Origin of the sequence: Rhizobium sp. 42MFCr.1, from assembly GCF_000377185.1 — a bacterium.
GTDB classification, from domain to species: domain Bacteria; phylum Pseudomonadota; class Alphaproteobacteria; order Rhizobiales; family Rhizobiaceae; genus Rhizobium; species Rhizobium altiplani.
Window position 1 is genome coordinate 228340 of sequence record NZ_KB897818.1, and the last position, 55804, is coordinate 284143.

At 59.9% G+C, this 55804-nt stretch carries 57 protein-coding genes and 1 riboswitch (2 of these 58 running past the window's edge); of the genes, 29 read left to right on the top strand and 28 right to left on the bottom strand.

Annotated elements, in window-relative coordinates; genetic code table 11:
- A protein-coding gene (grxD, locus tag C934_RS0101125) for a Grx4 family monothiol glutaredoxin (protein WP_016554134.1) crosses the window boundary here: on the bottom strand, window positions 1–319 show its 5' portion. The gene continues 17 nt to the left of window position 1, outside the view; only the first 319 of its 336 coding nucleotides appear in the window; its start codon is at window positions 317–319; its stop codon lies off the left edge, out of view.
- 281 nt (window positions 320–600) lie between these two features.
- Here grxD and C934_RS0101130 point away from each other — a divergent pair, with 281 nt between their 5' ends.
- Window positions 601–1752 (top strand): hypothetical protein, encoded by a 1152-nt coding sequence (locus C934_RS0101130; protein ID WP_018854873.1) that lies wholly within the window; start codon window positions 601–603, stop codon window positions 1750–1752.
- Window positions 1753–1772: 20 nt separating this feature from the next.
- On the opposite strand, the gene C934_RS0101135 is transcribed toward C934_RS0101130, so the two are convergent.
- From C934_RS0101135 to C934_RS0101145, 3 genes are all read right to left on the bottom strand, one after another.
- Window positions 1773–2006: a BolA/IbaG family iron-sulfur metabolism protein gene (locus tag C934_RS0101135; protein WP_025661197.1), complete on the bottom strand. Its 234-nt coding sequence runs from the start codon at window positions 2004–2006 to the stop codon at window positions 1773–1775.
- Window positions 2007–2025: 19 nt separating this feature from the next.
- Window positions 2026–4260 carry a phosphoribosylformylglycinamidine synthase subunit PurL gene (purL, locus tag C934_RS0101140; protein ID WP_018854875.1) on the bottom strand — a complete coding sequence of 745 codons (2235 nt, stop codon included), beginning with the start codon at window positions 4258–4260 and terminating at the stop codon, window positions 2026–2028.
- Between the two features lie 255 nt (window positions 4261–4515).
- Window positions 4516–5934, bottom strand: a complete 1419-nt coding sequence (locus C934_RS0101145) for an aminotransferase-like domain-containing protein (protein WP_018854876.1) — start codon at window positions 5932–5934, stop codon at window positions 4516–4518.
- A gap of 78 nt (window positions 5935–6012) precedes the next feature.
- Between C934_RS0101145 and C934_RS0101150 the strand changes: the two genes are divergently transcribed.
- Window positions 6013–6273: a DUF1127 domain-containing protein gene (locus tag C934_RS0101150; RefSeq protein WP_018854877.1), complete on the top strand. Its 261-nt coding sequence runs from the start codon at window positions 6013–6015 to the stop codon at window positions 6271–6273.
- On the opposite strand, the gene C934_RS0101155 is transcribed toward C934_RS0101150, so the two are convergent.
- The 7 genes from C934_RS0101155 to C934_RS0101185 all read right to left on the bottom strand — a co-directional run bounded on the left by C934_RS0101155 (window position 6274) and on the right by C934_RS0101185 (window position 12182).
- Window positions 6274–6672: a hypothetical protein gene (locus C934_RS0101155; RefSeq protein WP_018854878.1), complete on the bottom strand. Its 399-nt coding sequence runs from the start codon at window positions 6670–6672 to the stop codon at window positions 6274–6276. It abuts the gene before it with no gap.
- A gap of 47 nt (window positions 6673–6719) precedes the next feature.
- Window positions 6720–7391, bottom strand: coding sequence for a phosphoribosylformylglycinamidine synthase subunit PurQ (gene purQ / locus C934_RS0101160; protein ID WP_018854879.1), 672 nt, complete (start codon window positions 7389–7391; stop codon window positions 6720–6722).
- 8 nt (window positions 7392–7399) lie between these two features.
- Window positions 7400–7645 carry a hypothetical protein gene (locus tag C934_RS0101165; protein ID WP_018854880.1) on the bottom strand — a complete coding sequence of 82 codons (246 nt, stop codon included), beginning with the start codon at window positions 7643–7645 and terminating at the stop codon, window positions 7400–7402.
- A gap of 22 nt (window positions 7646–7667) precedes the next feature.
- Window positions 7668–7910, bottom strand: coding sequence for a phosphoribosylformylglycinamidine synthase subunit PurS (gene purS, locus C934_RS0101170; RefSeq protein ID WP_018854881.1), 243 nt, complete (start codon window positions 7908–7910; stop codon window positions 7668–7670).
- A gap of 33 nt (window positions 7911–7943) precedes the next feature.
- Window positions 7944–8708: a phosphoribosylaminoimidazolesuccinocarboxamide synthase gene (purC, locus tag C934_RS0101175; protein WP_007532892.1), complete on the bottom strand. Its 765-nt coding sequence runs from the start codon at window positions 8706–8708 to the stop codon at window positions 7944–7946.
- 231 nt (window positions 8709–8939) lie between these two features.
- On the bottom strand, window positions 8940–11153 hold the full coding sequence (locus tag C934_RS0101180) for a putative bifunctional diguanylate cyclase/phosphodiesterase (RefSeq protein WP_245267899.1): 2214 nt from the start codon (window positions 11151–11153) through the stop codon (window positions 8940–8942).
- Window positions 11154–11627: 474 nt separating this feature from the next.
- Window positions 11628–12182 carry an RBBP9/YdeN family alpha/beta hydrolase gene (locus C934_RS0101185; protein WP_018854883.1) on the bottom strand — a complete coding sequence of 185 codons (555 nt, stop codon included), beginning with the start codon at window positions 12180–12182 and terminating at the stop codon, window positions 11628–11630.
- Window positions 12183–12340: 158 nt separating this feature from the next.
- Here C934_RS0101185 and C934_RS0101190 point away from each other — a divergent pair, with 158 nt between their 5' ends.
- Together C934_RS0101190 and C934_RS0101195 are read left to right on the top strand one after the other, a co-directional pair.
- A complete protein-coding gene (locus C934_RS0101190; RefSeq protein ID WP_018854884.1) occupies window positions 12341–13144 on the top strand; it encodes a DUF2189 domain-containing protein in 804 nt (267 codons plus the stop codon).
- A 71-nt stretch (window positions 13145–13215) separates the two neighbouring features.
- Window positions 13216–13695, top strand: coding sequence for a low affinity iron permease family protein (locus tag C934_RS0101195; protein WP_018854885.1), 480 nt, complete (start codon window positions 13216–13218; stop codon window positions 13693–13695).
- 6 nt (window positions 13696–13701) lie between these two features.
- Here the strand turns inward: C934_RS0101195 and purB are convergent, their stop codons facing one another.
- The 4 genes from purB to C934_RS0101215 all read right to left on the bottom strand — a co-directional run bounded on the left by purB (window position 13702) and on the right by C934_RS0101215 (window position 17385).
- Window positions 13702–15009 (bottom strand): adenylosuccinate lyase, encoded by a 1308-nt coding sequence (gene purB, locus C934_RS0101200; RefSeq protein WP_018854886.1) that lies wholly within the window; start codon window positions 15007–15009, stop codon window positions 13702–13704.
- A gap of 62 nt (window positions 15010–15071) precedes the next feature.
- Complete coding sequence (locus tag C934_RS0101205) at window positions 15072–15563, bottom strand: hypothetical protein (RefSeq protein WP_018854887.1); 492 nt, start codon at window positions 15561–15563, stop codon at window positions 15072–15074.
- A 16-nt stretch (window positions 15564–15579) separates the two neighbouring features.
- The gene (gene rpe / locus C934_RS0101210) at window positions 15580–16260 is read right to left on the bottom strand and encodes a ribulose-phosphate 3-epimerase (RefSeq protein WP_018854888.1); all 681 of its coding nucleotides are present in this window, start codon (window positions 16258–16260) and stop codon (window positions 15580–15582) included.
- A 42-nt stretch (window positions 16261–16302) separates the two neighbouring features.
- Window positions 16303–17385, bottom strand: a complete 1083-nt coding sequence (locus C934_RS0101215) for a branched-chain amino acid ABC transporter substrate-binding protein (RefSeq protein WP_026371478.1) — start codon at window positions 17383–17385, stop codon at window positions 16303–16305.
- Window positions 17386–17556: 171 nt separating this feature from the next.
- Between C934_RS0101215 and C934_RS0101220 the strand changes: the two genes are divergently transcribed.
- From C934_RS0101220 to C934_RS0101250, 7 genes are read left to right on the top strand one after another with little or no spacing between them, the layout of a single operon-like run.
- Window positions 17557–18051: a flavin reductase gene (locus C934_RS0101220; RefSeq protein WP_018854890.1), complete on the top strand. Its 495-nt coding sequence runs from the start codon at window positions 17557–17559 to the stop codon at window positions 18049–18051.
- A gap of 21 nt (window positions 18052–18072) precedes the next feature.
- Entirely contained in the window at window positions 18073–19002 is a 930-nt protein-coding gene (locus C934_RS0101225; protein ID WP_018854891.1) for an AAA family ATPase, read from the top strand.
- Between the two features lie 3 nt (window positions 19003–19005).
- Complete coding sequence (locus C934_RS0101230) at window positions 19006–20268, top strand: vWA domain-containing protein (RefSeq protein WP_018854892.1); 1263 nt, start codon at window positions 19006–19008, stop codon at window positions 20266–20268.
- Window positions 20265–20594 carry an XdhC family protein gene (locus C934_RS0101235; protein ID WP_026371479.1) on the top strand — a complete coding sequence of 110 codons (330 nt, stop codon included), beginning with the start codon at window positions 20265–20267 and terminating at the stop codon, window positions 20592–20594. Before C934_RS0101230 ends, C934_RS0101235 begins: the two co-directional genes overlap by 4 nt.
- Window positions 20594–21298: an XdhC family protein gene (locus C934_RS0101240; RefSeq protein WP_018854894.1), complete on the top strand. Its 705-nt coding sequence runs from the start codon at window positions 20594–20596 to the stop codon at window positions 21296–21298. The genes C934_RS0101235 and C934_RS0101240 overlap by 1 nt, the downstream gene beginning before the upstream one ends.
- Complete coding sequence (locus C934_RS0101245) at window positions 21295–22929, top strand: NTP transferase domain-containing protein (protein ID WP_018854895.1); 1635 nt, start codon at window positions 21295–21297, stop codon at window positions 22927–22929. Before C934_RS0101240 ends, C934_RS0101245 begins: the two co-directional genes overlap by 4 nt.
- 3 nt (window positions 22930–22932) lie before the next feature.
- On the top strand, window positions 22933–23250 hold the full coding sequence (locus C934_RS0101250; RefSeq protein ID WP_018854896.1) for a TfoX/Sxy family protein: 318 nt from the start codon (window positions 22933–22935) through the stop codon (window positions 23248–23250).
- 3 nt (window positions 23251–23253) lie between these two features.
- On the opposite strand, the gene C934_RS0101255 is transcribed toward C934_RS0101250, so the two are convergent.
- The 5 genes from C934_RS0101255 to C934_RS0101275 all read right to left on the bottom strand — a co-directional run bounded on the left by C934_RS0101255 (window position 23254) and on the right by C934_RS0101275 (window position 28020).
- Entirely contained in the window at window positions 23254–23676 is a 423-nt protein-coding gene (locus C934_RS0101255) for an NUDIX domain-containing protein (RefSeq protein WP_018854897.1), read from the bottom strand.
- A 5-nt stretch (window positions 23677–23681) separates the two neighbouring features.
- Complete coding sequence (locus tag C934_RS0101260; protein ID WP_018854898.1) at window positions 23682–25169, bottom strand: DEAD/DEAH box helicase; 1488 nt, start codon at window positions 25167–25169, stop codon at window positions 23682–23684.
- Between the two features lie 157 nt (window positions 25170–25326).
- Entirely contained in the window at window positions 25327–26625 is a 1299-nt protein-coding gene (locus tag C934_RS0101265) for a M23 family metallopeptidase (RefSeq protein WP_018854899.1), read from the bottom strand.
- 97 nt (window positions 26626–26722) lie between these two features.
- The gene (locus C934_RS0101270; RefSeq protein WP_018854900.1) at window positions 26723–27550 is read right to left on the bottom strand and encodes a ferritin-like domain-containing protein; all 828 of its coding nucleotides are present in this window, start codon (window positions 27548–27550) and stop codon (window positions 26723–26725) included.
- The gene (locus C934_RS0101275) at window positions 27547–28020 is read right to left on the bottom strand and encodes a peroxiredoxin (protein ID WP_018854901.1); all 474 of its coding nucleotides are present in this window, start codon (window positions 28018–28020) and stop codon (window positions 27547–27549) included. The genes C934_RS0101270 and C934_RS0101275 overlap by 4 nt, the downstream gene beginning before the upstream one ends.
- A gap of 119 nt (window positions 28021–28139) precedes the next feature.
- Here C934_RS0101275 and C934_RS0101280 point away from each other — a divergent pair, with 119 nt between their 5' ends.
- Window positions 28140–31526, top strand: a complete 3387-nt coding sequence (locus tag C934_RS0101280) for a YhdP family protein (RefSeq protein ID WP_018854902.1) — start codon at window positions 28140–28142, stop codon at window positions 31524–31526.
- A gap of 52 nt (window positions 31527–31578) precedes the next feature.
- Here C934_RS0101280 and tyrS read toward each other — a convergent pair whose 3' ends face one another.
- Window positions 31579–32835 (bottom strand): tyrosine--tRNA ligase, encoded by a 1257-nt coding sequence (gene tyrS, locus C934_RS0101285; protein WP_018854903.1) that lies wholly within the window; start codon window positions 32833–32835, stop codon window positions 31579–31581.
- Between the two features lie 116 nt (window positions 32836–32951).
- Between tyrS and C934_RS0101290 the strand changes: the two genes are divergently transcribed.
- The gene (locus tag C934_RS0101290) at window positions 32952–34070 is read left to right on the top strand and encodes an anhydro-N-acetylmuramic acid kinase (RefSeq protein ID WP_026371480.1); all 1119 of its coding nucleotides are present in this window, start codon (window positions 32952–32954) and stop codon (window positions 34068–34070) included.
- Window positions 34070–34594: a GNAT family N-acetyltransferase gene (locus tag C934_RS0101295; RefSeq protein WP_018854906.1), complete on the top strand. Its 525-nt coding sequence runs from the start codon at window positions 34070–34072 to the stop codon at window positions 34592–34594. Before C934_RS0101290 ends, C934_RS0101295 begins: the two co-directional genes overlap by 1 nt.
- Here C934_RS0101295 and C934_RS0101300 read toward each other — a convergent pair.
- Window positions 34591–35268, bottom strand: a complete 678-nt coding sequence (locus C934_RS0101300; RefSeq protein ID WP_007789602.1) for an alpha/beta hydrolase — start codon at window positions 35266–35268, stop codon at window positions 34591–34593. The genes C934_RS0101295 and C934_RS0101300 overlap by 4 nt on opposite strands.
- 205 nt (window positions 35269–35473) lie before the next feature.
- On the opposite strand from C934_RS0101300, the gene C934_RS0101305 reads away from it, so the two are divergent.
- The 9 genes from C934_RS0101305 to C934_RS0101345 all read left to right on the top strand — a co-directional run bounded on the left by C934_RS0101305 (window position 35474) and on the right by C934_RS0101345 (window position 44285).
- Window positions 35474–36640 carry a cysteine desulfurase family protein gene (locus tag C934_RS0101305; RefSeq protein ID WP_018854907.1) on the top strand — a complete coding sequence of 389 codons (1167 nt, stop codon included), beginning with the start codon at window positions 35474–35476 and terminating at the stop codon, window positions 36638–36640.
- Between the two features lie 143 nt (window positions 36641–36783).
- Window positions 36784–38253: a Fe-S cluster assembly protein SufB gene (sufB, locus tag C934_RS0101310; RefSeq protein ID WP_018854908.1), complete on the top strand. Its 1470-nt coding sequence runs from the start codon at window positions 36784–36786 to the stop codon at window positions 38251–38253.
- A gap of 72 nt (window positions 38254–38325) precedes the next feature.
- Window positions 38326–39081, top strand: a complete 756-nt coding sequence (gene sufC / locus C934_RS0101315; protein WP_018854909.1) for a Fe-S cluster assembly ATPase SufC — start codon at window positions 38326–38328, stop codon at window positions 39079–39081.
- Window positions 39082–39104: 23 nt separating this feature from the next.
- Window positions 39105–40379 carry a Fe-S cluster assembly protein SufD gene (gene sufD, locus C934_RS0101320; RefSeq protein ID WP_018854910.1) on the top strand — a complete coding sequence of 425 codons (1275 nt, stop codon included), beginning with the start codon at window positions 39105–39107 and terminating at the stop codon, window positions 40377–40379.
- Window positions 40380–40391: 12 nt separating this feature from the next.
- Window positions 40392–41633, top strand: a complete 1242-nt coding sequence (locus tag C934_RS0101325; RefSeq protein WP_018854911.1) for a cysteine desulfurase — start codon at window positions 40392–40394, stop codon at window positions 41631–41633.
- Between the two features lie 11 nt (window positions 41634–41644).
- On the top strand, window positions 41645–42025 hold the full coding sequence (locus tag C934_RS0101330; protein WP_018854912.1) for an SUF system Fe-S cluster assembly protein: 381 nt from the start codon (window positions 41645–41647) through the stop codon (window positions 42023–42025).
- Between the two features lie 77 nt (window positions 42026–42102).
- Window positions 42103–42495 (top strand): Fe-S cluster assembly scaffold SufA, encoded by a 393-nt coding sequence (sufA, locus tag C934_RS0101335; protein ID WP_018854913.1) that lies wholly within the window; start codon window positions 42103–42105, stop codon window positions 42493–42495.
- A 138-nt stretch (window positions 42496–42633) separates the two neighbouring features.
- The gene (locus C934_RS0101340) at window positions 42634–43251 is read left to right on the top strand and encodes a LysE family transporter (RefSeq protein ID WP_018854914.1); all 618 of its coding nucleotides are present in this window, start codon (window positions 42634–42636) and stop codon (window positions 43249–43251) included.
- A gap of 74 nt (window positions 43252–43325) precedes the next feature.
- Complete coding sequence (locus tag C934_RS0101345; RefSeq protein ID WP_018854915.1) at window positions 43326–44285, top strand: UDP-glucuronic acid decarboxylase family protein; 960 nt, start codon at window positions 43326–43328, stop codon at window positions 44283–44285.
- 5 nt (window positions 44286–44290) lie between these two features.
- On the opposite strand, the gene C934_RS0101350 is transcribed toward C934_RS0101345, so the two are convergent.
- The 6 genes from C934_RS0101350 to C934_RS0101375 form a co-directional block, all read right to left on the bottom strand.
- Complete coding sequence (locus C934_RS0101350; RefSeq protein ID WP_156828714.1) at window positions 44291–45304, bottom strand: glycosyl transferase family 90; 1014 nt, start codon at window positions 45302–45304, stop codon at window positions 44291–44293.
- A 162-nt stretch (window positions 45305–45466) separates the two neighbouring features.
- Window positions 45467–45739, bottom strand: a complete 273-nt coding sequence (locus tag C934_RS0101355; protein ID WP_018854917.1) for a DUF982 domain-containing protein — start codon at window positions 45737–45739, stop codon at window positions 45467–45469.
- Window positions 45740–45809: 70 nt separating this feature from the next.
- A complete protein-coding gene (gene gcvP / locus C934_RS0101360) occupies window positions 45810–48674 on the bottom strand; it encodes an aminomethyl-transferring glycine dehydrogenase (protein WP_018854918.1) in 2865 nt (954 codons plus the stop codon).
- Window positions 48674–49036, bottom strand: coding sequence for a glycine cleavage system protein GcvH (gene gcvH / locus C934_RS0101365; RefSeq protein WP_018854919.1), 363 nt, complete (start codon window positions 49034–49036; stop codon window positions 48674–48676). The genes gcvP and gcvH overlap by 1 nt, the downstream gene beginning before the upstream one ends.
- A gap of 23 nt (window positions 49037–49059) precedes the next feature.
- Window positions 49060–50196 (bottom strand): glycine cleavage system aminomethyltransferase GcvT, encoded by a 1137-nt coding sequence (gene gcvT / locus C934_RS0101370; RefSeq protein ID WP_026371482.1) that lies wholly within the window; start codon window positions 50194–50196, stop codon window positions 49060–49062.
- A 154-nt stretch (window positions 50197–50350) separates the two neighbouring features.
- A riboswitch (glycine riboswitch) is annotated at window positions 50351–50442 on the bottom strand.
- Between the two features lie 113 nt (window positions 50443–50555).
- On the bottom strand, window positions 50556–50825 hold the full coding sequence (locus tag C934_RS0101375) for a hypothetical protein (protein ID WP_018854921.1): 270 nt from the start codon (window positions 50823–50825) through the stop codon (window positions 50556–50558).
- A gap of 118 nt (window positions 50826–50943) precedes the next feature.
- Between C934_RS0101375 and crcB the strand changes: the two genes are divergently transcribed.
- The 6 genes from crcB to C934_RS0101405 all read left to right on the top strand — a co-directional run.
- The gene (gene crcB, locus C934_RS0101380) at window positions 50944–51321 is read left to right on the top strand and encodes a fluoride efflux transporter CrcB (RefSeq protein WP_018854922.1); all 378 of its coding nucleotides are present in this window, start codon (window positions 50944–50946) and stop codon (window positions 51319–51321) included.
- A gap of 89 nt (window positions 51322–51410) precedes the next feature.
- The gene (locus C934_RS0101385; protein ID WP_018854923.1) at window positions 51411–52406 is read left to right on the top strand and encodes an RluA family pseudouridine synthase; all 996 of its coding nucleotides are present in this window, start codon (window positions 51411–51413) and stop codon (window positions 52404–52406) included.
- Window positions 52403–53056, top strand: a complete 654-nt coding sequence (locus tag C934_RS0101390) for an HAD-IA family hydrolase (RefSeq protein WP_018854924.1) — start codon at window positions 52403–52405, stop codon at window positions 53054–53056. The genes C934_RS0101385 and C934_RS0101390 overlap by 4 nt, the downstream gene beginning before the upstream one ends.
- A gap of 8 nt (window positions 53057–53064) precedes the next feature.
- Window positions 53065–53850: an ATP12 family chaperone protein gene (locus C934_RS0101395; RefSeq protein WP_018854925.1), complete on the top strand. Its 786-nt coding sequence runs from the start codon at window positions 53065–53067 to the stop codon at window positions 53848–53850.
- Window positions 53851–53920: 70 nt separating this feature from the next.
- The gene (locus C934_RS0101400) at window positions 53921–54376 is read left to right on the top strand and encodes a hypothetical protein (RefSeq protein WP_018854926.1); all 456 of its coding nucleotides are present in this window, start codon (window positions 53921–53923) and stop codon (window positions 54374–54376) included.
- A 32-nt stretch (window positions 54377–54408) separates the two neighbouring features.
- On the top strand, window positions 54409–55804 hold the 5' portion of the coding sequence (locus tag C934_RS0101405; protein WP_018854927.1) for an acyl-CoA carboxylase subunit beta. 137 nt of this gene lie beyond the right edge of the window; the window shows 1396 of its 1533 coding nt (coding positions 1–1396); the start codon lies at window positions 54409–54411; its stop codon lies beyond the right edge, outside the window.

A 55804-nucleotide genomic window follows, 5' to 3' on the forward strand; every position in this document is an offset into this window, starting at 1 on the left:
CGGTCACGCCATGTTCCTGCAGGTGCTGCTGCAACTCGCCGGCCTGGAACATTTCCCGGACGATGTCGCAACCGCCGACGAACTCGCCCTTCACGTAGAGCTGCGGGATCGTCGGCCAGTTGGAGTAATCCTTGATGCCCTGGCGGATCTCGGAGTCAGCGAGCACGTTGATGCCCTTGTAGTCGACGCCGATGTAATCGAGAATCTGCACGACCTGGCCGGAGAATCCACACTGCGGAAACTGCGGCGTGCCCTTCATGAAGAGGACGACGTCGTTGCTCTTGATTTCGTTGTCGATGAATTCGTTGATACCGCTCATAGGGACTAATCCTTTCCACAGGCGAGTTAAAGGCCCGCCGTTTCAATCGTTAAGCTTAGATAGCATGTGATCCGCGGAATTCCAGCAGGCCGAGCCAAAAAAAGAGCGCCCTATCGGTTTGCGGACGGCGCATTGTTGCGCTTGCGTTACGCCTGGTTCAGGAGCGGCTTAATCTCGCGCGCGCATTGCCGGTTATGGCAAGGAATTCACCCGGATTTTGCCACAATTCTCGCCGATTGCGGCGCAGCAATTTCCTGCCGTGCGCGGCCAGAAAGAAAATAATGACATTGATTTCGAAACGGGTCGTTCTCCATTTTCCGGGGTTCGAGCCACTTGATGGGCGTGCTCACAGGGCGCGCTATGAACGATCCGCAAAACAAAGTGCAGCGACCTGGAATTTCTCCGTGCTGACAGGCGAGCCGGACGACGGACCGGCGTCGACGGCGTTCAAGGTGAAGGCGGGTGTTGACGGATGGGAAACCAACAGCCACATCCATATCTTCGACCTCAATGCTTTGGTGGAGCAGCTTCGATCACGCAGCATACCTGCGCAAATTCTGGCGGGCTTTCGTAGTGCTCTGCAGGTCATCCTCCATGGCGGGATGGCCGGCTACTTCAGGCACGCTTGGCGATTCGGGCTGTTCTTCGTCTTTCCGTTCCTGATGATGATACTCGGCTTTTCGCTTAGCGCCACGATCGCCGTGATACCACTCGAAATGGAGTTGCCCGCTTTTCATCTCCTGTGGAGCACGGCGTTGGCATTGTGTTTTTTCGTCTTCGTGTTTCTGCCTTTCGCGGAGCGCTTCTACACGCTGCATCTCTTCGCTGACTGGCGGATGGCGGTCGCTCTTGCCCGGACGAGCGATGCGGCATTCGACCAGTGGCTAGATCGCTGTGCCACGGCCGCGCAGACCGCCCTGTCGGAACCTGCGCAGGAGTATGTGATCTCATCTCACAGTATGGGATCCAGCGTCGCCGCCCACGTCGTTGGCCTCCTGCTCGAACGGGATCCTGATGTTTTTGCCGGCAAGAAGGTGATCTTTGCAACGCTCGGCTCGGCAATCCTGCAATGCGCATTGTTGCGCCCCGCGCACGTGTTGCGGTCACGGGTCGGCCTGATCGCGCGATGCGACAGCGTCAACTGGCTTGATGTCCACTGTCTGACCGACGCCATTCATTTCTACAAGGTGCCGGTCGTAGCGGTTTGTGGACATGGAAATGCACGGCCTGCGAAGATGATCTTCATTCGCGTGAAGCAAATGCTGACTATCGAGCACTATAAGAAGATCAAGAAGGATTTCCTGCGCGTGCATCGGCAGTATGTCCTGGGGCCAGACCTGCGGGCGCCCTTCGACTTCACGCTGCTAACCGCCGGCCCACGCTCGGACATGGTCTTTGCTGCAGACGGTTATAACGAAATGCCCGGCTTCTAACCGGGCATTTGCGTTCGATATCACTCAGGTGCCGATGTCTGCAGCGCCAGGGCATGCAGTATGCCACCCATGTTGCCCTTCAGGGCCTCGTAGACCATCTGATGCTGCTGCACGCGGCTCTTGCCGCGAAAAGCTTCCGCTACCACCTCAGCCGCATAATGATCGCCGTCGCCGGCAAGATCGCGGATGGTCACCTTGGCGCCGGGGATGCCGGCCCTGATCATGTCTTCGATATCACCGGGTTTCATAGGCATGATCGTTACTCCTTGCGCATTATTCCGTGGCAGCCAGTGTGCCATGGCCTTCCATGTAATCAGGGAACCATGATTCATGGGCGTCGCGCAATTGCTGAATCGGCAGCGACAGCAGATCGTCAATCACGAGGCTTTCACCTTCGACAGTGCCGAGGCGGCGGAAAGGTACACCCGCACCTTCGGCGTTGGCGCAGACGAAATTGGCAACATCCGCTGGCACCGTCAGCACGTAGCGGGCCTGATCTTCGCCGAATAGGAGCGCGTGCGGTGCACCTTTGCTTTCACGAAGATCGATCTTGAGGCCCTTGCCTGACGCCATCGCCATTTCGGCGAGAGCCAGAACGAGGCCGCCGGAAGAGATATCGTGGCAGCTCGTTGCCTGGCCGTTTCGGATGACCGAGCGGACGAAGTTGCCGTTACGGCGCTCCGCGAGGAGATCGACCTCGGGAGCGGGGCCTTCAGTGCTGCCGACGACATCGCGCAGATAGGCCGACGAACCGAGATGGCTGCCGTCCGTACCGATCATGATTACCTTATCGCCATTCGAGGCGCTGCCGATGCGCGCCATCTTCTTCCAGTCGGGCAGAAGGCCGACGCCAGCGATCGTCGGTGTCGGCAGGATCGCAACGCCGTTGGTTTCATTGTAGAGCGAGACGTTCCCCGACACGATGGGGAAGTCGAGGACGCGGCAGGCTTCGCCGATGCCTTTCACGGCCTGAACGAACTGGCCCATGATTTCCGGCTTTTCAGGGTTGCCGAAGTTCAGGTTGTCGGTCGCCGCCAGCGGCTCTGCGCCGGTAGCCGTGATGTTGCGCCAGCATTCTGCGACTGCCTGCTTGCCGCCCTCGAACGGATCGGCCTCGACATAGCGCGGCGTCACATCGGACGAGAATGCAAGAGCCTTGGTCGGATGGTTCTCGACGCGAACGACGCCTGCATCACCTCCCGGAAGCTGGAGTGAGTTGCCCTGGATCAGGGTGTCGTACTGTTCGTAAACCCAACGGCGGCTCGATTGATTGGGAGAGCCAACGAGCTGCAACAGCGCCTGGCCGTAGTCTGCCGGTGCGGCAACGAGGTTCGCGGGCAGCGGCGCACGCTTGTCCGATTCTCGCCACGGACGATCATATTCTGGCGCCTGGTCGCCGAGATCCTTGATCGGCAGGTTGGCGACTTCTTCGCCCTGATGGACAACGCGGAAGCGCAGGTCGTCGGTGGTCTTGCCGACGATCGCAAAATCCAGGCCCCACTTGGTGAAGATCGCCTTCGCCACGGCTTCCTTTTCCGGCTCCAGAACCATGAGCATGCGCTCCTGGCTTTCGGACAGCATCATTTCGTAGGCGGTCATCTGCTCTTCGCGCACCGGCACGGTATCGAGATCGAGCAGAATGCCGAGATCGCCCTTTGCACCCATTTCGACGGCCGAGCAGGTGAGGCCGGCAGCACCCATGTCTTGGATGGCGATGACGGCGCCGGTCTGCATCAGCTCGAGGCAGGCTTCCAGCAGGCACTTTTCGGTGAAGGGATCGCCGACCTGGACGGTCGGACGCTTTTCCTCGATGGACTCATCGAATTCGGCCGAGGCCATGGTCGCACCGCCGACGCCGTCGCGGCCGGTCTTTGCGCCGAGATAGACGACCGGCAAGCCGACGCCCTTGGCTTCCGAGAGGAAGATGGCATTCGACTTGGCCAGGCCAGCCGCGAAGGCGTTGACCAGGATATTGCCGTTATAACGCGCGTCGAACTCGACTTCGCCGCCGACCGTCGGAACGCCGAAGGAGTTTCCATAACCGCCGACGCCCGAGACGACACCGGAGACTAGGTGACGGGTCTTCGGATGGTCCGGCTCGCCGAAACGCAGCGCATTCATTGCTGCGATCGGGCGTGCACCCATGGTGAAGACGTCGCGCAGAATGCCCCCGACGCCTGTGGCCGCGCCCTGATATGGCTCGATGTAGGACGGGTGGTTGTGGCTCTCCATCTTGAAGACTACGCAGTCGCCGTCATCGATATCGACAACACCGGCATTTTCACCTGGGCCCTGAATGACGCGCGCACCTTTGGTCGGCAGCGTACGCAGCCACTTCTTGGAGGATTTGTAAGAGCAGTGCTCGTTCCACATGGCCGAAAAGATGCCGAGCTCGGTGAAAGTCGGTTCGCGTCCGATCAGGCTCAAGATCCGCTGATACTCGTCTGGCTTCAGACCGTGGGCGGCAATCAGTTCGGGGGTGATCGGGCGGGTATTGGAAATGGTCATGAGCTCTCGGAAGTCCCTGCCGTTGCGCGATTGCGGTGTCTTTAGCCTAAGTGAATGAAACGCGCGATAGGAAAATGCCCGCTGTTAACAGACAGCAGGCACCAAAAGGCGACTATCGTGCCAGCTCAAAACTTGTAGCCGACCTGGATGCCGGCGCGCGTAATCCGAATTACGCACCATCGATCATCGGCGGGTAAAGCATTTTTGCCGACCGACGATGCTTTGTCGCTGGTCTGCGGCCGATCTGCCGTCGCTTCAAATCTCACCATCATAGCCGGCGCCGCCGCTTTCTAGTAGGCGTCTCAAAGTCATCAATCCTGCAACCAGATCGTCACGGTTTCTGGAGGACGAGAAGCCTATCCGCACGCGGTGATAAACTTTCTCGGCGCGAGCGGCCTTGAACTCGTCCTCGTCATCGATCAGCACGCCATCTCTATAGGCGGCGTTCTTGAAGGTTCCCGAGAGCCAGGGATCGGGCAGCTTCAGCCAGAGGAAGGGAACATGCGGATGGGACACAAAATCGTATCCCTGTAGTTGTTGCCGTGCGAGGCGCTCGCGGATGGCCAGTTCGGCCGTGCTTGCCTTGCGGATTTCGTGTGCTTGGCCGCTCTGAACGAGACGGGCGCAAGCCTCGGCCAGAATGAAAGGCAGCCCGCCCGTAATCATCTTGTGCGTTACCTTGATCCGCTGCGCAAAATGCGGCGGGCAGGCGACCCAGCCGCCGCGCACTCCGGCAGCCACGGACTTTGAAAGGCCACTGATCAGGAAGGTGCGATCGGGCGCGAGCGACGCCAGCAGGGGATTTTCGTCTCCAGTCATGCCACCGTAGAGATCGTCCTCTATCAGCCAGACGCCATGCCTGCGTGCAATCTCCGCGATCCGTACCCGCCGCTCGCAAGGCATCGTAGCCAGGGTGGGATTGTGCGCGGTCGGCATGAGGAACGCGAGCTTGGGATGCTGCTGAAGACACAAGCGCTCGAAGTCATCGGGGATTACGCCGTTCTCATCGGAGTCGACGGTGATCGTACGGCGACCAAGAATGCGGGCGCTGCGGCTGACCTGCGTATAGCTCAAATCTTCAAATACGATCTTGTCACCGGGCGACGACACGGCCGAAATCACCGAGACCGCCGCCGCGTGTGCGCCGAGGGTAGGGACGATGTTTTCGGTGTCGGGCGTCCAATCGTTCCTGGCGAGCCAGCGCCGCCCTGCCTCGTACCAATTTTGCGGGAAAACACGGGAATAGGACGAAATCTCGGAAAGCTGCTCCTCGCCGATTGCGGCGAGCACGCTGCCGATGATCTTGCCCTGGCCGAGGTCCGGAGCCGCGGTGGTGTCAAAGCGTATCTTGCCGGCCGGCGCATCAATCGGACGCGTGCCGCCGAGCGCGATGGTCAGTGGGTCCGGCTGATTGCCGGGTGCCGTCTCGGCGCGATCCAGGACATATGTGCCGCGGCCGACTTCTCCCGCGACGAGGCCGCGTTCGTGCACCAGCGCATAGGCCCGGCCGATTGTCCCGATTGTCACGCCTATGTCGTAGGCAAGGTTTCGCTGCGGAGGCAACTTGCTGCCAGCGGGCAATGTACCTGCGGCAATGGCTGATTCAATGCTGTCCGCAATCCGGAGGTAAACCGGGCCGAAACCGCGCGAAACGTCTGGGAGCCAATTTGTCATGATGACAATTCTCTATATTGTCACCCTTCGTCCGTCAAGATTATCTGAATTACAGACACAATCCACGTGGAGAATGAAATGTCCGCCGTTCCAGAGAACGAGCTCCGGATTGCACCGCTCCCTTCCAAGGTGCAATCGATACAATGCCGCATTCAGCAAGGCTCTCGCCGTGTGCCGCGCACCTTGCTGGTGTCCGCATTGCAACGACTAACATCGTGGCATCAGAAGCGAGAGAGCCGCAGGGTGTTGCGTGATCTGACGGACGCCGAACTGCTGGACATTGGCGTCACGCGCGCCGAGGCGAACAAGGAGGCCAGCAAGTCGTTCTTTTGGGACTGATCAGCCGCAAGCCTTGCCGCCGGAGGCCCAGCGGGTGACATCCTTGACGATCCGCGGTCCGGTGGCGCCTTGCATCATCGGACCGAAGGCATCGAGCTTGGAGGGGTTGCCCTCTGCCTGAACAACGAGCAATGGGCGGCTTTCGGGGCTTCCCTTGTGCACGACGAGAATGCGCGGACGACCGGAGAAGGAATTCAACTCCGGCGCCAACCTGTATGCGGCAAAGGCCGCGTCGCCCGACTTGAACCAGCAGGCGTTCGCACCGAGAGCAACGCGCTCCATGGTGGACAGCGCGCTGCGGTCAGGACCCTTCGCGGGCGTGTTCGATTGGCAGGACGCGACCAGCGCCGCCGTTGCGGCAATCGCGAGAACACGTGTCGTCGAAAGGCGAGGACGCATCAACTTGCTCCAATGGACTGGATGAATGGCCTCTTACGTGCCGAAGGTTAAGCTGCGATTACCTCGAGGGCGGATGCGAACAGACCACGGCCGTCGGAACCGCCATGCGCTGCTTCGATGAGGTTTTCGGGATGCGGCATCATGCCGAGGACGTTGCCCTTATCGTTCATGACCGCGGCAATATCGTTGATCGAGCCGTTCGGGTTGGTGCCTTCCGCATAGCGGAATACGACCTGGCCGCTGCCTTCGATCTTTGCCAGGGTCTCGGCGTCGGCGAAGTAGTTGCCGTCGTGATGGGCGACTGGGCTGCGAATGATCTGACCCTTGGAATAGGCGCGGGTGAAATCGGTGTCGGCGTTGACGACTTCGAGCTTGATCTCGCGGCAGACGAATTTGAGCGAGGCATTGCGCATCAGCGCGCCAGGAAGCAGACCTGCCTCGAGCAGGATCTGGAACCCGTTACAAACGCCGAGAACCTTGACGCCCTTGTTTGCCTTTTCGATGATCGCCTGCATGACCGGCATGCGCGCTGCGATAGCGCCGCACCGGAGGTAGTCGCCATAGGAAAAGCCGCCGGGGATGACGATCAGGTCGACGTCCGGAATATCCGTCTCCGTTTGCCAGATGGTCACCGGCGCGTGACCGGAGATTTTCGTCAGTGCTGCGATCATGTCTCGATCGCGATTGAGACCCGGAAGTTGAACGACGGCTGATTTCATGAGTGCGGCTAAAACCTTGTTTGTGCTTCTGCAAGTTCTCTGAGTACGAGACGCTTTTCAATACGCTCCAGCCGGCCTTCGTGCCGACCGAGAACACCGTAAATACTGTGTATTTCCTGCTCCATCGTGGTCATCGTGTCGCGCATGCAATGCATTTCGCTTCGGATCTCGTCAAGCGACGCGTCCAGCGTATCGATGTGCTCGTTCACCTTCGTCAACAACTCAAGCATGAGCTCTTGCGTCAATTCAGCCATCGAGTGCGCTCCACGACCAAGATTAGTCGACGGAAATATTATAGTTCTCGATCACCGTATTTGCGAGGAGTTTCTCACACATTGCCTTGAGGTCGCTCGCCGCTTTCTCCTTGTCAGCGCCTTCGAGTTCGACGTCGAAAACCTTGCCCTGACGGACATGGCCGACACCATCGAAGCCGAGAGCACCGAGGGCGCCCTCGATTGCCTTGCCCTGCGGATCGAGAACGCCGTTCTTCAGCGTGACGGTTACACGAGCCTTGATCACTTTATCTTCCCTGTCTTGCTTGGCCTGAAAGTCTTACTTCACGAGCACCGGTCCGGTGCCGCGCACAGGCTCGTTCTCGTTGATGATGCCGAGGCGGCGCGCAACTTCCGAATAGGCTTCGAGAAGTCCACCCATGTCCCGGCGGAAGCGGTCCTTGTCCATCTTTTCACGGGTATCGATATCCCAGAGACGGCAGGAGTCCGGCGAAATCTCATCGGCCAGTATGATGCGCATCATGTCGCCTTCGTACAGGCGACCGCATTCGATCTTGAAGTCGACAAGCTGGATGCCGACGCCGAGGAAAAGACCGGTCATGAAGTCGTTGACGCGAATGGCAAGCGCCATGATATCATCGAGTTCGGCGGGGTTCGCCCAGCCAAATGCCGTGATGTGCTCCTCGGAAACCATCGGATCGTCGAGCGCGTCGGACTTATAATAGAACTCGATGATCGAGCGTGGCAGCACGACGCCTTCCTCGATGCCAAGGCGCTTGGACAGCGAGCCGGCGGCAACGTTGCGTACAACGATCTCAAGCGGGATCATTTCGACTTCGCGGATCAACTGCTCGCGCATGTTGAGGCGACGAATAAAATGCGTCGGAATGCCGATCTTGTTCAGATGGCTGAAAATGTATTCCGAAATGCGGTTGTTCAGAACGCCCTTGCCATCGATGACTTCGTGCTTTTTCTTGTTGAAGGCGGTGGCATCGTCTTTGAAGAACTGGATCAGCGTGCCCGGTTCCGGGCCCTCATACAGAATCTTGGCCTTGCCCTCGTAAATACGGCGGCGACGGTTCATTGCAATTGTTCTCTATCGTTGGCGCTCTTGGGATAGCGCGAGTGGATCGATCTCGTGGCGTCCCCTTAAAGGAAAAGCGAGGGTTTCACAATCCGCCTGTCACTCCTTCCCCGGAATCCGGGATTGCCGGAGTGCCGCTAAGAGAATCGAAGACTTTCTGCGAAGTAGTTTACAGGTTTTTTGCGATCAACGGAATGTGAGCCGTCCGTCTCGGCGGAGTCATGCAGGCCTTTATCTTTGGCCGGAGCTGTTGATCGACTTGCGCAGGTCCTGTTGCAGGCCGCGGGCAGGGCCTTCCACGCCCCGCCAGGACGCAGCGCGTGCAAAGGGCGCTATCTGCAGTGCGGGCATCGGGCGGGCCAGCGCGTAGCCCTGGAGCATGTCGCAACCGAGGTCGCAGAGGATTCGGACGTGGTCCATCGTCTCCACCCCCTCAGCCGTGACGAGAATGTTCAGCGAACGACCGATGTCGATGATCGAACGGACGAGCTTCCGCTGCTCTGCCGAGTGGGGCAGCATGCGGATCAGCTCGCGGTCGATTTTCAAGGTCTTCGGGCTCAGCTTCAAAAGGCTAACAATCGACGCGTGGCCCGTGCCGAAGTCATCGATCTCGATATCGATGCCGAGGCGGCGTAGCTGCCGGAGATTGGCGGTCACGGCATCATCGCAATCGTCCAGCGAGATCGATTCAAGCAGTTCGAAGGAGATCGTGCGAGGCTCGATCTTCAGTCCGCGAAGCTTCTTCGCAAGGTTCGGATCGGCGAGGCGACGAGACGAGACGTTGACTGCGATCTTCGGGATGCGAAGCCCTTCATCCTCCCATCGCTGGCGATCCGCCAGTGCCTGCTCGAGGATAAGACCGTCGATCGTCGAGACAACATCCAGATCTTCGGCAATCGCGAGGAAGCGATCGGGGGCCAGCAAACCGTGTTCGCGGTGCTGCCAGCGCGCCAGCGTCTCGACGCCGGCAACCTCGAGCGTTCGCGCCTGGAACTGCAACTGGTAGAACGGAATAAACTCGCCGCGTTCCAGGCCAAGCAGGATTTCGTCGGCCAGTCGCTTGCTGGCGATGATGCGGCGGCGCTCATCGGTCGAGAAGAATTCGTGGCGATTGCGTCCACCGCTCTTTGCACGGTAGAGCGCGATATCGGCATTTAGCAGAAGTTGCTTGGCATCCAGCGCCGGACCGTCCCCCGTGGCGATTCCTATACTTGCGCCGAAACGGCAATCATGGCCCTCGTAGCGAATAGGCTTGCAGAGCTCGCGGATGATGCGTTCGGCCAGATTAGAGATCTTCCTTGGTGTGACGTCGAGGGTACACAGGACCACGAACTCGTCGCCACCAATACGAGCGACGAAATCAGTGGAACGGACGTTCCTTTTCAGGACCTGCGCAACGTGCTTCAGCATCGCGTCGCCGGCACGGTGGCCGAGCGTATCGTTGATCTGCTTGAAGCGATCGAGATCGATATGGAGGATCGCGAGCGTCAGGCCGGTCCGGCGACATTCGGCGGAACGCTCGTCCAGCATGCGATCCAGGTATCGGCGATTGGGTAAGTTGGTGAGGTAATCATGCAGCGCCAGGTGCTCGATGTTTTCCTTGGCGCTTTCGAGCTCCCTATTGCGGGCTTCGGCGAGATCCTTGGCGCGCTGCAACTCGTTATTGAGCCGGACTTCGGCAGTGACATCCCAATTCGCACCGATCAGCTTGCGGCGTCCGTCGCTGTCGAGAAAAAATGCCGCCTTTGCGCGGATGACGCGCTCGATGCCGTCCTGCCGGATGATGCGGAATTCGTGCTCAAAATCGGTGTTGTCAGCGATGCTCTCGCTGATGGTCGCTAGCACACGTTCCCTGTCATTGGGATGCAGCGAAGCCTCCCAGGCATCGCCCGTGGTGGCTGGCGACGTCCCAGTAATGCCGTAGATCGCCAGAAGACGGTCGTCCCAATCGACAGTGCCATTCTCGATGTCGGCCTCGAAGACGCCGATATTGGAGATATCAAGCGCGAGATCGAGGCGTCGCGACACGTGCGCCAGCCGCTCCTCCGCCTCCTTGCGCTCGGTGATGTCGGTATCGGTGCCGACGAGGCGGGCAGGGGCGCCATTTTCGTCCCATTCGACACAAGCACCACGGCATTCGATCCAGATCCAGTGGCCGTCCCTGTGGCGCTCGCGATACACGAAAATCTGATAGTCCGGATCGCCTGCATTCTGACGATCGATCGCCCTTACGACGAATTCCCGATCATCGGGGTGGATGAGTTCAATCCAAGTGTCATAATCCCCGTCGGCATCCTCATCGGGCGCCATGCCACGAATGGTCTTCCAGGTATCGGAATAGTAACGCTTGCCAAGACGAAGATCGTGGTCCCAGACGCCGAGGCCTGACCCGACAAGAGCGTAGTTCCAGCGACTCTCGCGCTCCGAGAGTTCGGCGCTATTTATTGGGGGCGCGTGGTCGTCGAGCCCGGTCGCATGAAGCTTGGTCTTCGGTTTGCCCCGGTTGCCGGGTGTCGATCGTTTCAATCTGCGTACTCGCTCTCCTGGCGCGTGTATATTTTGGATGCATTGAATTAAACAGCCCTTAATGCCATAAAAATAATATCTACGTAAAAACAATTACTTGGTTGCGCGTTCCGCCCTGCGTAGCCTGAGGGGCGCAGACAAGGTTCGACAATGCCCATTCACTTGTGCAGTGGTGCCCTATATCGCCCCAATTGGCGGAGGGAATGCGATGTCTCCAGAATGGCCGATGTTCATACTGCAATGCATCGTTCTTGTGGGCCTGGCGGGCGTTCTCTTCATTCGCGGAGAGGGTGACTAGCCGATTGCTCAGCTAAAACCGCCCGAGCGTTCCCGTGCTGGGCGCGGCGATGCAATGCCCGACTGTGAATTGCGGTTCTGCCAAAGCGTCCGGTATTACGGCTTCAAACGGCCAAGGAATTGGGCAAACACCATTGTTCCTTCCGGCCAAGGCCCGTGGCCGGACTCGGTGTTGATATGGCCGGCCTCACCAGCGTCAATGAGGAGGGATCCCCAGCTTGCAGCGATGTCATCGGCGTGCTCATAGCTGCCGAAGGGATCGTTGCGGCTGGCGATCGTGATTGTCGGGAAGGGAAGTGGATCCCGCGGGTACGGGCCGAATGTCATCAGGTGCTTCGGCCGTATTGCCGGATTGGCGACATCGGGCGGTGCAACGAAGAATGCCCCGGCTATCTTGTTGCGAAAATGGGGAATTGCATGGATCGCCGATGGAATGCCAAGGGAATGCGCAACCAGCACCACCGGTCGCGTGGCAGCGTTCACCTCCTCGGCGATCCGCTGAACCCAATCGTCGCGGACCGGCTTCGACCATTCTGCCTGTTCGACACGACGAGCCGTGCTGAGCTTGGCCTCCCAGCGGCTTTGCCAATGATCGGGGCCGGAATTCGTATAACCGGGAATGATGAGGATTTCGGCGTCTGAAGCTTTCATGATGGCGCGGATGTGAGAAAGCTCGACGGCGATGTCAAGGGAGGGTGGGACAAGGCTTCTGAAATTTGTTATGTTTTTGGCAGTGCCGGTTGCGTCTCGTATCGGCGTTGTCGCCGATCCTTTCGCTGCCGGCTATCTTGGCTGAGGAGGAGAAAGCCATGACGGCATTCCATGTTATGTCGGGTGCAAGCGATGTCTACACACGCCCGGTCGTCAACAAGATCAGCGTTTCGGATGTCTTTGATGCGCTACGGCGCGGCCTCGACGATTTTCGTGAAAAACCATCCCACTATGTATTTTTGTGCCTGATGTATCCGATTGCCGGCATTTTTCTCGCTGTCGCGACGTCAAGTGCTAACCTCCTGCCGATGATTTTTCCGCTGGTATCGGGCTTTGCACTGATCGGCCCTATCGCTGCGATCGGGCTCTATGAGATCAGCCGCAGGCGCGAAGCTGGCATGGATACCTCGTGGAGGCACGCGCTCGAGGTAACAGGATCGCCAGCGTTTCCATCGATCATTGCTGGCGGATTGTTGCTGTTTGGCTTCTTCGTCGTCTGGCTTGTCGCTGCGCAGACGCTCTATGCCAACGTGTTCGGCGACGTTTTCCCGCGATCGATCTCGCTCTTCCTCTCAGAGATCTTCGGCACGGCTGCAGGGCTGCAGTTGATCATTTGGGGACACGTGCTTGGTCTGGGCTTTGCTATTATCGTGTTGGCCACGACCGTCGTCACCTTCCCGTTGTTGCTGGATCGGGATGTCGGTCTCGTCTGCGCGATGGAGACATCGGTCAGAGCGACCGTCGCCAACCCGATCCCCGTCTTCTGCTGGGGGCTGATCATCGCCGTTTCTCTCATCGTCGGCACCATCCCGCTCTTTGTCGGGTTGGCGTTGGTGATGCCGATCCTCGGGCATGCCAGTTGGCACCTGTATAGGAAGCTCGTGGCACCGCCAGTGGTCTGACAGTCAGGGCGCCGGGAACTGCAACACCTCCCTGGGAGTTTCGCTGAGGCGAATACCGAGGGAGGTTATACATGGAAACGCCGCAGCATCTGTTTACCCGCTTTGCCAGCAGGACTTCTGAATGGGCAGGCAGGCCCGCCACGTTCGTGCTGGCGGTCGTACTCGTCGCGGTATGGGCAGGGACGGGCCCGGTCTTCGATTTCTCCGAGACTTGGCAACTGGTCATCAACACCGGAACGACCATCATTACCTTCCTGATGGTGTTCGTGCTTCAGAACGCGCAGACGCGGGATGCTCGGGCGGTGCAGGCCAAACTCAACGAAATCATACTCACCAGCCACGCGGAAAACCGCTTCATCGGCATCGAGCATCTTGACGACGAGGACCTCCAACATCTCGATCGCCTCGTTGCCAAGGCGGCGAAAGGCGTTCGCAATCAACGGTCGTCAAAAGCGTCCAACGGTCAAAATGGTGGAGGCGAGGCGAGCGCGTCGGCAAGGCTCAAGAAGACGAAGCGTAAAACGGCGCCCGTGAAGGCGCCGTCTCGGTAATCCAGCTTAGGCAGCGCCGAAGACGCGCCGGAAGATCGTATCAACGTGCTTGGTATGATAGCCAAGGTCGAATTTCTCGCGGATTTCCACTTCGGTGAGCGCGGCACGGACCTCGGAGTCGGCAAGCAGCTCCTCCAGGAAATCCTTGCCCTGTTCCCACACCTTCATGGCGTTTCGCTGGACGAGCCGGTAGGCATCCTCGCGGGAAACGCCTGCCTGTGTCAGCGCCAGAAGCACGCGCTGCGAATGCACGAGGCCACGGAACTTGTCGAGGTTCTTCATCATGTTGTCGGGATAGACCACGAGTTTCTCGATGACGCCGGCCAAACGGTTGAGGGCAAAGTCGAGCGTGATCGTCGTGTCGGGCCCGATGCCGCGCTCGACGCTCGAATGGCTGATATCGCGCTCATGCCACAGGGCGACGTTCTCCATGGCGGGAACGACCGACATGCGCACCAGGCGCGCCAGACCGGTCAGGTTTTCAGTCAGGACCGGGTTACGCTTGTGCGGCATGGCCGAAGAGCCCTTCTGGCCGGGCGAGAAGTATTCCTCAGCTTCCAGGACTTCCGTGCGCTGCATATGGCGAATCTCGATCGCGACGTTTTCGATCGAAGAGGCAATGACGCCGAGGATGGCGAAGAACATCGCATGCCGGTCGCGCGGAATGACCTGCGTCGAAACCGGCTCCGGCACCAGGCCGAGCTTGGCGCAGACATGTTCCTCGACGCGCGGGTCGATATTGGCGAAAGTGCCGACAGCGCCGGAGACCGCACCGGTGGCGATTTCGGCACGCGCGGCCAGCAGGCGGGCGCGGTTGCGGCTCATCTCGGCGTAGAAGCGCGCGAGCGTCAGGCCCATCGTGGTCGGCTCGGCATGAATGCCGTGGCTGCGACCGATGCGGACGGTGTCCTTGTGTTCGAAGGCGCGTGCCTTGAGAGCGGCGAGCAGACGATCCATGTCGGCGAGCAGGATGTCGGCTGCGCGGACGAGTTGGATGTTGAATGTGGTGTCGAGAACGTCAGAAGACGTCATGCCCTGGTGGACGAAACGCGCATCGGAACCGACGATCTCTGAAAGGTGCGTCAGGAAGGCAATGACATCGTGCTTGGTGACGGCCTCGATTTCATCGATCCGCGCAACGTCGAACGTGGCGGCGCCGCCTCGTTCCCAGATCGTCTTCGCAGCCGATTTCGGGATGACACCCAGTTCGGCGAGCGCATCGCAGGCGTGAGCCTCGATCTCGAACCAGATGCGGAATTTGGTTTCGGGCGACCAGATGGCGACCATCTCTGGCCGGGAATAGCGCGGGATCATGGCTTCCTGCTTTCGTTCATAAGGAAATGCTGGCGCCCCTGTATCAAAGACAGGCGGCAATCTCAACGCATGCGTTTAGCAAGCGCAACACTAGTGCCGAAAAGGCAGAGAAGGCCGAGCGGAAGAAACAGGCGAATTCCAAGGACGGCGAACTGATAGACTGCACTGGCACCGGTGAAGACGAATTGAAACACCCACGTCAGGGATCCAAAAGAAGCGTGCCACGCCGAGTAGAAGACCCGGTAGTCCATGGCGAATAGAAAGGCGGTCATCAGGATCGTCCCGGCAGCAAGTGTCAGGAAGAAGGCTGCAAAACGCGTCTCCGGCGAGCGTCGGTGCGCAAGGAAGCGACCCAATGGCAACATGAATGGCCAAGCCAGCAATCCGCCTGTGAAATAGAGTAGCGCGAGGTCGCGGAGATGTGCCGTCTCCATTCCGTTTCTGAAACAGAGCGCGGCCATCGCGGACGCGAGCATCTGCGTGCCCCAGAGCACTGCGCCTGCGAATAGATCGGGGAGAGGCGGGCGCGCCGCCTTGAGCCGCTCGGAGATCAAGGACGGCCTGCTTTCATCACGACTTGGACTGACCTTCGGCGGCACTGCGCAAGGCGCTGATGGCCGCCTTGTAGGCCTCGACCGAGCCGCCCTTGAAGATCGCCGAACCTGCGACGAGAACATTGGCGCCAGCTTTGCCGACGATCGGCGCCGTTTCGACTGTTACTCCACCATCGACTTCGAGATCGATCGGCCTGTCACCGATGAGTGACCGCGCGGCGGCAATCTTGTCCGCCATCGCGGGAATGAATTTCTGTCCGCCAAATCCGGGGTTTACCGACATGATAAGGATGAGGTCGACCTCGTCGAGGACATTTTCTAGTGCCGAAAGCGGCGTGGCCGGATTGAGGGTGACGCCGACCTTTTTGCCCAGGCTGCGCACAGTTTGAAGCGACCGGTGGAGATGCGGCCCGGCTTCGGCATGGACGGTAATGCGGTCGCAGCCCGCCTTGGCGAAGGCCTCCAGGTAAGGATCGGCAGGTGCAATCATCAGATGGCAATCAAAAACGGCGTCCGTATAGGAACGCAGCGATTTGATCACATCAGGGCCGAAGGAAATGTTTGGGACGAAGTGACCGTCCATGACGTCGAGGTGAATCCAATCGGCTCCAGCCGCGGTCACGTCACGGACTTCCTGGCCCAGTTTGGCAAAATCGGCGGCAAGGATGGATGGCGCGATGCGAATGGGCGTAGTCATTGACGTCTCTCCGTAAAACTCGTGCAGCGGCGGCGGCAAAGCCTATTCGATCGGAGCGCTTGGCAGCACGAACGAACCGGCGTGCCATAGCAGCAGGCGGTAGGGGTTATCGGCCAATTCATGGCCGGCGTTGAAAGCAATCTTTCCGATAATCGTCTCGAAGGAGGTGCCGCCGATATGCTGCGCGATCGGCCTATCATCAGCGCCGGCATCCTGGACAGCCTTCGTCGCGATTTCCACAGCTGCATAAGCAGGCAGTACATAGCCCTCCGGCTCGACGCCGCCGGCGCGTAACGCATCGACAACCGACTTCGCTTCCGGCCGCGCCGCATAGTCAGGCAGGGCAACGGCGTAAATGCCATCGGCAAGCGCGAGCGGTTGGTTGGCAGCCCGCATGGCGTCGCCACCGAGGATATCGAGTTGAATCTTTTCCGCCGCTGCATCACGTGCGATCACTGCAACGTCGCTGCGATCCCCGCCGACAAATACCTTTGTCGCCCCGGCCTTCTTCAGGCGGCGTACAAGAGCAACCTGCTGCTCCTGGCCCGGTCGATAGGTGTCGGTGAATACCGGCTTGAGGCCTTTTTCCTCGAGCGCGTTTCGGATCGCTTCCGTAAGCTCCCGGCCATGGATAGTGCCGTCTTCGACCAGTGCGATCGGCGAGGCCGCCCACTCCCGTACGATCACCTCGATAATCTTCTCCGCTTCCGCGCCATCGGCCGGCGCCATTCGATAGAGCGGCCAGGCATTTTTTAGCGCGTCTTCCATGAGGATGCGTGAGCGCACCGAGATGGTAATCGCCGGGATATTGGCATCCTTCAGCTTTGGCAGTGCGCCCTCGAGCGTCTCGCTGCAGAGAAAGCCTACGGCTACCTGGACCTTGGCATTGATCAACGCGTCAGCGATCGCCGCGCCGCTGTTTTCCTCGCAAGTCTCCGCGACCGTGACGATCGTGTTGCCATCCTGCTGGATCCTGGCAGTGGCACCGGCAATGATCTGGGCTCCGATTGGCGCGAGGTTGCCAGTCTGTGGCGCAACAACGCCAATCGTGAGGCCGGCGGCATGGCATTCTCCGGCCGCAAGGAGCAGCATCGGCAGAAGTGCTAGGCCACGCAAAGTATTCATAAAAGCCGCAGGTCCGTGTCGTTTGTCCTGCTCTTTTATCCGTCCGGCATCGATCGTCAAAGAAAAACGCACGGTTGGGAAGCTTTTCGCCTGGCTTTTGTAGAAAAGGTAACCGATCACCTTCATATTATAGAAAACAGCAAAACCGGTGACGCCGGATGGAGAATGCCTTTGTTGAACAAGCAACCGATCGACCCGCGCCTCTACCGGGATGCGATGAGCCGCTTTGGCGGCCATGTGCAGCTCGTAACGACGGCGATCGGCGAGGAGCGCAGAGGCGTGACGATCACTGCCGCTTGCTCGGTATCCGATAGCCCTGCGACCGTACTGGTATGCCTGAACAACAGCAATCCGAAGAACGACATCTTCTTTCGGAGCGGCATCTTTGCATTGAATACCTTGGCCGCGCATCATCAAGCGCTTGCGGATGCTTTTTCGGGGCGTGCGCTGCTCACCAACGACGAACGCTTCGCGACGGGTGTGTTCGACAAGCTGGTAACGGGCGCGCCCATCCTTCGCGACGCGCTTGCCTCCTTCGATTGCCGCGTGAGCGAAATCAAGGAAATGTCGACGCACCACATCATTTTCGGCGAGGTCGTGGCAGTCCGGTACAACGAGGCGAAGCCTGCGCTTGTCTATATGAACCGGGATTACCACACGCTATAACTCCTGAAAAAGGGAGGAGACATGCCGGATCAAACTCATCCGCCGCTGCCATCGTCGATCGATGAGACGATCGCGATGCTGGGCGATCAGGATTATCTCGCGGGGCGGGCGCTTGGAACAGTGCTTTTCCTGGCCCTGAAGATGAAGCGTCCTCTCTTTCTGGAAGGCGAGGCGGGTGTCGGCAAGACCGAGATCGCAAAGGTGCTCTCGAAAGCTCTCGGCCGGCCGCTGATCCGCCTGCAATGTTACGAAGGACTGGATATCGCTTCGGCTGTCTACGAATGGAACTATCCGGCACAGATGCTCGAAATCCGCCTGGCCGAAGCGTCCGGGCTGACCGACAGGAACAGGATAGAGTCGGACATCTTCTCCGAACGATACCTCATCCGCCGGCCGGTGTTGCAGGCTCTGTCGAGCGCAGATGGGCGGGCGCCCGTCTTCCTCATCGACGAGCTCGACCGCACCGATGAAGCGTTCGAGGCCTTTCTGTTGGAGGTTCTCTCTGATTTTCAGGTGACGATCCCCGAGCTCGGCACTATCCGTGCAGCCGAGCCACCGATCGTCATTATAACCACGAACCGGACGCGTGAGGTTCACGACGCGCTGAAGCGGCGTTGCCTATACCATTGGGTCGATTATCCCGATGCCGCGCAGGAGCTGGAGATTATTCGCCGCAAGGTGCCGGGCTGTAATGCGGCTCTGTCCGCGCAGATCGTCGCCTATGTACAGAAGCTTCGGGCACTGGATCTTTTCAAGAACCCGGGCGTAGCCGAGACGATTGATTGGGCGACAGCGCTGACCGAACTCGATCGCCTGGCGCTCGATCCGGAAACGATTTCCGATACGATCGGAACACTGCTGAAATACCAGGACGACATCGCGCGTATCCAGGGTAGCGACGGTGCGAAAGTCCTGGAGGATATCAGGGGCGAGCTGCAGGCGGCAGGATAACGGATGGAAGCTACAAGCCGACAGGATGGGATTGTCTTTCCGCCTCTTCCGGTCGGTGACGGTCGTTTTGCCGATAATATCGTCTTCTTTGCCAGGGTACTGCGGAAGGCCGGCATGAAGATCGGGCCGGCCGCGATCGTTGATGCGATCGAGGCGGTCGAGACGATCGGTATCGGGTCGCGTGAGGAATTTCACGCCGCGCTCTCATCCGTCTTCGTCAAACGGCACGAAGACAAGCCGGTCTTCGACGAGGCGTTTCGCCTTTTTTGGCGCTCGCGGGACCTTGTCGAGAAGATGATCGCAATGCTGTCGCCAAGGGCGTCGGAAACCCTCCAGAAGGAGAAGGCAAAGCCCGGCGAAAGCCGCGCCGCGTACGCCTTGCTCGGCGACCGAAGGGACAACAAGCCGCCGCGCGACGAGCCTGATATCGAGATCGATGCGCGCTTTACGATGTCGGGCAACGAAGTCTTCCGGCGGATGGACTTCGCCCAAATGTCTGCGTTGGAGATTGCCGCGGCCAAGAAGGCACTTGCGAAACTGCAGCTGCCTCTGGACAAGGTGCGGACCCGGCGCTTCCGCCCATCGCATGCTCACGCCCATGTGGATGCGCGCGCGACGATGCGGGCTGCATTGCGCAGCGGGGCCGGCCTCATTCTTCCGCGATACCGCGAGATCCGCGAGGTTCAGCCACCCTTGGTCGTTCTCGCCGATATCTCCGGCTCGATGAGCCAGTACACGCGCATCTTTCTGCACTTTCTCCATGTGCTAACGGAGAAGCGCCGGAGGGTTCATACCTTCCTGTTCGGAACGCGCCTCACGAATGTCACTCGCCAGATGCGGCACAAGGATCCCGACGAAGCAATGGATGAATGCGCGGCAGCGGTAAGGGATTGGTCCGGTGGGACGCGGATCGGTGAGACGCTGAGGGAGTTCAATCGCCTGTGGGCTCGCCGTGTGCTGGGGCAGGGCGCGGTCGTGCTGTTGATCACCGACGGGCTGGAGCGCGAGGGAACGGATCTGCTCGCGGCAGAAATGGACAGGTTGCATCGCTCGTGTCGGCGACTGATCTGGCTCAATCCGCTGCTGCGCTTCGACGGCTTCGAGCCGCGCGCGCGTGGCGTGCGCGCAATGCTGCCGCATGTTGACGAATTCCGACCGGTTCACAATCTATCATCCTTGAGCGACCTTGCGGAAGCACTCGGCGCAACGCGATCGACGGAATGTGACCCGCGCCGGTACCTCGAAAGATTGAAAGGCATCGCATGACAGGTACATCGTTTGACCTTGATCCGTTAATGACGGCGGAAGCCTGGAGAAAAAGCGGGCGAGACGTGGCGATTGCCACGGTCATCGAGACGTGGGGATCGGCGCCACGACCGGCCGGAAGCCATCTCGTGATCGACCGAGACGGCAATTTCGAAGGCTCCGTATCGGGGGGCTGCGTCGAGGGCGCCGTTATCGCCGAGGCGCTTGATGTGATCGCCGACGGTAAGGGGAAGATGCTCGAGTTTGGTGTTGCGGATGAAACGGCGTGGCGCGTCGGCCTTTCTTGCGGCGGCCGGATTCGTGTCTATGTCGAAAGGCTCAATTGATGGATGCGGCAAATCTTGCGCGGCTGAATGACGCGCGCCGGGCGCGCCGCGCCGCCATGCTGCTGACTGATCTCGAAAAGGGAGGAGATACCGTTGTCCTTGAGGGGGAGCCAGTGGAACCCTCCTTGCGAGCGGATATCGAGGCTGCCTTTCGCTCAGGGAAATCGACGGCAATCGAGGTCGATGGGCATCGCTACTTTCTTAACGTGCATCTGCCGCCGGCCCATATCGTGATTATCGGCGCCGTTCACATCAGTCAGGTCCTGGCGCAGATGGCATCGCTTGCCGGCTTCGATGTGCGGATCATCGATCCGCGCACGGCTTTCGCCACGCCGGAACGGTTCCTCGGGACCGATCTGACGGCGGATTGGCCGGTGGATGTCCTCAAGGATCGTCCGCTGGACGCCTATACGGCGCTCGTCGCCGTGACGCATGACCCGAAGATCGACGACTATCCCATTACCGAGGCGTTGCGGACCGGCTGTTTCTATGTCGGAGCGCTCGGCAGCCGGAAGACGCATGCGACTCGGCTAGAACGGTTGCGCGCAGACGGTGCGGACGAGGCCGCGCTTGCCAAAATCAGCGCGCCGATCGGGCTTAATATCGGTGCGTCGAGCCCAGCCGAAATCGCGGTCGCCATTCTCGCGGAGATCGTCCAAACGCTGCGGACGCGGACCTTGTCTCCGGTTGGTGACAGCAAATGAAGTTCGGATCATTCTCCATCGAGGCAGCCGAGGGCGTAGTCCTCGCCCATTCCGTGAAGCTTGCCGGCGGCAGCCTGTCCAAAGGACACAGGATCGGTGCCGGCGACATCGAAAGGCTGCGCGGTGAGGCTATAGGGCAGGTCATTGCTGCACTAATGGAGGAGGGCGACGTCGGGGAGGACGAGGCGGCGAGACGACTTGCGCAGGCAATCGCGCCCGACCATTTGCGCCTCTCTGAGGCTTCCACGGGACGCGTGAACGTCTATTCGACTGTTGACGGCCTGTTCGTCGCAAGCCGCAGCGCCGTCGACCGGCTGAACAGCATCGACCCTGCTATCACGCTTGCCTGTCTCAACGATCATGTGCCCGTTCGCAATGGCGACATGGTTGCGACATTCAAGATCATCCCGCTCGCCGTGTCCGGCGCCAAACTCGACCTTGCATGCGAGGTGCTGCGGTCGACATCCGCCTTCGAGGTGAAGCCCTTTGCCGGCCGCTCGGTCTCGTTGATCGCGACGGAACTGCCGTCGCTGAAGCCATCGGTCATGGACAAGACGGCACGCGTGCTTTCCCGGCGGCTTGTCGCATCAGGCAGTCATCTCGTGAGGGAGACGCGGGTTGCTCATCACGTCGAACCGGTAGCGCAGGCGCTTCTCGACGCATTGCGGCTACCCGACAGCGCCCCGAAGTTGGTCATCCTTTTCGGCGCGTCCGCCGTGATCGACGCGGAGGATGTGATTCCCGAAGCCATAAGAAGGGCCGGCGGCGAAGTCGTGCAGGTCGGCATGCCTGTCGATCCAGGGAACCTGCTTGTCCTCGGTCGGATCGGTGATATTCCCGTCATCGGCGCACCGGGATGTGCACGCAGCCCGAAGGAGAATGGCTTCGATTGGGTACTCGACCGCATTCTGGCTGGCGAACAGCCGAGCGCAGTCGACATCAGCGGCATGGGTGTGGGAGGTCTTCTGATGGAAATCCAGGCGCGGCCCAGCCTACGCGAAGCCGAGGCGCGCACTAGCCCCGCCGGCAAGCTTGTTACAGTCATTCTTGCCGCGGGCCAGGCCAGACGGATGGGAGAGGGCCGCCCGCACAAGCTGCTGGCGGAGTTTGGCGGTGTGCCGCTTATCCGGCGATCGGTGATGACCGCGATCGGCAGCCGCTCGGCGTCGGTGATCGTCGTGACGGGACATCGTAAAAGCGAGATTGAATCAGCACTGTCCGGACTTGACGTGACAATTGCTCACAATCCGGATTACGCGTCGGGCATGGCTTCGTCGCTCGCAACGGGATTCTCGGTCGAGCACGCCCGTGACGCGGATGGAATTCTCGTTATGCTTGCCGATATGCCGGGTGTGTCCAGTGATGATCTCGATAAGCTAATGGCAGCTTTCCGGCAATCTGACGGCCAGTCGATCATCCGCGCGGTGTCGCGCGGCAAGCGTGGCAATCCCGTGATATTGCCTAAATCTCTATTTGATGCAGTGCTGCGGCTGGAGGGTGATGTCGGGGCGCGGCATATCATCGAAACATCGGGCGTGCCTGTCGTGGACATCGATATTGGCGATGCGGCGCATCTGGATGTGGATACGCCGGAAGCGGTCATTGGCGCAGGAGGGGTTTTAAAGGGCTAAGGGATGGACACGGCGGCAATTGAAGAAATGTTTCAGGGGCTTGGACCCGTCACCATCAGGCGCATGTTCGGCGGCAAGGGCATCTACCATATGGGGCGGATTGTTGCTGTCGAAGTGCGCGGCGAGATGCTGTTGAAGGCCGACGAGCAAAGCGCATCGGAATTCGAGGCGGCGGGAGCGTCGCAATGGGCCTATGAAGGCAAGAAGGGAAGCCCGGTGAAGATGCCGTATTGGTCCATCCCCGACGATGCCTATGACGACCCCGATGTCATGGCGCGATGGGTTCGGCTTGCCTACGAAGCGGCTGTCCGAGCGGAATGAACCTTAGAGGAGTTCGCCCGACTTGAGCTTTTCGATTGCGGCCGCCGCAAATGCGGAAAGCGGCTGCGGGAGATCGGCGCGGCTGAACCAACCGAAGTCCGACAGCTTGTCCGGCTCCGTGAGCTGCGGTTCTCCATCGAACTCGGACGCTACATAGAGCAGAGAAATCCAGTGCTGGGCATCCGCGTCGCTGATCAGTTCCGTGGCGCCGAGAAGGTTGACGCGGCCGATCGATAGGCCGGTTTCTTCTTCCGCCTCGCGTCGAGCCGCCTGCTCGGACGGCTCCATATGATCGACCTTGCCGCCCACAATGCTCCAGTGGCCGGCTTCAGGAGCGCGCATGCGCCTGTAAAGCAGGATCTTGCGGTCGCGCAAAACCACCAGGCCAACACCAAGGCCCGGGAAATCGATGCCAGGCGTGCCCATATTCGTCAGATCTTGGCGTTGGCCGTGATCAGCATGAAGGCGGGAATTTCATCACCGAAGCCAACCGGCGTCGGACCGTCGTCGTGGTCGCGATAGCGGCGGCGGTCGCGATTGTCGTCGTTTGCCGGGTAAGGACGAGCGGCGCGCGAGCTCTGCTGCGGCTTGTTTTGTTCTGCTTTGCGCTCTTGCTTCACGCTTTCGACCTTTGCTGGTGCTGCTGTTTCCATCGTCTCGACGTCATTATCTGCGACGGCGATTTCAGATTTATGACCTCGACGGCTCTTGCCGCGGCCGGTGTCCTTGTCCCGGCCCTTGCGACGCGAGCGATCGTCGTCGCGGCTGGGTTCGGGCGGAGGCAAGGCGGAGAGGTCGCCGTTCAACCACTCGACCTTCTCGCCGATCAACTTTTCGATCGCGTCGGCATGTTTCTGGTCGTGGCGGGTGACGATGGTGAATGCAGCGCCGGAACGGCCTGCGCGGCCGGTACGGCCGATACGATGCACATAATCCTCGGAATGGATCGGAACATCGAAGTTGAAGACGTGGCTGACGTCGGGAATATCGAGACCGCGAGCGGCGACATCGGAAGCCACGAGAAGCTGGAGATTGCCGTCCTTGAAGTTCTGCAGCATGGCCATGCGCGAACGCTGATCCATGTCGCCGTGCAGAGCGCCGGCGGAAAAGCCGTGGCGGTCGAGCGAACGGAAGAGATCGGACACGTCCTTCTTGCGGTTGCAGAAGATGATTGCGTTCTTCAGATCGGTTTGAGCCTTGATAAGATCGCGCAGAACAGCACGCTTCTCATAATCCTTGCCATGCGAGGCAACGAAGCGCTGCGTTACCGTCTTTGCGGTGGATGCCGGCTTGGCAACTTCGATCCGCTCCGGATTCTGCAGGAAGCGATCCGCAAGCTTCTGGATCTCGGGCGGCATGGTTGCCGAGAAGAAAAGTGTCTGACGGGTGAACGGGATAAGCTTTGCGATGCGCTCGATATCCGGGATGAAGCCCATGTCGAGCATGCGGTCGGCTTCGTCGATGACGAAGATTTCGACAGCACTCATCAGGAGCTTGCCGCGTTCGAAATGGTCGAGCAGGCGGCCCGGGGTGCAGATCAGAACATCCGCGCCACGCTCGAGCTTGCGATCCTGATCTTCAAACGAAACGCCGCCGATCAGCAACGCGACATTCAAGCGGTGGTTCTTGCCGTACTTTTCGAAGTTCTCCGCAACCTGGGCGGCTAGTTCGCGGGTCGGCTCGAGGATCAGAGTCCGGGGCATGCGGGCGCGGGCACGGCCCTTTTCCAGCAGCGACAGCATCGGCAGAACGAAAGACGCAGTCTTGCCCGTTCCCGTCTGCGCAATCCCGCAAATATCGCGGCGCTCAAGCGCAAAGGGGATGGCACCAGCCTGAATTGGGGTTGGCGTCGTGTAACCCGCGTCGGTCACGGCGGAAAGCACTTTTTGGCTCAAGCCAAGATCAGCAAATGTCGTCAAAGGGAAAACTGTTTCCGTTCCGGTTCGGCCGTACTCTGGTTGAGTCGGCGTGATTGCGTGGCGCAATGCAGCGCGACATAAGCCGAAACTCTCCTTAAGTCAAGGAATACAGGCCTTGCAGCCAGTGCAGAGGTAAAGACGTGGTTAGCGCGCGTAGTTACTGTATGTAACTCGCAAGCTTCAAGCCCGCATTCATGAAGTAAATGGGATCAATGGCACGACCATCCTGACGGACTTCATAGTGTAAATGCGTACCGGTGGACCGGCCGGTGCTGCCGGCAAGGCCAATCACGTCCGTGCGGTCGACTTTGTCGCCAATTTTCACGAGAATTTCCGACATGTGGCCGTAACGCGTGGAAATGCCCTTGCCGTGATCCACCTCGACCATGTTGCCGTAGCCGCCAGTCCAGCCGGCCGCTATGACCTTGCCGGGTGCCGTCGGGTGAACCTTTTCGCCAGGCGCAAAACGGAAATCGATGCCGGAGTGGAGTGCGAGGCGGCCGAGGAACGGATCACGCCGGTTCCCAAACGAGCTGGTGATCTCCTTGCCGGCGGCCGGATTCTGGAATGGCAGCGATTCGGCCATGCTCCGTACAGTCTCCAGGCGGGTGAGGGCATCGTCCAACTGCGCAAGCGACGTATCGAAATCATCGTTGCTCTCAGGCTCTACGTAAGGGCCGCCGACTGCGGTGTCATCCTGCTTCAAGCGCTCGGCCGGGACCGAAATCCTGAACCGCGTCAAGACCTTCGATATGGCATTGGCGGCGCCGCCGGCATCGCTCGTCAGTTGCGCGATGCGGGTGCGTTGCTTCTGCTCAATATCCTTCAGAGACAGCGTTACCTTGGAAAAAACCCGGTCAGCTCGGTCGCCGACGGTTTCCTTTGCCGGCACATCAGCCAGCGTCGCGTTATCAGGCGTCGCCTCAGCAGGTTCTACAGCGCCGGCAAGCTGATTCTCGATAGCCTGAACTGCGCCGGAGAGCGAGGCATGCTTCTCGTTTGCGTCGGGCGCGTAGGACTGGAGTGGTGTGGCCGCCTTGTTTCCGAGCCCGGAACTTTCGGCCCGGTCAAGAAGGGAGCCCAACTTGCCGTGGCGTGAGGTGAGCGCCAGTTGTTGCTCCATCAATTTGTCGACCTTGTCTTCGACGACCTGCTGATCGAGCAACTGGCGGGAGGTAACGCGATCGACCTGAGCTCGCAGAGCGGCGATCCGGTCCTCATAGTCGTGCTGCATGCGCGCCTGTCTGGCCATTGCCGCGCCGATCAGGTCATCACGCAGCACGAGATAGGATGTGGCCAACAGATAGCCGATCGCAAAGACCCCGACAAAACATAAGACAAGCGCCGCCATCCACGGCTTGACGGTGAGGTGACGGACCCGGTCACCGCTCGCCAGGATCAGGATATGCTCTTGTTTTCGCTGACCGAATACGCGGCTATGCTGTGCATGCGTCACGGAGAATCTCCCAATCGAAGGCCGATGCCTCAATTGCCGCAATTACGCACGATTATGGTTAATATTTACTTAGGTCAGTATGGCTGTCGTGATCGGATCAGGCGTTGCTTGTCGATGTCAGCGATCGGTAGAAGGATGGCGTCAGTCCTGCTTCGGCCCGGGCGATGTCGTTGAAGGGAGGCTTCAACGGTCCGCGGAAATTGGCGCGTACCAACTCGTGGAATGTCCGTGCCGGATCCCGCTTTTCTCTGGCGCAAAGGAAGCGGAACCATTTGGCGCCTATCGCAACGTGACCTTTCTCGTCGTTGTAGATGACATCGAGCACGGCAGCGCTCTCCAAATCCCCGGTTTCGCGCATCTTGGCCTGCAGCGACGGTGTGACGTCCAACCCGCGAGCCTCGAGAATAAGCGGGACAACGGCGAGGCGCGCCGTCAGGTCATTCCTCGTCGCGTGCGCGGCCTGCCAAAGGCCGTCATGGGCGGGGAGGTCACCGTAGTCGGCGTCGAGGTCTTTCAGGCGGGCGCGCACCATGCGGAAATGTTTCGCTTCTTCGAAGGCAACCTGCATCCACCCGTCGAAGAAGGAGTTCGGGACGGGTTCGGTCGCGAATCGCGCAACGATATCAAGCGCCAGATCGACGGCGTTGAGTTCGATGTGGGCGATGGCATGCAGCAGCGCGATGCGCCCCTTGACGGTATGCAAGGACCGCCTCTCCACCTGCGTCGGCGGTATCAAGTCCGGCTTATCCGGACGGCCCGGCCTCTCAGGCAGCGGCGCGTCAAGTGGCGAACGCAGGGACAGTGTGCGAGCAAACCAACGCGTCGCAGTTTCCTGGGCGAGCGTCGTCTTCTTATCGAGATCAGTTGCTCGGATAGCGTCGATCGCTCCGCCGCGCAGGGACGTGATGCTGGAGCGAGAGGTCATCGCGACAGGTTCTGCACGGCGGCAAGAACGATTTCTGCGTGGCCGGGCACCTTCACCTTCTGCCAGATCGTTCCGATGGTCCCATCCTCACGAATGAGGAAGGTTGTGCGCTCCACGCCCATGAAATTGCGTCCATACATGCTCTTTTGTTTCCACACACCGTAGGCCGCCAGCGTCGTCTTCTCTTCATCGGACGCCAGGACAACCGAAAGACTATGCTTCTTGATGAAGCGATCATGGCATTTTGCGGAATCGGGAGACATGCCGATGACGGCAGCACCGGCCTTTTCGAACTGGTCTGCAAGCGCCGTGAAAGCCAACGATTCGGCCGTGCATCCTGTCGTGTCGTCCTTGGGATAGAAGAACAACACCAGCGGCTTACCACGGAAATCGGCAAGCGCGACGCGGCCTCCGCCATCGCGCGGGAGATTGAAGTCAGGCGCCGTCGTGCCGATGCTGACATCCGTCATGGAGAGACCTTTCTTTTGCCGAGTTTATGGATAACAGGTGATTTGCCAGATATATATTGGACGGGTAGTCGTCCAGCCAGTCTGGTCCAAACCGCAAATTAGGGAGTTAGGCGAGACGCATGTCGGCGATCCGCGGCGAGAAAATTACATTCCGCAAGAAAGACATCGTCGCACTGCATGAGCTCCCTTCGGCGCAGGCCGAAGATCCCATGATCGTCAGTTGCCCGCCGTCGCGTTCGCGCATGCGCAAGACCGCCGGCGCCACGGGTGGCTGCGTCGCCGTTATTTTCTTCGTGCTCGCTGCAATTGTCTTCACGGTAGAAAGCGGCATATTCGACGGGCCGCTGACGCGGCAGGCGCAGGCTGCACTCAATTCGGCCATCGGGCCTCGCTATAGGGCGGAGGTCGGCTCCACTGCTATCCGCTTTACCTCGAACCTGCGCCTTGCGCTCGAAGCTCGCAACGTCAACATGATTGACGAGAAGAGCGGCCAGCACCTGTCGACCACACATGCGATGCGCATGGCGCTCGACCCGCTACAACTCTTTCGCGGTCGGATTGCGATTGCGCAGATCGAGGCGGAAGATATCGCACTCGACACAGCGCTGCTGCCGTCTGGAAAGCCGCTCAAGCTCGATGACGTTCGCATCGACGAGATTCCGACGGCGATGGAAGCTGCGTTCGCTCAACTCGACATGATCGACAGTTTTGTCGAGCGGGGTGGGACGCGCTCAGTGAAACTCTCGGGCATAGATATCAAGCTGGCCGATACGGCGAATGGTCCACTCTCGATCGTCGTCGACAGCCTGGACTTCACAAGGACACGCCAAGGCGCGCTGGCGCTGGATGGTGAGGTCGCGATCAACGGCAAGGCAGCGACGCTCAGCGTCATCACCGAAAGAACCGGCGAACGTACCTCGAAGTTGACGGGACAACTGGCGGGCGTCGACCTGGGACCGTTCACACTCAAGCGGAATGTCCAGGGTCAAATCCGGCAGGGCATCGACGGCTCTGGTGATGTGACGATCTCGGCAGTTCGCACCGGCGATCAAGCCGAGCCGGCGCTCGGCGCGTCAGTCGACCTGGAGCCTGGGCAATTCTATATGGATGGCGACCAGCAGGAGTTGAGCGGAGGGCGCATCAACCTCGCCTACGACTTTGACAAGCAGAAGCTTGAGATCGCGAAATCGCGTGTTCAGTTCGGCGCGACATCCGTACCGCTTACCGGCGCTCTTATCGATCTGGACAAGATCGATGCCGCTGCAGGAAAGGGCTTCGGGATAGATCTGCTGGTCAGTGGCGGCACCGCGGCCCCCACCGCGTCAGGCGAGCAACCGCTCGCCTTCGATATCCAGGCGACCGGTCGCTACCTCGTTACCGACCGCGAACTCGAATTCCCGAACATGCGGGTTTCGAGCCCTGCTGGCGGTCTTTTTGGCTCGCTGCATTTTCGTCTGGGCGACGTGTCGCCGGAGATCAGCTTTGCCGGGCAGTCACAGCAGTTGCAGACAACGGCCGTCAAGCAATTGTGGCCATTCTGGATGGCGTCGAAGGGCCGCGAATGGGTTCAGCGCAACCTCTTCGGGGGCACCGTCACCGACGCATCAATCTCCGTCTTCATTCCGGCCGGACGCCTGGACGAGGCGGTCGGCAAAGGTCTGAAACTCGACAAGAACCAGATCCGGATTGCCTTCGACATCGCAGATACCCGAATGAACGTGGCCGGCGACATCCCGCCAATCCGCGATATGAATGCCCACTTTGATCTGAGCGGTCCGCGGGCGACAATCTCGATCAAGAGCGGGACGGCATTCTTTCCGTCCGGACGATCGGTGAGCGTCGGCGAGGGCACGTTTGTCCTGCCATCGACCTACGACAAGCCGCTCATGGCCGAACTCAATCTTCCCATTTCCGGCGCGGCTGACGCGGTCGGCGAATTGCTCACCTATAAGCCGATCCAGGTGTTACAGCGCGCGGGCTTCGTGCCCGAGGACCTGAAGGGCAAGGTGTTGGCGAAAGTGCAGGCTCGCATCGGGCTGATCTCGTCGCAGAATCCTCCTCCTGCTGAATGGAAAGCGGTCATGCAGCTACAGGATCTCGATGTCGCCAAACCGTTTTCGGGCCGCAAGATCACTGGTCTCGACGGCGTGTTGAACGCGGATCCAAAGCAGGTCAGCCTCGACGGAAAGGGGCTGATCGATGGCATTCCCGCCGGGATCAAGCTTGTCGAGCCGACGGACAAGTCGTCCAATGTCCAGCCGCAGCAGACCATTACTGCCACCTTGAACAATGATCAGCGGGAAAAGGTGCTGCCCGGTCTCAACGACATCGTCGATGGTAGCGTCGACGTGGAACTCAATCGCATCGATCAGGACCGACAGGCGGTCACTGTCGACCTTGGAAGGGCGCGGCTGTCTCTCCCATGGATCGGCTGGTCCAAGGGCGGCGGGATCGGCGCGACGGCCACATTCGAGGCCTCCGGCCCTGCAGACAACACCGAGTTGAAGAACTTCGTCCTCAAGGGGGATGGATTCGGGGCAAATGGCTCGCTTGTTATCGGAAAGGGCAATCTCGTGAAGGCGGATTTCGACAGTGTCAAACTGTCGTCGCTGGACGACTTCTCCGTTTCGGTGAAGCGCGGCAAGGGAGGGTTTGATGTCTCCGTGTCAGGCGAGAGTGCAGATGCACGTCCGATCATCGCGAGATTGAAGTCCAGCAGCGGCGATGACTCCGACCACAGCGGCAGCATATCCGTTCGAGCCAAGCTCGGCCGCGTCGTCGGTTTCAATGACGAGAAGTTGCGCAATGCCGAGATGACCTATGTGTCGTCAGGCGGGAGGCTGCAGACACTGAATTTCACCGGCGTCACCGACAGCGGCGAGGCGTTCGTAGCCCAGACGAAGGGAAATGGCGTTATCAATGTCACGAGCGGCGATGCCGGCTCTGTTTCCCGCTTCGCCGACCTCTATCAGCACATGATGGGCGGGTTGCTCAATATGCAGATCCGACTAGGGGCGGGCGACAATTGGGATGGCTCCATCGACATCAGGCGCTTCTCGCTTGTCAACGAACAGCGCTTGCACTCGATCGTTTCGACGCCGGTCGGCGAGGAGCAACGAAGCCTGAATTCAGCGGTAAAACGGAACATCGATACATCGGCGCAGCGTTTCCAGCGCGGCTTTGCGCGCATTGTTTCTCAGAACGGCGTCGTCAGTATCGAGAACGGCGTGGTGCGTGGTGACCAGGTCGGCGCGGTGTTTCAGGGAACGGTTCGTAACCAGCGCGGCAGGATGGACATGACGGGTACCTTCATGCCTGCATATGGCCTCAACCGGCTGTTTGCCGAATTGCCGTTGATCGGCATCATCCTTGGGAACGGCACGGATCGCGGCCTGATCGGCATTACCTTCAAGCTCACAGGAAAGTTGGAATCGCCGGATCTGATCGTCAATCCGTTGTCGATCATCGCGCCGGGCGTTTTCCGCAACATCTTCGAATTCCAGTAGGCACAAAAAAGCCGGCGCGAGGCCGGCTTTCTGTCTGAGACGTTGACCACGCTTAGGCAGCGCGGCGGATCAGGATGTGCTTCTTCTTGCCGAGCGATAGCTTGATCACGCCATCAGCGGTGATCTCTTCGCTGCCGATGATCTTGCGCTCGTCGCTGACGGCCTGGTCGTTGATGCGCACCGCACCGCCCTGAACGTGGCGGCGGGCCTCGCCGTTCGAGGCTGCAAGGCCGGCGCGGACGATCAGCGACAGAAGGCCGATGCCACCGTCGAGTTCGGCAGCCGGGACGTCGACAGACGGAAGGTTCTCGGCAAGGCCGCCTTCCTCGAAGGTCTTGCGGGCGGTTTCGGCAGCCTGCTCGGCGGCAACACGACCATGCAGGATCGCGGTGACCTCAGTCGCCAGGATCTTCTTGACCTCGTTGATCTCGGAACCGGCAAGCGCTGAGAGGCGTGCGATTTCGTCCATCGGCAGCGTGGTGTAGAGCTTCAGGAAGCGCGAGACGTCAGCGTCCTCTGTGTTGCGCCAGTACTGCCAGAAGTCATAGGCCGACAGCATGTCCGCGTTGAGCCAGACAGCGCCGGTCGCAGACTTGCCCATCTTGGCGCCGGAAGCGGTCGTCAGCAGCGGCGAGGTGAGGGCGTAGAGCTGCGGCGTCCCCATGCGGTGACCGAGGTCGATGCCGTTGACGATGTTGCCCCACTGATCCGACCCCCCCATCTGCAGACGGCAGTCGTAGCGCTTGGCCAATTCGACGAAGTCGTAGGCCTGCAGGATCATGTAGTTGAATTCGAGGAACGACAGCGACTGTTCGCGGTCAAGGCGCGTCTTGACGCTGTCGAAAGCCAGCATGCGATTGACCGAGAAGTGCCGGCCGACATCGCGTAGGAATTCGAGGTAGTTGAGCGATCTCAGCCACTCTGCGTTGTTGATCATCAACGCATCCTTCGGGCCTTCGCCGTAGGAGAGGTAGTTCGAGAAGACGCGCTTAATCGAAGCGATGTTGCTCTCGATCGTATCGACGGTCATCAGCTGCCGCGCTTCCTCCTTAAAGGAGGGATCACCGACCATGCCGGTGCCGCCGCCCATCAGCGAAATGGCGCGATGGCCGGTCGCCTGCATCCAGTGCAGCATCATGATCTGGATCAGCGAGCCGGCATGCAGGCTGGGAGCGGTGGGGTCAAAGCCGATATAGGCCGTTACCGTTTCCTTGGCGAAGAGTTCGTCGAGGCCCGTTTCATCGGAAATCTGATGAATGAAGCCGCGCTCTTTCAGCGTACGGAGGAAATCGGATTTGAACTCGGACATGACCTTTTGCTCTCGGGTGCGGATTTTCGGATTGGCTATTGTTGAAGTGACGCGGCGCGTTTAGCACTGTTTTGCCGAACAGTCACCATTTGGCGAGAATCTTCCAGCGAGGGGTCATGGAGAAGATCAGGACCGCGATCGGCTTGATGAGCGGAACATCAATGGACGGCATCGATGTGGCGCTGCTGCGGACCGACGGCCGAGCCTTCGTCGAGCGCGGGCCGTTTCTCGGTGTTCCGTATGAGCCAGACTTCCGCGACCGATTGAAGCTGGCGCTGGAGCAGGCGAAGTCTATTGCGAAACGTGAGCAGCGGCCGGGCGATCTGGCGTCTGTCGAGCGTGAACTGACGTTACGTCATGTAATTGCCGTAAGGGAATTTCTGGCTACGAATGCGCTCGATGCCTCGTCGATCGACGTCATCGGCTTTCACGGCCAGACAGTGTTACATCGCCCGGACGAAGCGCTGACGGTCCAGATCGGGGATGGGGCGCTTTTGGCACGGGAAACCGGCATTCCTGTTGTCTACGATCTTCGTGCCAACGACATGATGCATGGCGGCCAGGGCGCGCCATTGGTTCCGGTCTATCATGCGGCGCTCGCCGCCAACGTCCCTCATGCCACATTGCCGGTCTGCTTCGTCAATATCGGTGGGATCTCAAACCTGACCTATATTGGCGCGGATGGCGTCATAGTCGGTTTTGACAGTGGCCCGGGCAATACGCTGATCGACCAGTGGGTCGAAACCCATGCGGGCGTGCCGTTCGATCAGGGCGGCATGATAGCCTCCGAGGGACGGATCGTGGGGGAACTGGCCGATCGCTATTTGAATAGCCCGTTCTTCACCGCAGAGAAGCGGCGCTCGCTCGACCGCAACGACTTTCCGCCGCCGTCGGGTGCAGATGCGGAGCTTGTAGACGGCGCCCGCACACTTGCCTATGTCGCGGCCGCCTCGGTCATCAAGTCCGCCGGTCACTTGCCGGTCACGCCGGCCCTCTACGTCATCTGCGGTGGTGGTCGGCTCAATCGCGTGCTGATGCAAGATTTGAAAGATATCGCCCATCGCAACGGCGCCGAGGTGATAACGGCGGAGCAGGCGGGGTTCAATGGCGATTCCATGGAGGCTGAAGCCTGGGGCTATCTCGCGGTAAGGTCGTTGGACCGCTTACCATTGACATTTCCCGGCACGACCGGCGTGCGTGCGCCCGTCAGCGGCGGTGTCGTGGTGAAGCCGTGATGCAACAGGCGATTCTGGAGACGCCGCGCCTAGTCGCGGTCATGTGGGAACCTGACGACGCGGGCCTGATCCATGAGCTTCACTCCACGATTGAGACGACACGGTATCTTTCGGGCGCTGCGCCGTGGTCGCGTGAGAAAGCCGAGGAACGGCTGCGCAATTGGTTCGGCGAGCAGGAGCGGGATGGAGCCACCAAGTACAAGATCCTCAGTCGTGACGACGGCCGCTTCATTGGCCGCGCGGGCTTTTCCCTGCTTGGCGGTGAGCGGCAGGATTTCGAACTCGGCTATTCGCTTCGGTTCCAGGAATGGGGCAAGGGTTATGCGACGGAGATTGCCGGCGAGTTGGCGGAATGGTTCTTCGAACGGAACTTCGCGCAGCAGTTCATCGCATTCACGCATCCGGACAATGCCGCATCTCAGCATGTCCTAACGAAAATCGGCATGCGAAGCCGCATGCCGATGATCATTGACGGATTGGCCTGTCCGACGTTCGAACTGACCGCCGGGATGCGGACCGCTTAGCGGATCCGCTTGGCAGCCGGTTCCGGCACGAGTTCGCCGTTCAGGCGGCGATCGAGGTAATCCTCGCATTCGCTCATCAGCGTCTCGACCTGGCCGTTGAAGAAGTGGTTGGCGCCAGGCACCGTGCGGTGCGTGATCAGGATACCCTTCTGCGTCTTCAGCTTCTCAACGAGGCCGTTTACGTCCTTCTCGGGCGCAACCTTATCGGCTTCGCCGTTGATGATGAGCCCGGAAGACGGGCAGGGCGCGAGGAACGAGAAATCATACGTGTTCGGTTGCGGCGCGATCGACATGAAACCTTCGATTTCCGGGCGGCGCATTAGAAGCTGCATGCCGATCCAGGAGCCGAAGGAATAACCGGCAACCCAGCAGGTCTTCGAATCAGGATGCAAGCTCTGTACCCAGTCGAGCGCGGACGCGGCGTCCGAAAGCTCGCCAGCGCCGTGGTCGAATTCACCCTGGCTGCGACCGATTCCCCGGAAATTGAAACGCAACGTCGTGAACCCGCGCTTCTGGAACATGTAGAAGAGCTGGTAGACGATCTGGTTGTTCATCGTGCCGCCGAACTGGGGGTGCGGGTGCAGAATGAGGGCAATCGGTGCGCTTTTTTCCTTGGAGGGCTGGTAGCGGCCTTCAAGACGGCCGGCAGGGCCGTTGAAAATGACTTCGGGCATCGGTACTCCGGCTTTTATTTTTGGCGTTCGGCCCTGCGTAAGACTTGACGAATGTTGTCAGCTTTTCTAAAACGCAGTTTAGAACAATTCGAAACTTGCATGACGATCCACGCATTGTGGGATGTGTCATAAGGCAAGCCCGGCCGAAATTTCAAGGAAAATGAGCCGAGCCGCCTCGCAAGGATTTAGCGCAGGACAAAAGATCATGGCGCCGCCACGCCTTTATCTCGATTGGAACGCGACTTCGCCGCTGCATCCGAATGCGCGCGACGCGGTCCTGCGCGCGTTGGACCTGTTCGGCAATCCAAACTCGGTCCACGGCGAAGGCCGAGCCGTTCGTGCTGCGATCGAGCATGCACGACGCCAGGTGGCGGCACTTGCAGGGGCTGATCCGGCCCATGTAATCTTTACGAGCGGCGCGACAGAGGCAGCCAATATGGTGCTGACGCCCGAGTTCAGGATGGGGCGCACGCCGCTTAAAGTCAGCCAGCTTTACTATTCTGCCGTCGAGCATCCTGCGATGCGGGAAGGCGGTCGCTTCCCGAAGGAACAGACGGCGGAAATTCCGGTGACGGAGGCCGGCGTCGTCGATCTCGATGCGCTTGGTGCTTCGCTTGCCGCTCATGACAAGTCGGCCGGGCTGCCGATGGTCGCGGTCATGCTCGTTAACAACGAGACCGGCATCGTCCAACCGATTGCCGAGGTTGCGAAGCTGGTGCAGGCGCATGGCTGCCTTCTTGTTGTCGATGCCGTACAGGCAGCCGGTCGCTTGAAGCTGGATATCAACGCGCTAGGCGCCGATTTCCTAATCGTCTCGTCGCACAAGATCGGCGGCCCGAAAGGCGCCGGTGCGCTTGTCACGCGCGGTGAAGTGCTGATGCCGCGACCGCTGATCCATGGCGGCGGCCAGGAGAAGGGTCACCGCTCGGGGACTGAGAACTCGCTTGCGGTGATCGGGTTTGGTGCTGCCGCCGAAGCTGCTGCGATGGAATTTGAGGCACGCAACGAAGCGATCTCCGTGCTCCGTGACCGACTGGAAACCGGAATGCGAGGCGCGGCACCTGATGTCGTCATCTACGGCTCCGATGGCCAGCGCGTTTCGAACACGACTTTCTTCACCCTTCCGGGGCTGAAAGCCGAAACGGGCCAGATCGCCTTCGATCTCGAAGGTGTGGCGCTTTCTGCCGGGTCTGCCTGCTCGTCCGGCAAGGTCGGCGAGAGCCATGTCCTGGTTGCCATGAGGCGAGACCCCAAGCTCGGCGCTTTGCGCATTTCGTTGGGCTTTGCCACCACCGAAGAGGAGATCGACAAGGCGATTTCGGTCTTCGCGAAAATAGCCGCTCGGCGCAAGCCGGCCGGGGAGGCGGCTTGACCGCTTCATAAATTTGCGGAAACGCAATTTTCCGCTTGCCATTCGGGCTGAAAAGTCCCTTTTGGCCACCTACATACGGGGCAAACGATACTGCCCGAACGACAAGCTGCCGGACCTTTTCTCCGGCGAGATTGGAGAATGACATGCCCGCCGTCCAGGAAACGGTTGATCGCGTTCGTCAGATTGACGTCGATCAGTACAAATACGGTTTCGAGACCATTATCGAAATGGACAAGGCGCCCAAGGGCTTGTCCGAAGACATCATCCGTTTCATCTCCGCCAAGAAGCAGGAGCCGGAGTGGATGCTCGAATGGCGTCTGGAAGCCTACAAGCGCTGGCTGACCTTGGAGGAGCCCACCTGGGCTCGCGTCGATTATCCGAAGATCGATTTCAACGACATCTATTACTACGCCGCGCCGAAAAGCACGCCCGGCCCGAAGTCGCTTGACGAAGTCGATCCTGAAATCCTCAAGGTCTACGAAAAGCTTGGCATTCCGCTCAAGGAACAGGAAATCCTGGCTGGCGTCGAGAAGCCGAAGATCGCCGTCGATGCCGTCTTCGACTCTGTCTCCGTTGTCACGACCTTCAAGGAAGAGCTTAAGAAGGCCGGTGTGATCTTCATGTCGATCTCGGAAGCCATTCGCGAGCATCCGGAACTGGTGCAGAAGTACCTCGGCTCCGTCGTTCCGACCTCCGACAATTACTACGCGACCCTGAACTCGGCCGTCTTCACCGATGGTTCGTTCGTGTTCGTTCCGAAGGGCGTTCGCTGCCCGATGGAGCTGTCCACCTACTTCCGCATCAACGAAAAGAATACGGGCCAGTTCGAACGCACGCTGATCATCGCCGAGGAAGGCGCATACGTCTCCTACCTCGAAGGCTGCACCGCGCCGCAGCGCGACGAAAACCAGCTGCATGCCGCTGTCGTTGAGCTCGTTGCGCTCGATGATGCCGAGATCAAGTACTCGACGGTCCAGAACTGGTATCCGGGCGATGCGCAGGGCAAGGGCGGCATCTACAACTTCGTCACCAAGCGCGGCGATTGCCGTGGCGACCGCTCGAAGATTTCGTGGACGCAGGTCGAGACCGGTTCGGCTATCACCTGGAAGTACCCATCCTGCATCCTGCGCGGCGATGACTCCAGAGGCGAGTTCTACTCGATCGCCGTCTCCAACGGCCACCAGCAGGTCGATAGCGGCACGAAGATGATCCATCTCGGCAAGAACACGTCGAGCCGTATCATCTCCAAGGGTATCGCTGCGGGCGTGTCGCAGAACACCTATCGCGGCCAGGTCTCGGCGCACCGCAAGGCATCCAACGCCCGCAACTTCACGCAGTGCGACTCGCTGCTGATTGGCGACAAGTGCGGCGCCCACACGGTTCCTTATATCGAGGCGAAGAACTCCACGGCGCAGTTCGAGCACGAGGCGACCACCTCGAAGATCTCGGAAGACCAGCTCTTCTATTGCCTGCAGCGCGGCATTCCGGAGGAAGCGGCGATCGCCCTGATCGTCAACGGCTTCGTCAAGGAAGTCCTGCAGGAACTGCCGATGGAATTTGCTGTCGAAGCGCAGAAGCTCATCAGCATCTCGCTTGAAGGCAGCGTCGGCTGACGCGACACGACATGAATGCGCGAGGGCGCGTGGATCGCGCCTTTCTCCGATTGCTTTTTATGGGAAGATACCATGCTTGAAATTAAGAACCTGCACGCCCGCATCGCCGAAGACGGCACCGAGATCATCCGCGGCTTGAACCTCACCGTGAAGGCCGGCGAAGTGGCCGCCATCATGGGCCCGAACGGCTCCGGCAAGTCGACTCTCTCCTACATCCTGTCCGGCCGAGAAGACTACGAAGTCACCGAAGGCGACATCCTCTACAACGGCGAGAGCATTCTGGAGCTCGACGCTGCCGAGCGTGCCGCCAAGGGCATCTTCCTGGCCTTCCAGTACCCGGTCGAAATTCCGGGCGTTGCCACCATGCAGTTTCTCAAGGTTGCGATGAACGAGCAGCGCAAGGCGCGCGGCGAAGAAGAGCTGAAGACGCCTGACTTCATGCGCCTCGTCAAGGACGCAGCCGGCAAGCTGCAGATCAACACTGAAATGCTGAAGCGCCCGCTGAACGTCGGTTTCTCCGGCGGTGAGAAGAAGCGCGCCGAAATCCTGCAGATGGCCCTCCTGCAGCCACAGCTTTGCGTTCTCGACGAAACCGACTCCGGTCTCGACATCGACGCGCTGAAAATCGTTGCCGACGGCGTCAACGCGCTGCGTTCGCCGGATCGCGCTGTCGTCGTCATCACGCACTACCAGCGCCTGCTCGACTACATCGTCCCGGATACCGTTCACGTTCTCTACAAGGGGCAGGTGATCAAGTCGGGCGACAAGACGCTGGCGCACGAGCTGGAAGCCAATGGCTACGCCGACATCATCGGTGCGGCAGCCTGATTGAGGCGGAAAGGACGAGTCTCATGAACATGCAGACGACGAGCCGCCAGACCGCCGCGGAAGCGGCGCTCATCGAGGCTTTCAACAACCAGATCGGCGAACTGCCGGGCGACGGTTCGGTCATCGCCATCCGGGACAGGCTGCTTGACGACCTGAAGAAGGCCGGTTTGCCGACGCGCCGCATCGAGGCCTGGCACTATACCGACCTCAAGACCCTGCTGCGCGCCATTCCGGATCAGGCTGGCGACGCCGGCTCCGAAGCTCGCGACCCGCTGGTCGAAGAGTCCTCCGTTTTGTCGGTTATTCAGGGTGTTCCTGATCTTAAGGCTTCGGTCGATGGTCTGGACATATCAGGCTATGCGGCTCTGCTCTCCAACGGCACGGCTGCCACCAGCCTCGGCGCGCTCGGCAATGACGACGCGATCGGCCGGATCAACGGCAGCTTCGTTCGCGATGGCTACGTCATTGACGTTGCCTCGGAAACGACGTTTGACGAACCGCTTGAGATCCAGTTTGTTCACGCTGGCGGCCAGACGCATACGCGCCTGCCGGTCACCTTCGGCGCGAACGTAAAGGCGACGGTCATCGAACGTCACCTTGCAGTGACGTCGGATGCGGCTTTCGTGTCCCACATCAGTGACATCACGATTGGCGAGGGTACCGAGCTCACCTGGATCATCATCCAGCAACAGGGCGCTGATGATACGCACCTCGGCCAGATCCGTGTCGATCTCGGCACCGATGCCAAGCTGAAGCTGTTCGTCATCAATGCCGGCGGCAAGCTGGTTCGCCAGGAACTGCACATCAAGGTGACTGGCGAGGGCGCCGATCTGACGCTTCGCGGGATCAACCTGCTGGGCGCTGAAACGCATACGGACGTTACCATGGTTCTCGGCCATAACGTCCCGCATACAGGTTCCACGGAAGTGATCCGTAACGTCGTCTTCGACCGCGCCAAGGGTGTATTCCAGGGTATGATCCGCGTTGCGCCCGATGCGCAGAAGACCGACGCGAAGATGGCGTGCAACACTCTATTGATATCTGACGACGCCGAGTTCTCGGTGAAGCCGGAGCTCGAGATCTTCGCTGACGACGTTCAGTGCGGTCACGGTGCAACCGTTGCCGACATCGACGACAACCATCTCTACTACATGATGGCGCGCGGCATTCCGGAGAACAAGGCGCGCGCCATGCTCGTCAATGCCTTCGTTGCCGAAATCGTCGAGGAACTGGAAGACGAAGCTCTGGTCGAGGCGCTGGAAGGCGTCATCTCGGCCTGGCTCGAAAAGCACGCCTGATCGGATAGCGTCATGGACAAGATAGTTCCGGCAACCGCATACGACGTCGAAGCCATTCGCAAGGATTTCCCGATCCTTGCGAAGGAAGTCTATGGCAAGCCGCTGGTCTATCTCGACAACGGCGCCTCCGCCCAGAAGCCGCAGGCCGTCATCGACGCGATTTCCCACGCCTATTCGAACGAGTATGCGAACGTTCATCGTGGTCTGCATTTCCTCTCGAATGCGGCCACGGACGCCTATGAGGGCGCTCGCGAGAAGGTCCGGCGCTTCTTGAACGCGCCTGATATCAACGACATCGTGTTCACGAAGTCTTCAACGGAAGCGATCAACACCGTCGCCTATGGCTGGGGCATGCCCAAGCTCGGCGAGGGCGACGAGATCGTCATCTCGATCATGGAGCATCACTCCAACATCGTACCGTGGCATTTCATCCGTGAGCGGCAGGGTGCCAAGCTGGTCTGGGTACCCGTCGACGACGAGGGTGCTTTCCACGTCGAGGATTTCGAAAAGAGCCTGACGGAGCGGACCAAGCTCGTCGCGATCACGCATATGTCGAATGCGCTCGGCACGGTGGTTCCGGTCAAGGAAATCTGCCGGATCGCGCATGAGCGCGGCATTCCTGTACTGGTCGATGGTTCGCAGGGCGCCGTCCATATGCCTGTCGACGTGCAGGATATCGATTGCGACTGGTACGTGATGACCGGCCACAAGCTTTACGGGCCGTCGGGCATCGGCGTGCTGTATGGCAAGAAGGAGCGGCTTCGCGAGATGCGGCCCTTCCAGGGCGGCGGCGAGATGATCTTCGAGGTGACAGAGGATGCCGTGACCTACAACGATCCGCCACATCGCTTCGAAGCTGGCACGCCGCCGATCGTCCAGGCGATCGGGCTCGGCTATGCGCTCGACTACATGGAAAAGGTTGGCCGCGAGGCGATCGCGCGCCATGAGGCTGATCTCGCGGCCTACGCCGCGGAGCGGCTGCAGGCGGTCAATTCGTTGCGGGTGTTCGGCACGGCGCCGGGCAAAGGTGGTATCTTCTCCTTCGAGCTTGCCGGTCTCCATGCACATGACGTGTCGATGGTAATCGACCGTCAGGGTGTTGCGGTCCGCGCGGGCACGCATTGCGCCATGCCGCTCTTGAAACGCTTCGGCGTCACCTCCACATGCCGCGCGTCCTTCGGGATGTACAATACACGGGCCGAGGTCGATGCCTTGGCAGATGCGCTTGATTATGCGCGCAAGTTCTTTGCCTAAGGAGTGTCCATATGAGCTTGGACGAAAGCGAACAGAAGATCGACGTGCGCGAAGGCATCGTGCATTCCAGCATTCCGGCCGACGAACTGGCGCGGCTGAGCGACGACGTAATTTCGGCGCTCAAGACGGTCTATGACCCTGAAATTCCGGCTGACATTTTCGAGCTCGGGCTGGTCTACAAGATCGACATCGAAGACGATCGCATGGTGAAGATCATGATGACGCTGACTGCGCCGGGCTGCCCCGTTGCCGGTGAGATGCCGGGTTGGGTGGAGAACGCGGTCGGCGCGGTTGAGGGCGTATCCGGCGTCGAGGTCGAGATGACCTTCGATCCGCCGTGGACGCCGGACAGAATGTCGGAAGAGGCGCAGGTCGCCGTCGGCTGGTATTGATCGGTTAAGCTACTGGCACTACATTTGAATCATGAAACGCCGGACCTTGAATCCGTGCGCGGAAGGAGAAAAGGCCCATGGGCTTTGCAATCATGAGCATGACGGAGACCGCTGCGAACCGCGTGAAGGCGATCGTCGAGAACTCCGGATCAGAGGCCAAAGGCATTCGCGTCGGGATCAAGAAGGGCGGCTGTGCAGGGATGGAGTATACCATCGACCTCGTGACCGATCCGAACGCCAAGGACGATTTGATCGAGCGGGATGGCGCCAAGGTCTGGGTCGAACCATCAGCAGTGCTGTATCTCCTCGGCACCGAAATGGGCTTCGAGAGCACGACGTTGCGCTCCGGTTTTACCTTTACCAATCCAAACCAGACGTCTGCGTGCGGCTGCGGCGAATCCGTGGAACTGAAGCCTGCAGACCTTGCGGCGCTTGCTGCCCAGGGCAATGCTGTCGTGCCTGCGCACTGATTGTCACAATCATTCGAATTCTCGATGAGGCCGCCGGTTCGGCGGCCTTTTTGATTTTACCTCTTCGCAATAGCGCCTTAAGGGCTCTCTTTCGAAAGTCCGCGGGATTGTCTCCTGTGGAGGGGAAGCGACTGACCAATGCTATTGCTGTTTGCGAAGGGCGCCCTGCTGGGCGTCATCATCACGGCCCCGCTGGGGCCGATTGGAATGCTGTGTATCAATCGTACATTGGAGCGCGGCTTTACTGCTGGCTTCTCCTGTGGCCTCGGAACGGCGCTCGGTGATGCCAGTTATGCCCTGGTCGCAGTAACCGGAATCGCGGTCTTCGAGCAGGCCATGTCGGTAGCAACCCTGCCTCTGGCGATTGGCGGAGGCTTATTGCTCCTGGCGCTGGGCTATCGAGGGCTGACGCACGATCCGGTCAGGGCTGCAAATGTCAGGGCGGCGGGCCTCCTGGGCACAACAGCTGCAACGTTTTTTCTGACAATCTCCAACCCGGCCACCATTCTGTCCTTTGGCGCGCTGTTCGCCGGTTTCGGGTTGACGGAGGAAACGCGGCGTTTCAGCTCGGCCGTGATCGTGGGCGGCGTCTTCAGCGGATCGCTTGCTTGGTGGTTTCTTCTGAGCGGTACGGTCAGTGTCGCCAGGGGCAAATTGCCAATGAATTTCACAGCAAAGGTCGTGCGCGGAACAAGCTATCTGCTGATACTCTTCGGCCTCGCAGCGCTCGCCTCAGCAGCCTACTCGCTCCTCTAGTTTCAGGCCGGCTCCCTTGAAGGCAGGCAGAATCCGCGATAGGCCTGCGACGTCACAAACAAGCGCAAGCCACTATGAATAAACGCATTCTTGTTACCGGCGGCGCCGGCTTCGTCGGCACACATCTTTGCAGAAGGCTGCTCGACGGAGGGCATCGGGTTGTCTGCATGGATAATTTCTCGACGGGCTCCATGCACAATGTCGCGGAATTGCTCAATAACCCCGCCTTCAGCTTGCTTACTCAGGACGTGAACGAGGCCGTGAACCTCGAGGTTGACGAGATCTATAACCTCGCATGCCCAGCCTCACCGGTCCATTATCAGGCCGACCCGATCGCCACGTTGAAGACGAGTGTCGTCGGCGCGCTCAACATGCTCGAGCTGGCTCGAGACAGGAATATTCCGGTATTGCAGGCATCGACATCGGAGGTTTATGGCGATCCCCATGTCCATCCGCAATCGGAAAACTACTGGGGCAACGTTAATCCGATTGGCCCGCGTGCTTGCTACGACGAGGGGAAGCGGAGCGCCGAGACATTGTTTTTCGACTATCGCCGCCAGTTCGAACTACCGATCAAGGTCGTGCGCATCTTCAACACCTACGGGCCGCACATGCATCCCGCCGATGGAAGGGTTGTCGCAAATTTCATCAAGCAGGCGCTATCGGGCGACGACATCACCGTCTATGGCGACGGAACACAGACGCGGTCGTTTTGCTACGTGGACGACCTGGTCGCGGGTCTGATGGCCATGATGAGCAGTCGTCCGGATGTTACGGGTCCGATCAATCTTGGCAATCCGGAAGAGTTTACGATCCGACAGTTGGCGGACCTCATCCTCGAATTGACCAACTCCAATTCACGCATCGTCCATCGCCCTCTACCCGTAGATGATCCGCGTCAGAGGTTGCCGGATATCGAAAAGGCGAGGCGGCTTTTGGACTGGACGCCGAGCGTTCCGCTCCGCGACGGCCTGACGCGCACCATTGCCTACTTCAAGACCGTTCGTGAGGCACCGGTGCTGGCAGCCGTTTAAGCCAGTTAGTCCCGATCCCAGTGTTCTTCGATGAGGTTGGCAGCGCGCCGCGCCTGGGTTGCGAAAGTAAGCTTACGTGCCAGCGCCTGACCACGTTCCGCAATGGCCTTGGCTTCGATTTGGTGGCTGCGCACCCAATCGATCTTCTCGCGAAAGTCCGACATGTCGGCAGCGACCGGTACATAGTGTTCGAACGGCTTGAGTTCGTCATAATACCACTGGCGAAAGCCGAATTGTGACTCGACCTTCAGCACGCAGCATCCGTAGAGCATGCGCACCAGGAGGTTCGACCAGGTGTTGGTATAGCCATCGATATCAATCGCGAACTTGCGCCCAAGCCAACTTTGGGCCGCAATCGGCTGCCCCAGAAGCTTTTGCCGGTCCGCCAGCGTGCCGTAGTCGTCCGCAGTCGGATGGAGATCGACGAACTTGACGTCCAGTCCCGCCATGTCCCTGAGTTGCAAGACCATCCGGATCCTCTGAAGGACGGCGGGATTGTTGATGTCTTCCGGCGAAAAGCTCGCCCAGCCGCAGCCATTCATGCCGCCGCGCCAGACGATGTCGTTCGAGCGCTCCTCCCAGCGCGGCGCTGTCTGGCCGCGCTCCAACTCGGCGGCAAAGCCGTCGTTCTGGAAGAAGTGCGGATCTGGCAGCCCCACATGCTGAGGCAACCGCACGGACGCCGCAAATCGTGCGTTGGAGACCGCCTCTCCATCCGAGGCGTTCACGGTGATGTACCTCACCTCTGGCGGGCACAGGCTCAGCCAATAGGCATAGCTGCAGACCTTGTACCGCATGTATCCGGAAAACCACCGTGTCGCGGCGCTCTCGAGAACGAGGATGAAGTGTTGCCCATGCCGCTCGATCCGAACATCTCGAGGCGGATTCCCGGCATCGGTGTAACCAATGCGTACCTTTGGCGGCTTGGCGCCGACCCGTTTGAACTCGCGCCTGAAATAGGGTGCAACCCGTCGCGTGCTGTAGAGGCGAAGTGGGTTGAGGGTGGAAGAATACGTCATCATATTCCTGAGCTTACGCGACAATCGTCAAACGATCGCTGACGCGATCACGCGGCAATCAATATGGTGGATTGGGGCCAAAGAACAGATCGCGTGTGTGCGCATGCAGCGCGCAAGCCGGTACCGAACGAAGGCTTGGTCCAAGGGAGGTTGGACCGGTTGTCAGCTCTTGATGTCGATGCCCGCTTCGATGGCAGCTTCTATGAAGGCACGTCGTGCATCCTCGTTCGTGCGCTTGCCCTTGACGACGTCGGCGCAGATCAACAAGGCGCGGTCGAGCGCCGGACCGTCTTCGGTCGGCCAATCCTCGATCATCGTCCAGGAGGCCGCCTGCGTCGTTGCGATCGTCACGTAGTTGCCCGGCTCTTCAAGGGCAAGCAGGACCGGCTTTGGCCAGGGAGCCTGCGTCAGAGAATCGCTGTCGTCTTTTGGCATTCCGCGCGGACCTTCATTTCCAGTGTAAGTGCGGAACGGCCCTCCCTGAAAAGGGAAGGCCGTTCGGATGTTACTCAGCAGCTTCCGCGTAGCTCTCAACCGGCGGGCAGGTACAAATCAGGTTGCGGTCGCCGAAGACGTTGTCGACGCGGTTGACCGGTGACCAGTACTTGTCGACGCGGAAGGCGCCGGGTGGGAAGCAGGCCTGTTCGCGCGAATAAGGACGATCCCATTCGCCGACGAGATCCTCGACTGTGTGCGGGGCGTTCTTCAGCGGGTTATTGACCTTGTCCGAGCGACCTTCCTCGATGTCGCGGGCCTCCTGGCGGATCGCCAGCATCGCCTCGCAAAAGCGGTCGAGTTCGGCTTTGGTTTCCGACTCCGTCGGCTCGATCATGAGCGTGCCGGCGACCGGCCAGCTCATGGTCGGGGCGTGGAAGCCGCAGTCGATCAGGCGCTTTGCGACGTCGTCGACCGTCACGCCGGCGCTATCGACCAGCGGGCGCGTGTCAATGATGCACTCATGCGCCACGCGCCCGGCCTCGGACTTGTAGAGCACGTCGTAGGCGCCCTTCAGCCGTGCGGCGATGTAGTTGGCGTTGAGGATCGCCACCTTCGTCGCCTGCGTCAGGCCTTCGCCGCCCATCATCAGGCAGTAGCTCCAGGAGATCGGCAGGATCGATGCCGAGCCGAAAGCCGCAGCCGATACCGCGCCCTTACGACCGTCGGTTTCCGGATGACCCGGAAGGTAGGGTGCCAGATGCGCCTTGACGCCGATCGGACCCATGCCCGGGCCGCCGCCGCCATGCGGGATACAGAACGTCTTGTGCAAGTTGAGGTGGCTGACGTCGGAACCGATGTCACCAGGACGGGACAAACCGACCATGGCGTTCATGTTGGCACCGTCGAGATAAACCTGGCCACCATGCTTGTGCACGAGGTCGCAGATTTCCTTGACGGTTTCTTCGAAGACGCCGTGTGTCGACGGGTAGGTGATCATGCAGCAGGAGAGGTTCACCGAATACTGCTCCGCCTTGGCGCGGAAATCATCCATGTCGATGTCGCCGTTCTCACGAACCTTGACGACCACGACCTTCATGCCGACCATCTGTGCCGAGGCAGGATTGGTTCCGTGCGCCGACGTCGGGATGAGGCAAACGTCGCGATGGCCGTTGCCGTTGGCGATATGGTAGTTGCGGATCGTCAGCAGGCCAGCATATTCGCCCTGCGCGCCGGAGTTCGGCTGCATGGAGAAGGCATCATAGCCGGTTACGGCGCAGAGCTTTTCCGTCAGATCGTCGATCATCTCGCGATAACCGAGCGCCTGATCGGCTGGAACATACGGATGAATATCCGAGAACTCAGGCCAGGTGATCGGCAGCATTTCCGCTGTAGCGTTCAGCTTCATCGTGCAGGAGCCGAGCGGGATCATCGCGCGATCGAGCGCCAGATCGCGGTCCGACAGCCGGCGGATGTAACGGGTCATCTCGCTTTCGGCGCGGTTCATGTGGAAGATCGGATGCGTCAGGTACTCGCTGGTGCGGGCGAGGCCCTTCGGCAGGCGATAGCTCGGCTCGAAGTCGCCGACAGCAAAATTGCCGCCGAAGGCGCGCCAGACGGCTTCCAGCGTTGCCGGGCGCGTACGCTCGTCAAGGCTCATGCCGATCTTCGTCGCGCCGACCTTGCGCAGGTTCACACCTTCGGCGACGGCTGCCCGCATGATGAGGCCCTGCATATGGCCGACATCGACAGTAATGGTGTCGAAGAAAGTTTCGGGCTCGATGGTGTAGCCGAGCTTTTCCAGGCCCTTGGCCATCAGCACGGCCTTCTGATGAACCTGCTGTGCGATCGCCTTGATGCCCTTCGGGCCATGGAAGACGGCGTACATCGAGGCCATGACGGCAAGCAGCACCTGCGCTGTGCAGATGTTCGACGTCGCCTTTTCGCGACGAATATGCTGTTCGCGGGTCTGCAGCGACAGGCGATAGGCGCGGTTACCGCGAGCATCGACGGAAACACCGACGAGACGGCCGGGCATGGAGCGCTTGTGTGCGTCCTTGACCGACATGTAGGCCGCATGCGGGCCGCCATATCCAACAGGAACGCCGAAGCGCTGAGAATTGCCGATGGCGATGTCGGCGCCCATTTCCCCGGGCGACTTCAGAAGCGTCAGAGCGAGGATGTCGGCTGCGACGATCGCGATGGCACCGGTCTGATGCAGGCGCGAAATCAGGCCGGTGAAATCATGAACATGGCCATGCGTGCTCGGATACTGAAAGATGGCGCCGAAGACGTCGACCGGGTCCAGATCGGTGAACGGATTGCCGACGATGACGCTCCAGCCGAGCGGTTCGGCGCGGGTCTTGATCAGCTCGATCGTCTGCGGATGGCAGGCGGCATCGACGAAGAAGGCCTTCACCTTCGACTTGGAGACGCGCTCCGCCATTGCCATGCCCTCGGCAGCAGCAGTCGCTTCATCGAGCAGCGAGGCGTTGGCGACATCGAGACCGGTGAGGTCGCAGATCATGGTCTGGTAATTGAGCAGCGCCTCGAGGCGGCCCTGACTGATTTCCGGCTGGTAGGGCGTATAGGCCGTGTACCAGGCGGGGTTTTCCAGGATGGTGCGCTGGATAACCGGCGGCGTGATCGTGCCGTAATAGCCTTGGCCAATCAGCGAGACGAGCACCTTGTTCTTGTTGGCCGTCTCGCGCAGCTTGTCGAGCGCCTCGCGTTCCGTCATCGGCGCGCCCCAGACAAGCGGCGCCTTCTGACGGATGGAGGGCGGCACGGTGGCGTCGATCAGCCCGTCGAGGCTGCTGTAGCCGATGACACCAAGCATGTCAGCCATTTCAGCCGGCGAGGGGCCAATATGGCGACGGTTGGCGAAGTCATACGGCTGGTAGTCTGTAAACTGGAATTCGGTCGGCGTCGTCATTACGCGGTGAGCTCCTTGTAGGCCGCTTCATCGAGCAGGCCATCGGCATCGGTGGCGTTTGCCAGCTTCAGCTTGAAGAACCAGCCGGCGCCCTGGGGATCGGAATTGACCAGCGACGGATCGGCGACGATCGCAGGATTGACTTCGGTGATCTCACCATCGAGCGGACAATAGACGTCGGAAGCAGCCTTGACGGACTCGACGGTGGCCGCGTTGTCGTTCTTGGAGAAGGTGGCGCCAACTTCAGGCAGTTCGACGAAAACGAGGTCGCCAAGCTGATCGACGGCATAATTGGTAATACCGACCGTTGCGACAGCGCCTTCGATTTTCAGCCACTCGTGTTCTTCGGTAAATTTCAGCATGATTGTAATCTCCGGAAAATGTTTCAGCGTTTGTAGGTCGGTGTGATGAAGGGAAGGGCGCTGACCGTGACAGGCAGGTATTTGCCGCGCACTTCGGCGTAAACTTGCGTTCCAACGGCTGCGTGGGGAAGCTGCACATAACCCATCGCAACGGGACCCTCGACCGAGGGGCCGAAGCCACCCGAGGTCACTTCGCCGATTTCCGTCTTGCCTTCGGAATCCGCAAAGAGCTTGGCGTGGCCGCGAACCGGGGCCTTGCCCTCGGGCTTCAGGCCGACACGCCGGCGGGTCGCGCCGCTTTCCAACTCGCGCAGAATGCGATCAGCGCCGGGGAAACCGCCGGCGCGAGTGCCGCCGGACTTGCGGGCCTTCTGCATTCCCCATTCAAGCGCGGCTTCCACGGGCGTGGTGGTCGTGTCGATGTCGTTGCCATACAGGCAGAGGCCGGCCTCAAGGCGCAGGCTGTCACGAGCGCCAAGCCCGATCGGCGCGACGTCCGGATGTTCAAGCAACCGCTTGGCGACATCCTCCGCCTTGTCTTTGGGAATGGAGATTTCGAAGCCGTCCTCGCCGCTGTAGCCGGAGCGGGAGACCAGACAGGAAACGTCGTGCAGCCGGCAGTGGCGCACGTCCATGAATTTCATCGCGGCGACATCTGCCCACAGTTCCGCGAGCACCTCGACGGAGCGCGGTCCCTGGAGGGCGATGAGCGCGCGATCAAGGAGCGTGATGTCGCAGCTATCGCCGATATGCTTTTGGAGATGGGCAAGGTCGTCATCCTTGCAGGCCGCATTGACGACGACGAACAAGTGATCGTCGAGATGGGTGATCATAAGGTCGTCGAGAATTCCGCCGTTCTCATCGGTGAAGAAACCGTAGCGTTGGCGACCTTCCGCGAGGCCGAGGATATCGACCGGAACGAGGCTTTCCAGCGCCAGCGCGGCGTCCTCATACTTTCCGGACTTTGCCTTGATGACGACCTGGCCCATATGGGACACGTCGAAAACACCGGCGGACGTGCGGGTCTGGATGTGCTCCTTCATCACACCGGCCGGATATTGCACCGGCATGTCATAGCCTGCAAACGGCACCATACGGGCGCCAAGTGACAGATGCAGCTGATGCAGCGGGGTTTTCTTGAGGGCAGCAGTATCGTCCAACGACGCCTCCGGGGTTTGCGCCTGGAATTCCATGCGCGGGCTCAAATCTTCAGACGCAGTTGCGCCTTGTACTTCGAGCCCCCTCTGTCCCTGTGCCTGAGATTGTTATCCCTTCGGCGAGCGTTTCGAGAACGCTTCTCTCCAGAGTTCCGTCTGCCCCTTGCTGGTCCTTTGGCCTGAGAGTTTCCGGGGCGGTTGCTCCTTCGGCACTGGTCGTAGACGACCAGCTTCTCCCAACAAGGTCGAGGGCAATTATCTGGCCAGGGCTGTAGTTGGCAAGGGGGAATGTCGCCGCCGAACAAATTTTTGTCGCGCGCTTCTAATGATAGGTCGCTGCGGGTGAGAAAATCCGGCAACGCTCAGCTCTCGCTGTAGAATTCCAGGGCCTGTTTCAACCCGGCCTGCGGCTGCCTTTGCCCCATCGTCATGAGATCTAGCGCGACTTCCGTCGATTGAATGATATTGGCGGGCTCTTCGACGTCCTGGCCGCTGGCTGCCTTGGTTTGACGATCGGCGGCGCGGCGAGACTCTTTGGCAGAGGTACTTGCGGACACACGCTGTGGAATCCGAAGCGTTTCAAACGCTGCGGCGGCGGTGCTTGCGGATATGCTGCCAACCAAGACTGTCATGGTGACACGATAAGGCACGGGGGTTCTTAACTGGCTAAATCAACCGCTAGCATTTTATGCATCTTGATCTTCCCCGCAGATGATTGGAATGTCCCGCGCGTCAAAACAGAGTAGATCCATGATTCAGGCCTTCCTTGTCGCCGTCGGCGGTGCGATCGGTTCCGTGCTTAGATACTATGTCGGCCAGTTGGCACTCAGGATTGCAGGGCCGGCATTTCCGTGGGGGACACTGACCGTCAACGTTGTTGGCTGCTTCATCATCGGCGTATTCGCGGAGATGATCGTCCGGCGCTTCGATGCCTCGCCGGAATTGCGCCTGCTATTGATCACCGGCTTCCTCGGCGGTCTTACAACCTTCTCCTCGTTCTCGCTCGATGCAATTTCGCTCTGCGAGCGTGGCGCAACTGTCGCCAGCGCGGTCTATATCGCTGCCAGCGTCGGCCTCTCCTTGGCCGCGGTGATCGGCGGACTGGCACTCATGCGCGCGATCTTGTGAGATTACGGTTTCCGTTTTCGGCAAAAATGCTCTAAAGCCAGCCGCAAAGGCCGCGCCGTGCGCGGAAACCATTTTCCGAAAGATGACGTATGGCGGGTATTGAACACAAAAAGGTGGAGCCGGATGAGGCGGGCATGCGGCTCGACCGCTGGTTCAAGGTGCACTTCCCGGGCCTCGGTTTCGGCCCGCTCCAGAAGCTGCTTCGCTCCGGACAGGTTCGCGTCGACGGTGGGCGGGTGAAAAGCGACACGCGTGTGCAGCCCGGACAGATGGTGCGCGTGCCACCGCTTGATGTCGATGCCAAGGCGAAAACCGGACCGATCGCTGGCCGCGATCTCAAGCACTCCGGCGATTTCGAACTGTTGTCGCGGATGGTGCTGCACGAAGACGACAAGGTCATCGTCCTTAACAAGCCCGCGGGCCTTGCGGTGCAGGGCGGCTCAGGCGTGACACGCCATATCGACAAGATGCTCGAAGCCTGGACCAGTCCGAAAGGCGAGAAGCCGCGCCTGGTGCATCGCTTGGACAGGGACACATCGGGTGTCCTGGTCATCGCACGCACCCGCGGCGCCGCCCAAAAGCTGACAGCCGCCTTTCGGGAACGCGACACGAAGAAGACCTACTGGTCGCTCGTGAAGGGGGTACCGCGCAAGCGCGAGGACAAGATCTCGACTTGGCTTGTGAAGGAAGCAACGCCGGATGGCGACCGCATGCGGATTGCCAAGCATGGTGAGGAGGGCGCCGACCACGCCGTTTCCTACTACCGCGTGGTCGAGACGGCGGCGCAGAGGCTCGCCTGGCTTGAAATGGAGCCCTATACCGGCCGTACGCATCAGCTTCGCGTCCATGCGCTCCATATCGGTCACCCGATCATTGGGGATCCCAAATATTTCGACGATGATCCGAACTGGGATTTTCCCGGCGGCGTTCAAAAGCGACTGCACCTGCACGCACGCCACATCGACATCCCGCATCCGTCCGGAGGGCGCCTTCGCATCACCGCGCCGCTGCCTCCGCATATGGTCCAGACCTGGAACCTGCTGGGATTTGATGAGAACTCTGCCGACGGAGCCGATGACGAATGAGACTGGCGCTCTTCGATTGTGACGGCACGCTGGTCGACAGCGCAGCACTGATCCATGAGGTGATGGCGCGGACCTTCGTGCACTTCGGATACGATAGGCCGGATGTCTCGTTGACGAAGTCGATCATCGGACTGACGCTGGATATCGCCATTGCGCGGATGCAGGGAAAGCCGCACGTGGACGACGAAGCGATCGCGATGACGGCACACTACAAGACGATCTATGCCGGTGTTCGTGACGAACCTGGAATGGACGTGCCGCTGTTCAATGGCATCAGGCCGTTGATCGATGAATTGGCGCAGAACGATGACATCCTGATCGGAGCGGTAACGGGCAAGTCGCGTCGCGGTCTTGTCCACATTCTCGAAACACACGGTTTCGCACCCCATTTTATCGTTTCGCGCACGGCTGACGACTGCCCATCGAAGCCCCATCCAGCTATGGTAATGGAGTGCTGCAGCGAGATCGGCATGAATCCCGCCGATGCGATTGTTATCGGCGATGCCATCTACGATATGCAGATGGCGAAGGCCGCGGGCGCGAAAGCGGTTGGCGTGTCGTGGGGCTATGCGAGCGTGGACGATCTGGTGTCTGCAGGGGCCGACGGCATTGTTCGTCACCCGAGTGACGTTTTGAAGCATTTTTCCTGAGGTGAAGCATGCGTGATCTGTTGAACGACCTGGCGGAAGGATTGAGCCATCCGGACCCTATTCGCCGTGCCCAGATCCAGATGAAGAAGCCGTTGCCGAAGCGCTTCTACAAGGCTGTCACGATCGCGGAAGTTGACGAAGGCCATTCCATCGAGCTGGACGGCAAGGCCATTCGTACGCCAGCGCGCAAACTGCTTGTTGTCGCGACGAAGCCACTTGCGGAGCTTTTGGTACGCGAATGGGAGGCGCAGGTTGAGGTGATCGACCCCTCGACCATGCCTGTGACTCGGCTCGTCAACACCGCCATCGACGGAGTTGCAGCCGACACGCAAGCCGTCTTCGACGATATCGTGCGCTTCTCCTCGAGCGATCTGCTTTGCTATCGTGCCGAAGCGCCGCAAGCCCTCGTCGAGCGCCAGAGAGATCTTTGGGACCCGGTGCTCGATTGGGCCGGCAACTCGCTCGGTGCGCGCTTCATCCTGATCGAAGGCGTCATGCACCATGACCAGCCGCCGGAAGCAATTTCTGCGTATTCCGCAGCATTGAGGCGGCACGACGATGCGACGACCCTGGCGGCCTTGCACACCATCACGACACTGACCGGCTCCGCGCTGCTGGCGCTTGCCTTCGCCGATGGCACTCTGCCGGCGGACAAGGTTTGGTCGCTCGCGCATCTCGATGAGGATTGGACGATCGAGCATTGGGGCAGTGACGAAGAAGCCGAAGAGCGGCGCGCGAAGCGCTTTGAGGACTTCAATGCCGCTGCGGACGTTTTTTTGGCCTTGAAGGGCTGAAACATATTGCGTTGAGCCGGGTTATCGCGAAAATCTGCGAGTCTATTGGGGGCGGATGCGGATTTTCTTAATGAGCTGGGTCAAGTCGTGCTTTTTACCGGTGGCGCTGGTTTGCATCGCGCTTGCCTCGTGCTCGATTTTCGCAAAGGAGCAACCCGCCCCGGTCTATGACGTGCGAAGCGCTGTCGTTGTCAGCGCGCAGAAGATCCCGCCAGCAATCCTTGCCGGTGTCGGCGATCGGGTAAATGCCGCGATAAACGCTACGGTGCGAACAGACGTCTATCCGCGCGTTGTGCTGACAATCCGGATCCTTTTTGTCGAAAAGGGCCAGGGCTTCGACAAAAGCCGGAATGTCGCAAAGGTCAGCGTCGATGCCGCCTCCGTCGACGATGGTTCGGTCGTCGCCGTCAGTGCGTTTGAAGTGACAAGCTTCTCCAGTAGTCCAACGGCAGCCGACGAGATCCTCGCCGAGGATATCGCCGCTCGCATTCGTTCCGCTTTCTCACTGAGCGCCGGACGCGCTTGAACCAGCCGCGTGATCCGCGGCGAGGAGTATCCATGAAGGAAATTCTTGAGGAACTCGAACGCCGGCGCGGCATTGCACGGCTCGGTGGAGGCAAGGGGCGTATCGACGCGCAGCATCAGCGCGGCAAGCTGACGGCACGTGAGCGGATCGATCTTTTCCTGGACGAAGACTCCTTTGAGGAGTTCGACATGTTTGTCGAGCATCGATCCAACGATTTTGGCATGGACAAGACGCGGATCGCCGGTGACGGCGTGGTCACCGGTTGGGGAACGGTGAACGGGCGAACGGTATTCGTCTTCGCGAAGGACTTCACGGTGTTCGGCGGTTCGCTCTCGGAAGCGCATGCCGAGAAGATCATGAAGGTTCAGGATATGGCGCTCAAGAACAGAGCGCCGATCATCGGCATCTATGATGCCGGCGGCGCGCGTATCCAGGAAGGCGTGGCGGCGCTGGGCGGGTATGCGGAGGTCTTTCAGCGCAATGTGCTCGCCTCCGGCGTCATTCCGCAAATCTCGGTCATCATGGGTCCATGTGCCGGCGGTGACGTCTACTCGCCCGCCATGACCGATTTCATCTTCATGGTCCGTGATACCTCCTACATGTTCGTGACCGGCCCCGACGTGGTGAAGACGGTGACGAATGAGACCGTCACCGCGGAAGAGCTCGGTGGCGCCTCGGTGCATACGACCAAATCCTCGATTGCCGACGGCGCTTACGACAATGACGTCGAGGCGTTGCTGCAGGTTCGGCGACTCATCGACCTGCTACCGCAGTCGAACACATCACCGGTGCCCGAAATCGAATGTTACCAGTCGGTGACAGATGCCGATGCATCGCTCGACACACTGGTGCCAGCGAACGCGAACAAGCCCTACGACATCAAGGAATTGATCCTAAAGACGGTGGATGAGGGTGATTTCTTCGAGATCCAGGCGAGCTTCGCCAAAAATATCGTCTGCGGCTTCGGTCGGATCGAAGGCTCGACCGTCGGTTTCGTGGCAAACCAGCCGATGGTGCTCGCCGGCGTGCTCGACAGCGATGCGTCGCGAAAGGCAGCGCGGTTCGTCCGCTTCTGCGACTGCTTCAACATTCCGATCGTAACCTTTGTGGACGTGCCCGGCTTCCTGCCTGGAACCGCCCAGGAATATGGCGGGCTGATCAAGCATGGTGCGAAACTGCTGTTCGCCTATGCGGAGGCGACGGTGCCGAAGCTCACCGTCATCACGCGCAAGGCGTTCGGCGGGGCCTATGACGTCATGGCATCGAAGCATTTGAGGGGGGACTTGAACTATGCTTGGCCGACGGCTCAGATCGCCGTGATGGGCGCGAAGGGGGCCGTCGAAATCATCTTCCGCAAGGATATCGCCGATCCCGAAAAGATCAGCGCGCATACGAAGATGTACGAAGATCGGTTCCTTTCTCCGTTCG

What these genes read in the sequence shown, in the direction of transcription:
- C934_RS0101130 (WP_018854873.1), top strand. Translation starts at nt 601, where the DNA reads ATGACATTGATTTCGAAACGGGTCGTTCTCCATTTTCCGGGGTTCGAG.
- C934_RS0101135 (WP_025661197.1), bottom strand. Translation starts at nt 2,006, where the DNA reads ATGCCTATGAAACCCGGTGATATCGAAGACATGATCAGGGCCGGCATC.
- purL (WP_018854875.1), bottom strand. Translation starts at nt 4,260, where the DNA reads ATGACCATTTCCAATACCCGCCCGATCACCCCCGAACTGATTGCCGCC.
- C934_RS0101145 (WP_018854876.1), bottom strand. Translation starts at nt 5,934, where the DNA reads ATGACAAATTGGCTCCCAGACGTTTCGCGCGGTTTCGGCCCGGTTTAC.
- C934_RS0101150 (WP_018854877.1), top strand. Translation starts at nt 6,013, where the DNA reads ATGTCCGCCGTTCCAGAGAACGAGCTCCGGATTGCACCGCTCCCTTCC.
- C934_RS0101155 (WP_018854878.1), bottom strand. Translation starts at nt 6,672, where the DNA reads ATGCGTCCTCGCCTTTCGACGACACGTGTTCTCGCGATTGCCGCAACG.
- purQ (WP_018854879.1), bottom strand. Translation starts at nt 7,391, where the DNA reads ATGAAATCAGCCGTCGTTCAACTTCCGGGTCTCAATCGCGATCGAGAC.
- C934_RS0101165 (WP_018854880.1), bottom strand. Translation starts at nt 7,645, where the DNA reads ATGGCTGAATTGACGCAAGAGCTCATGCTTGAGTTGTTGACGAAGGTG.
- purC (WP_007532892.1), bottom strand. Translation starts at nt 8,708, where the DNA reads ATGAACCGTCGCCGCCGTATTTACGAGGGCAAGGCCAAGATTCTGTAT.
- C934_RS0101185 (WP_018854883.1), bottom strand. Translation starts at nt 12,182, where the DNA reads ATGAAAGCTTCAGACGCCGAAATCCTCATCATTCCCGGTTATACGAAT.
- C934_RS0101190 (WP_018854884.1), top strand. Translation starts at nt 12,341, where the DNA reads ATGACGGCATTCCATGTTATGTCGGGTGCAAGCGATGTCTACACACGC.
- C934_RS0101195 (WP_018854885.1), top strand. Translation starts at nt 13,216, where the DNA reads ATGGAAACGCCGCAGCATCTGTTTACCCGCTTTGCCAGCAGGACTTCT.
- purB (WP_018854886.1), bottom strand. Translation starts at nt 15,009, where the DNA reads ATGATCCCGCGCTATTCCCGGCCAGAGATGGTCGCCATCTGGTCGCCC.
- rpe (WP_018854888.1), bottom strand. Translation starts at nt 16,260, where the DNA reads ATGACTACGCCCATTCGCATCGCGCCATCCATCCTTGCCGCCGATTTT.
- C934_RS0101215 (WP_026371478.1), bottom strand. Translation starts at nt 17,385, where the DNA reads ATGAATACTTTGCGTGGCCTAGCACTTCTGCCGATGCTGCTCCTTGCG.
- C934_RS0101225 (WP_018854891.1), top strand. Translation starts at nt 18,073, where the DNA reads ATGCCGGATCAAACTCATCCGCCGCTGCCATCGTCGATCGATGAGACG.
- C934_RS0101230 (WP_018854892.1), top strand. Translation starts at nt 19,006, where the DNA reads ATGGAAGCTACAAGCCGACAGGATGGGATTGTCTTTCCGCCTCTTCCG.
- C934_RS0101235 (WP_026371479.1), top strand. Translation starts at nt 20,265, where the DNA reads ATGACAGGTACATCGTTTGACCTTGATCCGTTAATGACGGCGGAAGCC.
- C934_RS0101240 (WP_018854894.1), top strand. Translation starts at nt 20,594, where the DNA reads ATGGATGCGGCAAATCTTGCGCGGCTGAATGACGCGCGCCGGGCGCGC.
- C934_RS0101245 (WP_018854895.1), top strand. Translation starts at nt 21,295, where the DNA reads ATGAAGTTCGGATCATTCTCCATCGAGGCAGCCGAGGGCGTAGTCCTC.
- C934_RS0101250 (WP_018854896.1), top strand. Translation starts at nt 22,933, where the DNA reads ATGGACACGGCGGCAATTGAAGAAATGTTTCAGGGGCTTGGACCCGTC.
- C934_RS0101255 (WP_018854897.1), bottom strand. Translation starts at nt 23,676, where the DNA reads ATGGGCACGCCTGGCATCGATTTCCCGGGCCTTGGTGTTGGCCTGGTG.
- C934_RS0101270 (WP_018854900.1), bottom strand. Translation starts at nt 27,550, where the DNA reads ATGACCTCTCGCTCCAGCATCACGTCCCTGCGCGGCGGAGCGATCGAC.
- C934_RS0101275 (WP_018854901.1), bottom strand. Translation starts at nt 28,020, where the DNA reads ATGACGGATGTCAGCATCGGCACGACGGCGCCTGACTTCAATCTCCCG.
- C934_RS0101280 (WP_018854902.1), top strand. Translation starts at nt 28,140, where the DNA reads ATGTCGGCGATCCGCGGCGAGAAAATTACATTCCGCAAGAAAGACATC.
- tyrS (WP_018854903.1), bottom strand. Translation starts at nt 32,835, where the DNA reads ATGTCCGAGTTCAAATCCGATTTCCTCCGTACGCTGAAAGAGCGCGGC.
- C934_RS0101290 (WP_026371480.1), top strand. Translation starts at nt 32,952, where the DNA reads ATGGAGAAGATCAGGACCGCGATCGGCTTGATGAGCGGAACATCAATG.
- C934_RS0101295 (WP_018854906.1), top strand. Translation starts at nt 34,070, where the DNA reads ATGCAACAGGCGATTCTGGAGACGCCGCGCCTAGTCGCGGTCATGTGG.
- C934_RS0101300 (WP_007789602.1), bottom strand. Translation starts at nt 35,268, where the DNA reads ATGCCCGAAGTCATTTTCAACGGCCCTGCCGGCCGTCTTGAAGGCCGC.
- C934_RS0101305 (WP_018854907.1), top strand. Translation starts at nt 35,474, where the DNA reads ATGGCGCCGCCACGCCTTTATCTCGATTGGAACGCGACTTCGCCGCTG.
- sufB (WP_018854908.1), top strand. Translation starts at nt 36,784, where the DNA reads ATGCCCGCCGTCCAGGAAACGGTTGATCGCGTTCGTCAGATTGACGTC.
- sufC (WP_018854909.1), top strand. Translation starts at nt 38,326, where the DNA reads ATGCTTGAAATTAAGAACCTGCACGCCCGCATCGCCGAAGACGGCACC.
- sufD (WP_018854910.1), top strand. Translation starts at nt 39,105, where the DNA reads ATGAACATGCAGACGACGAGCCGCCAGACCGCCGCGGAAGCGGCGCTC.
- C934_RS0101325 (WP_018854911.1), top strand. Translation starts at nt 40,392, where the DNA reads ATGGACAAGATAGTTCCGGCAACCGCATACGACGTCGAAGCCATTCGC.
- C934_RS0101330 (WP_018854912.1), top strand. Translation starts at nt 41,645, where the DNA reads ATGAGCTTGGACGAAAGCGAACAGAAGATCGACGTGCGCGAAGGCATC.
- sufA (WP_018854913.1), top strand. Translation starts at nt 42,103, where the DNA reads ATGGGCTTTGCAATCATGAGCATGACGGAGACCGCTGCGAACCGCGTG.
- C934_RS0101340 (WP_018854914.1), top strand. Translation starts at nt 42,634, where the DNA reads ATGCTATTGCTGTTTGCGAAGGGCGCCCTGCTGGGCGTCATCATCACG.
- C934_RS0101345 (WP_018854915.1), top strand. Translation starts at nt 43,326, where the DNA reads ATGAATAAACGCATTCTTGTTACCGGCGGCGCCGGCTTCGTCGGCACA.
- C934_RS0101350 (WP_156828714.1), bottom strand. Translation starts at nt 45,304, where the DNA reads ATGACGTATTCTTCCACCCTCAACCCACTTCGCCTCTACAGCACGCGA.
- C934_RS0101355 (WP_018854917.1), bottom strand. Translation starts at nt 45,739, where the DNA reads ATGCCAAAAGACGACAGCGATTCTCTGACGCAGGCTCCCTGGCCAAAG.
- gcvP (WP_018854918.1), bottom strand. Translation starts at nt 48,674, where the DNA reads ATGACGACGCCGACCGAATTCCAGTTTACAGACTACCAGCCGTATGAC.
- gcvH (WP_018854919.1), bottom strand. Translation starts at nt 49,036, where the DNA reads ATGCTGAAATTTACCGAAGAACACGAGTGGCTGAAAATCGAAGGCGCT.
- C934_RS0101375 (WP_018854921.1), bottom strand. Translation starts at nt 50,825, where the DNA reads ATGACAGTCTTGGTTGGCAGCATATCCGCAAGCACCGCCGCCGCAGCG.
- crcB (WP_018854922.1), top strand. Translation starts at nt 50,944, where the DNA reads ATGATTCAGGCCTTCCTTGTCGCCGTCGGCGGTGCGATCGGTTCCGTG.
- C934_RS0101385 (WP_018854923.1), top strand. Translation starts at nt 51,411, where the DNA reads ATGGCGGGTATTGAACACAAAAAGGTGGAGCCGGATGAGGCGGGCATG.
- C934_RS0101390 (WP_018854924.1), top strand. Translation starts at nt 52,403, where the DNA reads ATGAGACTGGCGCTCTTCGATTGTGACGGCACGCTGGTCGACAGCGCA.
- C934_RS0101395 (WP_018854925.1), top strand. Translation starts at nt 53,065, where the DNA reads ATGCGTGATCTGTTGAACGACCTGGCGGAAGGATTGAGCCATCCGGAC.
- C934_RS0101400 (WP_018854926.1), top strand. Translation starts at nt 53,921, where the DNA reads ATGAGCTGGGTCAAGTCGTGCTTTTTACCGGTGGCGCTGGTTTGCATC.